At 57.8% G+C, this 55,311-nt stretch carries 56 protein-coding genes (2 of these 56 cut by a window edge); 26 read left to right on the top strand and 30 right to left on the bottom strand.

From position 1 onward, the window contains the following. From AKU79_RS05660 to AKU79_RS19470, 6 genes are all read right to left on the bottom strand, one after another. Positions 1-795 carry the 5' portion of a peptidoglycan DD-metalloendopeptidase family protein gene (locus AKU79_RS05660; protein ID WP_082223939.1) on the bottom strand. 408 nt of this gene lie to the left of the window's left edge, so the window shows 795 of its 1,203 coding nt (coding positions 1-795); the start codon lies at positions 793-795; its stop codon lies off the left edge, out of view. A gap of 57 nt (positions 796-852) precedes the next feature. Beyond that, entirely contained in the window at positions 853-1,530 is a 678-nt protein-coding gene (locus tag AKU79_RS05655; RefSeq protein WP_050522582.1) for a protein-L-isoaspartate(D-aspartate) O-methyltransferase, read from the bottom strand. Continuing rightward, complete coding sequence (gene surE, locus AKU79_RS05650) at positions 1,527-2,315, bottom strand: 5'/3'-nucleotidase SurE (RefSeq protein ID WP_050522581.1); 789 nt, start codon at positions 2,313-2,315, stop codon at positions 1,527-1,529. Before surE ends, AKU79_RS05655 begins: the two co-directional genes overlap by 4 nt. Positions 2,316-2,516: 201 nt before the next feature. Then, a complete protein-coding gene (parE, locus tag AKU79_RS05645; protein ID WP_050522580.1) occupies positions 2,517-4,472 on the bottom strand; it encodes a DNA topoisomerase IV subunit B in 1,956 nt (651 codons plus the stop codon). 181 nt (positions 4,473-4,653) lie between these two features. Further along, a complete protein-coding gene (locus tag AKU79_RS05640) occupies positions 4,654-5,313 on the bottom strand; it encodes a glutathione S-transferase family protein (RefSeq protein WP_050522579.1) in 660 nt (219 codons plus the stop codon). 14 nt (positions 5,314-5,327) lie between these two features. After that, entirely contained in the window at positions 5,328-5,522 is a 195-nt protein-coding gene (locus AKU79_RS19470; RefSeq protein ID WP_050522578.1) for a hypothetical protein, read from the bottom strand. On the opposite strand from AKU79_RS19470, the gene ppk2 reads away from it, so the two are divergent. The 4 genes from ppk2 to AKU79_RS05615 all read left to right on the top strand — a co-directional run bounded on the left by ppk2 (position 5,521) and on the right by AKU79_RS05615 (position 9,586). Next, complete coding sequence (ppk2, locus tag AKU79_RS05630) at positions 5,521-6,567, top strand: polyphosphate kinase 2 (RefSeq protein ID WP_050522577.1); 1,047 nt, start codon at positions 5,521-5,523, stop codon at positions 6,565-6,567. The two genes, AKU79_RS19470 and ppk2, sit on opposite strands and share 2 nt — an antisense overlap. Positions 6,568-6,630: 63 nt before the next feature. Further along, positions 6,631-7,287 (top strand): DUF1007 family protein, encoded by a 657-nt coding sequence (locus tag AKU79_RS05625; protein ID WP_050522576.1) that lies wholly within the window; start codon positions 6,631-6,633, stop codon positions 7,285-7,287. Beyond that, positions 7,272-8,180 (top strand): nickel/cobalt transporter, encoded by a 909-nt coding sequence (locus tag AKU79_RS05620; RefSeq protein WP_050522575.1) that lies wholly within the window; start codon positions 7,272-7,274, stop codon positions 8,178-8,180. Before AKU79_RS05625 ends, AKU79_RS05620 begins: the two co-directional genes overlap by 16 nt. A 47-nt stretch (positions 8,181-8,227) precedes the next feature. After that, positions 8,228-9,586: an MATE family efflux transporter gene (locus AKU79_RS05615; RefSeq protein WP_050522574.1), complete on the top strand. Its 1,359-nt coding sequence runs from the start codon at positions 8,228-8,230 to the stop codon at positions 9,584-9,586. Here the strand turns inward: AKU79_RS05615 and AKU79_RS05610 are convergent. Together AKU79_RS05610 and rlmJ are read right to left on the bottom strand one after the other, a co-directional pair. Then, entirely contained in the window at positions 9,583-9,876 is a 294-nt protein-coding gene (locus AKU79_RS05610) for a DUF1330 domain-containing protein (RefSeq protein WP_050522573.1), read from the bottom strand. The genes AKU79_RS05615 and AKU79_RS05610 overlap by 4 nt on opposite strands. A gap of 3 nt (positions 9,877-9,879) precedes the next feature. Next, the gene (gene rlmJ, locus AKU79_RS05605) at positions 9,880-10,659 is read right to left on the bottom strand and encodes a 23S rRNA (adenine(2030)-N(6))-methyltransferase RlmJ (RefSeq protein ID WP_050522572.1); all 780 of its coding nucleotides are present in this window, start codon (positions 10,657-10,659) and stop codon (positions 9,880-9,882) included. A gap of 236 nt (positions 10,660-10,895) precedes the next feature. On the opposite strand from rlmJ, the gene AKU79_RS05600 reads away from it, so the two are divergent. Next, the gene (locus AKU79_RS05600; protein ID WP_050522571.1) at positions 10,896-11,948 is read left to right on the top strand and encodes an acyltransferase family protein; all 1,053 of its coding nucleotides are present in this window, start codon (positions 10,896-10,898) and stop codon (positions 11,946-11,948) included. 95 nt (positions 11,949-12,043) lie between these two features. Here AKU79_RS05600 and AKU79_RS05595 read toward each other — a convergent pair whose 3' ends face one another. The 3 genes from AKU79_RS05595 to AKU79_RS05585 all read right to left on the bottom strand — a co-directional run bounded on the left by AKU79_RS05595 (position 12,044) and on the right by AKU79_RS05585 (position 14,824). Further along, positions 12,044-13,699, bottom strand: coding sequence for a CTP synthase (locus AKU79_RS05595; RefSeq protein ID WP_050522570.1), 1,656 nt, complete (start codon positions 13,697-13,699; stop codon positions 12,044-12,046). A gap of 164 nt (positions 13,700-13,863) precedes the next feature. After that, entirely contained in the window at positions 13,864-14,316 is a 453-nt protein-coding gene (secG, locus tag AKU79_RS05590) for a preprotein translocase subunit SecG (protein ID WP_050522569.1), read from the bottom strand. Between the two features lie 112 nt (positions 14,317-14,428). Beyond that, positions 14,429-14,824: a DUF6524 family protein gene (locus tag AKU79_RS05585; RefSeq protein ID WP_050522568.1), complete on the bottom strand. Its 396-nt coding sequence runs from the start codon at positions 14,822-14,824 to the stop codon at positions 14,429-14,431. 196 nt (positions 14,825-15,020) lie between these two features. Here AKU79_RS05585 and AKU79_RS05580 point away from each other — a divergent pair, with 196 nt between their 5' ends. Together AKU79_RS05580 and AKU79_RS05575 are read left to right on the top strand one after the other, a co-directional pair. Then, entirely contained in the window at positions 15,021-16,313 is a 1,293-nt protein-coding gene (locus AKU79_RS05580; RefSeq protein WP_050522567.1) for an adenylosuccinate synthase, read from the top strand. An 85-nt stretch (positions 16,314-16,398) separates the two neighbouring features. Beyond that, positions 16,399-16,662, top strand: coding sequence for a DUF2842 domain-containing protein (locus AKU79_RS05575; RefSeq protein ID WP_050522566.1), 264 nt, complete (start codon positions 16,399-16,401; stop codon positions 16,660-16,662). A 32-nt stretch (positions 16,663-16,694) separates the two neighbouring features. Here AKU79_RS05575 and AKU79_RS05570 read toward each other — a convergent pair whose 3' ends face one another. After that, complete coding sequence (locus AKU79_RS05570; RefSeq protein ID WP_156209492.1) at positions 16,695-18,857, bottom strand: hypothetical protein; 2,163 nt, start codon at positions 18,855-18,857, stop codon at positions 16,695-16,697. A 225-nt stretch (positions 18,858-19,082) separates the two neighbouring features. Between AKU79_RS05570 and AKU79_RS05565 the strand changes: the two genes are divergently transcribed. Continuing rightward, complete coding sequence (locus tag AKU79_RS05565; protein WP_050522564.1) at positions 19,083-19,739, top strand: thiamine diphosphokinase; 657 nt, start codon at positions 19,083-19,085, stop codon at positions 19,737-19,739. A 22-nt stretch (positions 19,740-19,761) separates the two neighbouring features. Here AKU79_RS05565 and AKU79_RS05560 read toward each other — a convergent pair whose 3' ends face one another. Beyond that, positions 19,762-20,706, bottom strand: a complete 945-nt coding sequence (locus AKU79_RS05560; RefSeq protein ID WP_050522563.1) for a DMT family transporter — start codon at positions 20,704-20,706, stop codon at positions 19,762-19,764. Between the two features lie 140 nt (positions 20,707-20,846). On the opposite strand from AKU79_RS05560, the gene AKU79_RS05555 reads away from it, so the two are divergent. After that, entirely contained in the window at positions 20,847-21,479 is a 633-nt protein-coding gene (locus AKU79_RS05555; RefSeq protein ID WP_050522562.1) for a hypothetical protein, read from the top strand. Between the two features lie 3 nt (positions 21,480-21,482). Here AKU79_RS05555 and AKU79_RS05550 read toward each other — a convergent pair whose 3' ends face one another. Beyond that, the gene (locus AKU79_RS05550; protein WP_050522561.1) at positions 21,483-22,862 is read right to left on the bottom strand and encodes an L-serine ammonia-lyase; all 1,380 of its coding nucleotides are present in this window, start codon (positions 22,860-22,862) and stop codon (positions 21,483-21,485) included. A gap of 10 nt (positions 22,863-22,872) precedes the next feature. After that, a complete protein-coding gene (locus AKU79_RS05545; RefSeq protein WP_050522560.1) occupies positions 22,873-23,562 on the bottom strand; it encodes a glutathione S-transferase family protein in 690 nt (229 codons plus the stop codon). Positions 23,563-23,889: 327 nt separating this feature from the next. Between AKU79_RS05545 and rpiA the strand changes: the two genes are divergently transcribed. From rpiA to AKU79_RS05520, 5 genes are all read left to right on the top strand, one after another. Next, on the top strand, positions 23,890-24,678 hold the full coding sequence (rpiA, locus tag AKU79_RS05540; RefSeq protein WP_050522559.1) for a ribose-5-phosphate isomerase RpiA: 789 nt from the start codon (positions 23,890-23,892) through the stop codon (positions 24,676-24,678). 161 nt (positions 24,679-24,839) lie between these two features. Beyond that, the gene (gene gor, locus AKU79_RS05535) at positions 24,840-26,198 is read left to right on the top strand and encodes a glutathione-disulfide reductase (RefSeq protein ID WP_050522558.1); all 1,359 of its coding nucleotides are present in this window, start codon (positions 24,840-24,842) and stop codon (positions 26,196-26,198) included. A gap of 61 nt (positions 26,199-26,259) precedes the next feature. Then, positions 26,260-27,429: an FtsH protease activity modulator HflK gene (hflK, locus tag AKU79_RS05530; protein WP_050522557.1), complete on the top strand. Its 1,170-nt coding sequence runs from the start codon at positions 26,260-26,262 to the stop codon at positions 27,427-27,429. Continuing rightward, complete coding sequence (hflC, locus tag AKU79_RS05525; RefSeq protein WP_050522556.1) at positions 27,429-28,310, top strand: protease modulator HflC; 882 nt, start codon at positions 27,429-27,431, stop codon at positions 28,308-28,310. The genes hflK and hflC overlap by 1 nt, the downstream gene beginning before the upstream one ends. 285 nt (positions 28,311-28,595) lie before the next feature. Beyond that, positions 28,596-30,020 (top strand): Do family serine endopeptidase, encoded by a 1,425-nt coding sequence (locus AKU79_RS05520; protein WP_050522555.1) that lies wholly within the window; start codon positions 28,596-28,598, stop codon positions 30,018-30,020. A 60-nt stretch (positions 30,021-30,080) separates the two neighbouring features. Here AKU79_RS05520 and AKU79_RS05515 read toward each other — a convergent pair whose 3' ends face one another. Both AKU79_RS05515 and AKU79_RS05510 read right to left on the bottom strand, forming a co-directional pair. After that, positions 30,081-30,713 (bottom strand): HD domain-containing protein, encoded by a 633-nt coding sequence (locus tag AKU79_RS05515; RefSeq protein ID WP_050522554.1) that lies wholly within the window; start codon positions 30,711-30,713, stop codon positions 30,081-30,083. After that, on the bottom strand, positions 30,710-31,240 hold the full coding sequence (locus AKU79_RS05510; protein WP_050522553.1) for a peptidoglycan-binding domain-containing protein: 531 nt from the start codon (positions 31,238-31,240) through the stop codon (positions 30,710-30,712). The genes AKU79_RS05515 and AKU79_RS05510 overlap by 4 nt, the downstream gene beginning before the upstream one ends. A 183-nt stretch (positions 31,241-31,423) precedes the next feature. Here AKU79_RS05510 and AKU79_RS05505 point away from each other — a divergent pair, with 183 nt between their 5' ends. Continuing rightward, positions 31,424-31,747, top strand: coding sequence for a 2Fe-2S iron-sulfur cluster-binding protein (locus AKU79_RS05505; protein ID WP_050522552.1), 324 nt, complete (start codon positions 31,424-31,426; stop codon positions 31,745-31,747). Then, a complete protein-coding gene (locus tag AKU79_RS05500; RefSeq protein WP_050522551.1) occupies positions 31,747-32,439 on the top strand; it encodes an FG-GAP repeat domain-containing protein in 693 nt (230 codons plus the stop codon). Before AKU79_RS05505 ends, AKU79_RS05500 begins: the two co-directional genes overlap by 1 nt. Here AKU79_RS05500 and AKU79_RS05495 read toward each other — a convergent pair. The 8 genes from AKU79_RS05495 to AKU79_RS05460 all read right to left on the bottom strand — a co-directional run bounded on the left by AKU79_RS05495 (position 32,436) and on the right by AKU79_RS05460 (position 41,491). Next, positions 32,436-33,842: an amidase gene (locus AKU79_RS05495; RefSeq protein ID WP_050522550.1), complete on the bottom strand. Its 1,407-nt coding sequence runs from the start codon at positions 33,840-33,842 to the stop codon at positions 32,436-32,438. The two genes, AKU79_RS05500 and AKU79_RS05495, sit on opposite strands and share 4 nt — an antisense overlap. 128 nt (positions 33,843-33,970) lie before the next feature. After that, the gene (locus tag AKU79_RS05490) at positions 33,971-34,996 is read right to left on the bottom strand and encodes an extracellular solute-binding protein (protein ID WP_050522549.1); all 1,026 of its coding nucleotides are present in this window, start codon (positions 34,994-34,996) and stop codon (positions 33,971-33,973) included. 22 nt (positions 34,997-35,018) lie between these two features. Then, on the bottom strand, positions 35,019-35,822 hold the full coding sequence (locus AKU79_RS05485; protein ID WP_050522548.1) for an ABC transporter permease: 804 nt from the start codon (positions 35,820-35,822) through the stop codon (positions 35,019-35,021). After that, complete coding sequence (locus tag AKU79_RS05480) at positions 35,815-36,729, bottom strand: ABC transporter permease (protein ID WP_050522547.1); 915 nt, start codon at positions 36,727-36,729, stop codon at positions 35,815-35,817. The genes AKU79_RS05485 and AKU79_RS05480 overlap by 8 nt, the downstream gene beginning before the upstream one ends. A 3-nt stretch (positions 36,730-36,732) precedes the next feature. Next, positions 36,733-37,797, bottom strand: coding sequence for an ABC transporter ATP-binding protein (locus AKU79_RS05475; RefSeq protein WP_050522546.1), 1,065 nt, complete (start codon positions 37,795-37,797; stop codon positions 36,733-36,735). Positions 37,798-37,872: 75 nt separating this feature from the next. Next, positions 37,873-39,324, bottom strand: a complete 1,452-nt coding sequence (locus tag AKU79_RS05470) for an amidase (protein WP_050522545.1) — start codon at positions 39,322-39,324, stop codon at positions 37,873-37,875. Positions 39,325-39,352: 28 nt separating this feature from the next. Beyond that, positions 39,353-41,101 (bottom strand): response regulator, encoded by a 1,749-nt coding sequence (locus AKU79_RS05465; RefSeq protein ID WP_050522544.1) that lies wholly within the window; start codon positions 41,099-41,101, stop codon positions 39,353-39,355. A gap of 72 nt (positions 41,102-41,173) precedes the next feature. Then, positions 41,174-41,491, bottom strand: a complete 318-nt coding sequence (locus tag AKU79_RS05460) for a DUF6476 family protein (protein WP_050522543.1) — start codon at positions 41,489-41,491, stop codon at positions 41,174-41,176. Between AKU79_RS05460 and AKU79_RS05455 the strand changes: the two genes are divergently transcribed. From AKU79_RS05455 to rpoH, 3 genes are all read left to right on the top strand, one after another. Next, positions 41,490-42,539: an RluA family pseudouridine synthase gene (locus AKU79_RS05455; protein ID WP_050522542.1), complete on the top strand. Its 1,050-nt coding sequence runs from the start codon at positions 41,490-41,492 to the stop codon at positions 42,537-42,539. The genes AKU79_RS05460 and AKU79_RS05455 overlap by 2 nt on opposite strands. Before the next feature lie 96 nt (positions 42,540-42,635). Beyond that, entirely contained in the window at positions 42,636-43,289 is a 654-nt protein-coding gene (locus AKU79_RS05450) for a DUF924 family protein (RefSeq protein ID WP_050522541.1), read from the top strand. 178 nt (positions 43,290-43,467) lie between these two features. Next, positions 43,468-44,364, top strand: a complete 897-nt coding sequence (gene rpoH / locus AKU79_RS05445) for an RNA polymerase sigma factor RpoH (RefSeq protein WP_050522540.1) — start codon at positions 43,468-43,470, stop codon at positions 44,362-44,364. Between the two features lie 50 nt (positions 44,365-44,414). Here the strand turns inward: rpoH and AKU79_RS05440 are convergent, their stop codons facing one another. Continuing rightward, positions 44,415-45,209 (bottom strand): DUF2145 domain-containing protein, encoded by a 795-nt coding sequence (locus AKU79_RS05440; protein ID WP_050522539.1) that lies wholly within the window; start codon positions 45,207-45,209, stop codon positions 44,415-44,417. Positions 45,210-45,229: 20 nt separating this feature from the next. Then, positions 45,230-45,583 (bottom strand): hypothetical protein, encoded by a 354-nt coding sequence (locus AKU79_RS05435; RefSeq protein ID WP_156209490.1) that lies wholly within the window; start codon positions 45,581-45,583, stop codon positions 45,230-45,232. Between the two features lie 135 nt (positions 45,584-45,718). Here AKU79_RS05435 and AKU79_RS05430 point away from each other — a divergent pair, with 135 nt between their 5' ends. Then, positions 45,719-46,711: a Gfo/Idh/MocA family protein gene (locus AKU79_RS05430; protein WP_050522537.1), complete on the top strand. Its 993-nt coding sequence runs from the start codon at positions 45,719-45,721 to the stop codon at positions 46,709-46,711. After that, complete coding sequence (locus tag AKU79_RS05425) at positions 46,708-47,649, top strand: capsular polysaccharide export protein, LipB/KpsS family (protein WP_050522536.1); 942 nt, start codon at positions 46,708-46,710, stop codon at positions 47,647-47,649. The genes AKU79_RS05430 and AKU79_RS05425 overlap by 4 nt, the downstream gene beginning before the upstream one ends. On the opposite strand, the gene AKU79_RS05420 is transcribed toward AKU79_RS05425, so the two are convergent. Both AKU79_RS05420 and AKU79_RS05415 read right to left on the bottom strand, forming a co-directional pair. Then, complete coding sequence (locus AKU79_RS05420) at positions 47,638-47,979, bottom strand: MmcQ/YjbR family DNA-binding protein (RefSeq protein WP_050522535.1); 342 nt, start codon at positions 47,977-47,979, stop codon at positions 47,638-47,640. The genes AKU79_RS05425 and AKU79_RS05420 overlap by 12 nt on opposite strands. 3 nt (positions 47,980-47,982) lie before the next feature. Continuing rightward, entirely contained in the window at positions 47,983-49,827 is a 1,845-nt protein-coding gene (locus AKU79_RS05415) for a M3 family oligoendopeptidase (protein ID WP_050522534.1), read from the bottom strand. Positions 49,828-50,052: 225 nt separating this feature from the next. Between AKU79_RS05415 and AKU79_RS05410 the strand changes: the two genes are divergently transcribed. The 5 genes from AKU79_RS05410 to AKU79_RS05390 are packed head-to-tail and all read left to right on the top strand — an operon-like array spanning position 50,053 to position 54,893. Continuing rightward, positions 50,053-51,465 (top strand): circularly permuted type 2 ATP-grasp protein, encoded by a 1,413-nt coding sequence (locus AKU79_RS05410; protein WP_050522533.1) that lies wholly within the window; start codon positions 50,053-50,055, stop codon positions 51,463-51,465. Positions 51,466-51,469: 4 nt separating this feature from the next. Then, positions 51,470-52,420, top strand: a complete 951-nt coding sequence (locus AKU79_RS05405; protein ID WP_050522532.1) for an alpha-E domain-containing protein — start codon at positions 51,470-51,472, stop codon at positions 52,418-52,420. After that, positions 52,420-53,229, top strand: a complete 810-nt coding sequence (locus tag AKU79_RS05400) for a transglutaminase family protein (RefSeq protein ID WP_050522531.1) — start codon at positions 52,420-52,422, stop codon at positions 53,227-53,229. Before AKU79_RS05405 ends, AKU79_RS05400 begins: the two co-directional genes overlap by 1 nt. A 33-nt stretch (positions 53,230-53,262) precedes the next feature. After that, entirely contained in the window at positions 53,263-53,985 is a 723-nt protein-coding gene (locus AKU79_RS05395; protein ID WP_050522530.1) for a peptidase, read from the top strand. Next, complete coding sequence (locus AKU79_RS05390; protein ID WP_050522529.1) at positions 53,985-54,893, top strand: NAD(P)-dependent oxidoreductase; 909 nt, start codon at positions 53,985-53,987, stop codon at positions 54,891-54,893. The genes AKU79_RS05395 and AKU79_RS05390 overlap by 1 nt, the downstream gene beginning before the upstream one ends. A 90-nt stretch (positions 54,894-54,983) precedes the next feature. Here the strand turns inward: AKU79_RS05390 and AKU79_RS05385 are convergent, their stop codons facing one another. Then, positions 54,984-55,311 carry the 3' end of an alpha/beta hydrolase gene (locus AKU79_RS05385; RefSeq protein ID WP_050522528.1) on the bottom strand. It continues 602 nt past the right edge of the window, so 328 of the gene's 930 nt are visible here — the last part of the coding sequence; its start codon lies beyond the right edge, outside the window — the gene reads right to left on this strand; it ends in the stop codon at positions 54,984-54,986.

The raw sequence follows: 55,311 nt of genomic DNA, 5'->3' as shown, positions 1-55,311 counted from the left end.
CGCTGCGGGTGTGGTTTTTTCCTCGGGCAAGGGTTTTGCGGCCGACGGCGGAACGGGCGTTGGCGAGCCATTCCCCGGGGCGGTTGTCGTATTCGCGTCGGCGGGGGCGGCATTGCCCTCAAGAACCGGGATCAGCAGGTACTGGCCTTCACGCAGGTCGAGGTCTGGCCCGAGCCCGTTCCAATCGGCCAGAGATTTTACGCTGACGCCATAGGTGCGGGCAATGGAATAGGCGGTTTCGCCGCGCTGCACACGGTGGCGGCCGGGTTGCTCGGCTGTTGGTTTTACGGCTGTGGGTGCTGTGTTAGCCGTACCGGAGTTGCCCACGCGGTCAAGCGCGTCCGAGGCGAGGGTTGTAACCTCTACCGGTGCTGGGGCAATGGTGCCGCCGACGATTTCGCCGCTTTGCGGGGATGTGCCGACTACGGACGCGGCCTCAACCCGGCGGGGCAGCGCGATTATTTCACCTTCGCGCAGCAGGTCGGATGGCATCAAGGCGTTGTAACGGCCCAATTCATCGGCGTTCATCCCTAGGCGGGCGGCAATGCTGCCAACGGTATCGCCGCGCCGTGCGACGGCGACCTGATAGCTGGGATAGGCGATAACGCCACGGCTATCGGCGCGGGGCCGCGCGACAGTTGCCTGCAGGGCCGCGTCGCTGGTATCCAACGGGCCGCCGGTCAGGCCGCGCATATCCCAATCCATTCCGCCGCCTTGCACACAGGCCGAAAGGGCCCCAAGTGCGACGCCAAGCATCAGATTTCGGGTGCTTACAAGCTGGGGTAAACGGTTCATATGGCTCGGCCTCATTTGGTTTGCCCGGGTTTGCCCCGGTGCTGTTTGGTTTTTGCCCTACTCGGCTGCTAGACCTTCGACCAATGGCACGAAACGTACCGGTCGCAGTTCTTCGTATTCATAGCCTGTCTCATGGCGGGTGACTTTTATCAAGCTTTGCACGGCATCTGACTGGCCCACTGGTACAACCATGATACCCCCGTTTTTCAATTGCGCCAAGAGGGGGCCGGGCGGGTCTTCGGCGGCGGCGGTGACCAGAATGCGATCAAACGGCCCTTGCTCGGGCAAGCCATAGCTGCCATCGGCGGCAAAAGAGGTGATATTGGTCAGGTTGAGCGTGCGGAATACGTCGCTTGCCTCGCGCACAAGGCGGCGATGGCGATCGACGGTATAGACCCGGCGGGCCAACTGGCTGAGGATCGCGGCCTGATAGCCTGAGCCGGTGCCGATTTCCAACACCGTATCGCGGGGCTGAACGTTCAGGGCCTGCGTCATCAGGCCCACAACCGACGGCTGGCTGATGGTCTGGCCACATGCAATCGGCAGGGGCATATCTTCGTAGGTTCGATCGGCAAACAGGCCTTTGATGAAATGGCCGCGGTCTATCCGTTCCATCGCCGTCAAAACGCGGGCATCGGTAACACCCTTGGACCGAAGCGCAAATAAGAACCGCATCTTGCGTTCGGCAAGATCGTCGTCGGTATTATCCCCGTGATCTTCGGCGTGATGGCTCATGTAAGCCGCGCCTTCAGGTCGGCAAGCCGGTCATGCGCGGTCAGATCGGCACGCATTGGCGTGACCGCGATATAGTCATTCATGTTGACATGAACATCGGTACCCGGCCCGCTATCGACCTGCTGCGCCCCGCCTTTTATCCACAAAAACCGGCGACCATTGGGCGCGTGGTGGGGCTCTACCCCGAAATAGGTGTTGGGCCGCCAACCTTGGGCAACGACCTGACTGCCCTTTACATCGGCAGCGGCGCAGGGTGGAAAATTGATGTTGTAAAACAGCTGGTAATCATCATCCGTGTCCCACAGCCCCTGGTCCAGCAGCTTGCGGATCAGGGCTGCGCCATGCGCGCGCGCGCCTTCAAAGGGATCGGTTAGTATTTGGGTGCGTTCGCCCATAAACTGTGACAAGGCAATCGCAGGGATGCCTTGCAAAGCGGCCTCCATCGCGCCGCCGATAGTGCCGGAATAAAGCACGTTTTGCCCCGCGTTATTGCCGCGGTTGACGCCCGACAACACAAGGTCGGGGCGGGCATCGGGCATCACGTCATAAAGGCCTGCAAGCACGCAATCGGCCGGGCTGCCTTCGGCAGCAAACCGGCGTGGACCAAGCTCGGCGATCATCGTGGGGTGGGTGTAACTGATGCAATGGCCAACGCCTGATTGCTCAAAGGCGGGCGCAACTGTCCAAACCTCGCCACCGGCGCCGGCAAGTTCGGTTGCAATTTCAATCAACACCTCAAGGCCCGGGGCGTTGATGCCATCATCATTGGTGATCAGAATGCGCACTGAGCTATTCAACCTTAAGTTTTCAGTATTAAACAGCAGGAATGCTGAGTTTATGAGTACTTTGATACCGACATAAAGTTTGGCTGCATAGTCAAGCTTGGCAAAATCTTAGGTCTGACCGAAGTTTTTTCGACGCGTGTTTGGGAAAACCGCGGCGAATGACGTTCGGGGGCAGGTGTTCGGGCAGGTGCCGTGCGCGGCTCAGACATCCAGCTCTTCGACAAATTGCGCGTTTTCCTGGATATACTGGAACCGCAGTTCCGGCTTTTTGCCCATCAGGCGTTCTACCAGATCCGAGGTTTCGCCCGGTTCATCCTCATCAATCGAGACGCGGATAAGCTTGCGGCTATCAGGGTTCATTGTGGTGTCTTTCAGGTCTTTGGCATCCATTTCGCCAAGGCCCTTGAACCGCTGCACATCGATCTTGCCTTTGCCGCCCAAGCCTTTGGCCAGCCAAAGCTCTTTTTCGGCATCATCGGCAACGTAAAGGCGTTTGGCGCCTTGGGTCAGGCGGTACAATGGCGGGCAAGCGAGGTAGAGGTGGCCTTTGTCGATCAAGGGCCGCATTTGGGTAAAGAAAAATGTCATCAGCAGACTGGCGATATGGGCGCCGTCAACATCCGCATCGGTCATGATGATGATCTTGTCATAGCGCAGGTCATCGACCTTGAACTTGGTGCCCATCTGCACACCCAAGGCCTCACATATATCGCGGATTTCCGAGTTGTCGTGCAGCTTGTTCGACGCCGCGCCAAGCACGTTCAGGATTTTACCCTTTAGCGGCAAAAGTGCCTGATTTTCGCGGTTGCGGGCACCTTTGGCCGACCCGCCTGCCGAGTCCCCCTCGACGATAAACAGTTCCGTGTTGTCGCGGTTTTTAGCGGTGCAATCTGTCAGCTTGCCGGGCAGGCGCAGGCGTTTGGTGGCCGATTTGCGCTGTGTTTCCTTTTCCTGACGGCGTTTCAGGCGCTCTTCGGCGCGCAAAACCAGAAAGTCCAAAATCGCGCCGGCAGATTTGGTATCAGAGGCAAGCCAGTTGTCAAAATGGTCTTTGACGGCAAGTTCAACCCATTTGCTGGCCTCATCGCTGGAAAGCCGGTCTTTGGTTTGGCCAACGAAAGACGGCTCGCGGATGAAAATAGAGATGAGGGCGCAGCCGCCGGTCAGCATATCTTCGCGGGTGATAAGGCCGGCTTTCTTGTTATTGGCGCGTTCGCCGTAGGCTTTGACGCCCTTTAGCATCGCGGCCCAAAAGCCTGCTTCATGTGTGCCGCCTTCGGCTGTGGGCACGGTATTGCAATAGGAATGAATGAAGCCGTCGCGCACCGGTGTCCAGTTGATCGCCCATTCGATGGAACCGGGAACGCCGAATTTTTCCTCAAACGACACTTTGCCGGCAAAAGGGCGGTCAGCATAGGTCATCGCGCCGGTGAGCGATTGATTTAGAAAGTCGGCAAGGCCGTTGGGAAAGTGGAAGGTGGCCTCGGTCGGGGTGGTGCCATCGTCGATTTCGGATTTCCAGCGGATTTCGACGCCCGAGAAAAGATAGGCCTTGGATTGCGTCAGCTTATAAAGCCGCGCGGGTTTGAATTTCAGTGTGCCAAAGATTTCGGCATCGGGATGAAAGGTGATCGTGGTGCCACGGCGATTTGGCGCGGCCCCCACTTTGGCCACAGAACCCAAAGGGACGCCGCGTGAAAAGCGTTGCTCGTACAGCTCTTTGTTGCGCGCGACTTGCACGATCATGCTGTCAGAGAGCGCGTTGACGACCGAAGAGCCAACGCCGTTCAGACCACCCGAGGTAGAATAGGACTTGTTGGAAAACTTGCCGCCGGCGTGGAGGGTGCACAAGATTACCTCAAGGGCGGATTTGCCGGGAAATTTGGGGTGCGGGTCAATCGGAATGCCACGGCCGTTATCGCGGATTGTGACCGAGCCATCTGCCAGAACCTCTACCTCGATGCGATTGGCGTGGCCTGCGACGGCCTCATCCATCGAGTTGTCGAGGATTTCGGCAACCATGTGATGCAGCGCACGCTCATCCGTGCCGCCGATATACATGCCGGGGCGTTTGCGCACTGGTTCCAGCCCTTCGAGAACCTCGATGGAAGATGCATCATAGGTTTCGGGGGCGGTGGAAAGAAGGTCGTTGGCCATGCGCTGCTCGATTCTTGTTTACGTCTTTGAGGCGGGATTAGACCATTTGGGGGCGCGCGGCGCAAGGGAGAGGGGGGCAAGTGGTGCGTAACCTGTTGCGCAGTGTGTGCGGCAACGGTGGATTTCAGGTATTTGGGCCAAGATGAAATGGGCAGGATTGGCAACCCCGCCCTTTGGGTGCTTAGGCAGGTTCGGCGTTACGGCGGGCCATCATGTCGATAAAGGCAGGGCGCGATTGGCAGCGGGCGAGCCATGCAAAGGTTTTGGGATAGGTTTGGTGCAGAGGTTTATGCGCTTGCGAATAGCGCAAGCATTCGGCCAGCATGATGTCGGCCACGGTAAAGCGGTTGCCGATCAGGTAGTCATGCTGGGCGAGATGGGCCTCGACCCGTGCAAGCGGGCGCGCGAGGCGTTCAACTGCAGCCGCGATTTTGGCGGCACCTTCGGGTGTATCTGACAGGCCGTCGGCATAGGTGTAAATGATATCAATGCCGGGTAGATCAATCGAGATGCCTGCAAACAGCGCCCATTGTTCGGCCTGCGCCAGTTCGGCCTTGGTTTGCGGGCCGAGGGTGCCACCGTATTCGCGGGCAAGGTAGAGCGTTATGGCGAGGGATTCCGTGAGCACCAGATCACCGTCTTGCATCACCGGAACAGCTGATTGCGGGCTGATCTTTAGGAAATCGGGTGACAGGGTGTTCAGGGGGGCATCTTGTGCCAGCGGATCGGTAAGGCGGTAGCTTTGAATCACGGGGACATGGGTGAAATCCTTGCCGGCCTCGGCCAGCAGCCACAGGGGGCGCGTGGCGCGCGAGCGCAGGACACCGTAGATCGTCAGCATAGGGGAAAACCTTTTCAAATATCGGGATTTTGGCTGAGTGTTGCGGATATTTGCAGGCCGCGCAAGGGCTGTGCCATAGGGGGCAGTTTGACAGGGATCAATGCGTCGCAGGTGCTGACGTTGTAGACTTGAACATGAGGTTCCGGTGACAGGTTCAGGTCATCTGACGGCAGGGTTTTGATGCAAGATTTGGCAAAAGGAGATGACATGGCTGAAGCGACAAACTCTGCCAAGATTGGACCGGATTCCGCCGACGGGGCAGATGCCGGCGCAAGTATCGGGGCAAACCCGGAGTTGGGTTTGGGGCAGTCTGATGCCGCTGCGGCCCTTAAGCCAGTGCGCCGCAAAGTTACCCAAAAACTTGCTGATCCAAACACCCTGCGCGAGACGTTTGAGCAGGGGAAATACCCCTATGCCCGCAAAATGGCGCGCAAGCTTTATGAGGTTGAAAAGGCCAAGTTGCAGGCCGAATTGTTGAAGGTCCAGATTTGGGCGCAAGAGACCGGGCAGAAGTTTGTGATCTTGATGGAAGGCCGCGACGCTGCGGGCAAGGGTGGTACGATCAAGCGCTTTATGGAGCATCTTAACCCGCGTTATGCCCGTGTGGTAGCCCTGAGCAAACCCGGCGAACGGGAGCAGGGCCAGTGGTTTTTCCAGCGCTATGTCGAGCATCTGCCAACCCGCGGGGAAATCGTGTTCTTTGACCGTTCGTGGTACAATCGCGCGGGCGTGGAAAGGGTGATGGGGTTTTGCTCGCCTACTGAGTATCTGGAATTTATGCGAGAGGCACCAGAGCTGGAGCGGATGTTAGTGCGTTCGGGCATTCAGCTTTATAAATATTGGTTTTCGGTCACGCAGGACGAGCAACGCGCGCGGTTTCAAAGCCGCGAGACCGACCCGCTGAAGCGGTGGAAGTTGTCGCCGATTGATAAGGCCTCGCTGGATAAATGGGGCGATTATACAGAGGCCAAAGAGGCGATGTTTTTCTATACCGATACGGCTGATGCGCCTTGGACAGTCGTGAAATCGAACGACAAGAAACGCGCGCGGCTGAATTGTATGAGGCATTTTCTGGCAAGTATCGATTACCCCGGCAAGGACGCGGCTGTGATCGGCGTGCCGGATCCGCTGATCATTGGTAAGGGACGACAAGTGATCCATGCTTCCGAAGGGTTGCTTGACGCTGCGGTCCCGCCAGAGCTGCGTAAGCCGAAAGCTGCCACCTTGGGGGCCCTGTCGCAACCAAAAGGCTAGGGGTTCTGGCATCCCACATGCCTCTGTGGCAAGTTGCGCGCAATGCGGGTTTGCGAGGGGTGTATGAGGTTTGGTTTGACATTTGCGTTGGCGGTGGGCTTGGGTGCCCAAGCCGCCAACGCGCATCCGCATATTTTTATCGACAGCGGTGTCGAGGTCATTTTTGATGGCCAAGGCCAAGTGACGGCGCTGCGGATCAGCTGGGCCTATGACGATTTCTATTCATTGCTGGCGATTGAAGATCGCGGGTTGGACCCGGATGGTGACGGCCGTTTGACGTCCGAGGCGCAGGCAAGCCTAAGCGGTTTTGATATGGGCTGGGATGCCGATTATGATGGTGACTTGCATGTGCAAAACCAAGGCGCAGCGGTGGCAATGGGCCGTCCCGAGGACGTGACCGCCCGTTATAAGGATGGGATTATCACCTCGACCCATTTGCGAAAACTGGCAACGCCTGTGCGGCCCGGGCCGGAAGGGTTGGCGGTTCAGATCTATGATCCCGGCTATTACACGGCCTATACCATCGCGTTTGACGCTGTGTTGACGAACGCGCCTGCGGGCTGTGAGGCCAAAGTTTATGCGCCTGATCTGTCGGAGGCAGATGAAAAGCTGCAGGCGGTTTTGCAAGAGTATCAAGCCAGTCAAAGCGTCGAGGCAGATTTTCCGGCTGTTGGTGCCAATTACGCCGACGAGGTGCGCATTACATGCCCCGCGCGCTGATTTTACTGGGGGCCTTGCTTGGGCTGGCCTTTGTCGTTTTTTGGGCAAGCGGGGGTCTTAATGCTTTTACCGTTTGGGCCGCTGCTGCCCAGCATGATGCGCAAAACGCGCTGGCCCGCGCGTTGCGGCAATTGCGGGCAGGTGCGCCGGGGGCGCTGATGGGCCTGCTGGGTGTTTGTTTCGCTTATGGGTTTTTTCATGCGGCGGGGCCGGGGCATGGCAAAGTGCTGATCGGTGGTTATGGCGTGGCGCAGCGGGTGCGGTTGTGGCCCTTGATGGGTGTTGCGCTGGCGTCGAGTCTTGCACAGGCGACGACAGCCGTGATGCTGGTTTATGCGGGTGTCTTTGTGCTGGGCCTGACGCGCAAGGCGATGGTAGGCTTGGCCGAGGATTTCTTTGCCCCTGTCAGCTATGGCGCGATTGGCATGATCGGGGTCTGGTTGGCATGGCGCGGCGGGGCCAAATTGCGGCAGGCCTTTGTGCATGTGCAGCCCGCGGCGCATGACTATCATGGGCATGACCACGCGGGCGATTGTGGTTGTGGCCATGCGCATGGGCCTGATGCGGCGCAAGTTGCAGCGTTGACCGGCTGGCGCGATACGGTGATGTTGATCGCGGGCATCGCCATTCGGCCCTGCACGGGGGCATTGTTCCTGCTGGTTTTATGCTGGCGCATGGGGATTGATGCGGCGGGCATTGCGGGGGCTTATGCAATGGGCCTTGGTACGGCGACGATTACGGTTGCGGTGGCTTTCGCATCGGTTTGGGCGCGTGAAGGCGCGCTGGCGGCATTGGCGGGCAGGCGCTTGGCACGTTTGGCCCCGTTGATCGAGCTGGGCGCGGGGCTGACGGTGGCGGTGTTATCTGCGGCGATGCTGCAGGCGACGCTTTAGCAGATCTGGCCCTTGCCGGAACCTTTGGCCAAGGGTAAGGCTGGTGGATGAACACATTTTCCCGCCTTTCAAAAACCGATCACGCCCGCGCATTGCTGGCTTTGGGGCTGCCGCTGATTGGCAGCCATCTTGCACAAATGGCGCTGCATGTGACCGATACGGTCATGCTGGGTTGGTACGGCGTGGTTGAACTGGCGTCTGTGGTGCTGGGCGCATCTGCATTTTTCATCGTGTTTATTCTTGGTTCCGGCTTTGGCCAGGCGGTGATGCCGATGGTGGCGCAAGCGCTGGGGCGCGGCGATGAGGTGCAGGTGCGGCGCGATACGCGTATGGGTCTGTGGTTGTCGATCGGGTTCGGCGCTGCCTGCTATCCGGTTTTCTGGAGGTCAGAATCGATCTTGCTGGCGCTGGGGCAGCAGCCGGATGTCTCGGCCCTAGCCCAAGACTATCTGCGTATTGCAGGCCTGGGCATGATGCCTGCGCTGTTGGTGATGGCGTTGAAAAGCTATCTGGCGGCATTGGAGCGCACGCAAGTGGTGCTGTGGATTACGATGACTGCCGTGGTGCTGAATGCGGGTATCAACTATGCGCTGATTTTCGGGAATTGGGGCGCGCCGGAAATGGGCGTGCGCGGGGCGGCGATTGCGTCTGTGCTGACGCAAGTGGTGACCTTTGTCGCACTGGGGTTCTATGCGCATTGGCAACCCGATTTGCGGCGGTTCAATCTGTTTCAGCGCTTTTGGCGGCCTGATTGGCAAGCCATGCATCAGGTCTATCGTGTGGGGTGGCCGATCGGGTTAACCGGGTTGGCAGAGGGCGGATTGTTCCAGGCCTCGGCTATCATGATGGGGTGGATCGGCACGGTTCAACTGGCGGCGCATGGCATTGCGCTTGAGGTAACGGCGCTGGCGTTTATGGTGCATTTGGGGCTGTCGAACGCGGCGACTGTGCGGGTGGGCCGCGCGATGGGGCAAGGCAATGCGCAAAGCCTGCGTGATGGGGCCAAAGTGGCGCTGGTGCTGTCTTTGGGGTTTGGTGTGGCAATGGTGGTGCTGTTTTTGGCGCTGCCCGGCCCGATTGTCGCGCTGTTTCTGGACCGCACAAACCCTTCGGCAGGGGCAATTATCGCCTTTGGCACAGTGCTTTTGGCGCTGTCGGCGCTGTTTCAGATGGTTGATGCGACCCAAGCGATGGCCCTTGGTTTTCTGCGCGGAATGCAAGACACGCGGGCACCAATGTGGATTGTCACGCTGAGCTATTGGGGGTTGGGCATTCCGTCCAGCTATGTGCTGGCATTTCCGTTGGGGTTTGGCGGGGCCGGGCTGTGGCTGGGCCTGACGGTGGGCCTAAGCGTTGCCGCCGGGCTGCTGATGTGGCGGTTCTGGAGCCGCGCACCAAAGGCCTAGGCGTCCCAGCCTTCGGCTATCACAAAATCAGCCTGCGCCGATTTCAGGCGAAGTGTCAGAACCGCTTGGTATTCGGGGCTGTCATAGCAATCTTGCGCGGCTTGATAGCTTGGAAATTCAACCAGAACAGGGCGGGACTTGGCTGCGCCTTCCTTGACGATTTGCGCACCAGCCCGCACCAGAAAGCGCCCGCCATATTGCGCCAGCGGGGCCGCCACGACAGCGCGGTAATCATCATACACCTTGGGGTCTGTAACCTCGACCTGAACCATCCAGTAACCTTTGGGCATGACCTATCCTTTCGGTGTAAAGAGCTTTGAGATCTGGTCGGCGTGGTCCGCCAGCCCGTAAGGCGGGTTCACGATGAACATGCCCGATCCGATCATCCGATGCTCTTCGCGCACCGGAGGAAAGCGGACTTCGTGGCGCAGCGCATCGGGGAAAGCCGCGGTCAATGCGGCCAGCATCGGCCCGTGGCTGCCCGAGGTCAGCAACGGATACCACAGTGCCAGAATGCCGACATTCCACTTGCGCGCGATTTTGACGAAGTCTTTGGGAATGCTGTCATATTCGGCCTTTACCTCATAGCTGGGGTCGACCAGCAGCATTCCGCGGCGGGGCGTGGGCGGGCATATGGCCTGCGCCATCTTAAAGCCGTCTTGTTTATAGATATGCGCATCCCATTGGGTCAGATGCTCGGCCAGAATGGCGTTTTCACCGGGGTGCAGCTCGGCCAGATGGATCGTATCAATCTCGCGCAGCGTCATAGCGGCGATCAGGGGCGAGCCGGGATAGGCCATCGGCCCATATTTGAACCGCACCTCATTCAGGCGCTGGCGGTAAGGGTGATCTGGCGCAAGCGATTGTTCAAGAAGGGAAATGCCTTTGGCGGCCTCACCCGTTTTCAGCGCTGCATCATCCCCCAGATCATAGAGGCCACGCCCCGAATGGGTTTCGATATAGGTCAGCGGCTTGTCCTTTTGGACAAGGTAATCGAGCATCCACGCCAGCAGCGCGTGCTTGTGGACATCTGCCGGATTTCCGGCGTGGTAGTGGTGTTGATAACTGAGCATGCTGCTTGGTAGCAGGCTGTGCCGCAGAGGGGAAGCGCAAGCTTTGGCAAGGCTGCAATCGGCACACGGGCGAGTTGTGAAACTGGCAGTCGGTAGCGTGGCAAGGCGACGAGGTGGGCGCAGCCCCGATGCGGCAGAGCAACAGGGATGGTAGGCGGCGCGTGGTGCGGCTTGATTTGCCACAGGTGTTGTGTTGTGGCTGTGCGATAGGCCCGAGTATTTAGGGAATTGGCGCAATGCGAGATACGTTCCCCCGAAACGGGCAGATTCCGTCACTTGATGGTTTGCGGGCGGTATCGATCTTGGTGGTGTTTGCCTCGCATGCGGGTGTGAGTGCGGCCATTCCCGGCGGCTTTGGCGTCACGGTGTTTTTCTTTTTGTCGGGTTATCTGATCACCACGCTTTTGCTGCGCGAACAGTCACGCACCGGTGGCATCGATCTGCGCGCGTTCTATATGCGACGGTTGCTGCGGCTTGGCCCGCCGATTCTGGTGACGTTGGCCTTGGGGTGTATCATGGTGTGGCTGGGGGTGTTTCGCGGCGAGGTCGAGGCGTGGACATTGGCCAGCCAGCTGTTTTTCTATTACAACTATTTCGTACAGTTTGGCGAACGGCATGAGATTTTTGGTTCCGAAGTTCTGTGGTCCTTGTCGATTGAAGAGCATTTCTACCTGCTGTGGCCTGCGCTGTTTCTGGCCATTCAACGGGGGCGCATCGGGTTGCGGTTTGTGCTGGTGTTGCTGGTCGCAAGCCTGCTGTGGCGTTGGGTTCGTTTTGTGCCAATGGGGCATGACGAGCTGCTGATATATATATCATCGGATACGCGGCTGGACGGGCTGCTGTATGGCTGCCTTTTGGCGTTGATGCAGGCGCGGGGGCTTGCCGAACGCTGGATGCCGCAAGGTGCCGCGCGGCATGGCGTGATTCTTGTGGCGCTGGGGGTGATCCTGGCAAGCTTTGTGCTGCGTGATCCGGTGTTTCGGTCAACGCTGCGGTATTCGGTTCAGGGTGCCGCGCTGATGCCGCTGTTCTACTATGCTGTCACACGGGCGCAGGATTGGTATTTCAGGCCGCTGAATTGGACATGGGTACGCCAGATTGGGGTGTGGTCGTTTACCGTGTACCTATGCCACTTCGCGATTATCCAAGCGTTCAATGCACATGGTCTGGCGCTTGGGTCATTGCAAATGGTTGCGTTGGCGGGTGCGGTTTCGCTGGGCTATGCCGCGCTGGTGGCGTGGCTGGTGGAACGGCCGGTGATGCGCTGGCGTAGGGTTTGGGCGCGGTGAGGGGGGGCGGTGCGCTGAAGCGCACCCTACGCTGGGTGGCGAATTTGGTGTGGGGACGCCGGGGTGATTTACCCCGGCCTTGGGTTTGGCGGTGCTTAGACCAACCTGCTTGCCTCTACTGCGGCGCGAATAAAATCGGCGAACAGCGGGTGTGGCGCGAAGGGTTTGGACTTTAGCTCGGGGTGGAATTGCACGCCGATAAACCACGGATGGTCCTTGACCTCGACGATTTCCGGCAGTTTGCCATCGGGTGAAACGCCCGAGAACATAAGGCCGCAGGTTTCAAGTTTGTCGCGGTAGGTCATATCTACCTCATAGCGGTGGCGGTGGCGTTCCTCGATCTCGGTGGTGCCGTAAACTTCGGCAACCTTGGAACCAGAGGTCAAATGGGCGGAATAGGCCCCTAAACGCATCGAGCCGCCTTTGTCATCATTGACCTTGCGGGCGACGACGTGGTTGCCTTGGACCCATTCTTTCAGGTGGTAGATCACAGGGGTAAAGCGCTTGGCGCCGCCTTTGCTGGTGGCCTCGTGGTCGAATTCCTCTGAGCCGGCGTCTTTCAGGCCGGCCAGATTGCGGGCAGTTTCAATGACTGCCATTTGCATGCCAAGACAGATGCCAAGGTAAGGCACGCCACGGGTGCGGGCAAATTCGACGGCTTTGATCTTGCCTTCGGTGCCGCGTTCGCCAAAGCCACCGGGCACGAGGATTGCATGGAAACGTTGCAAATGCGGGGCAGGGTCTTCGCGTTCAAACAGTTCGGCATCGACCCATTCAACCTTGACGCGGGTGCGGTTTGCCATGCCGCCATGGGTCAGTGCCTCGGCGATCGATTTATAGGCATCTTCAAGCTGGGTATATTTGCCGACGATGGCCACACGCACCTCGCCCTCGGCATGGGTCAGGCGGTCCATCACGTCTTCCCAGCGCGCAAGGTTGGGGCGCGGGGCGGGCGAGATGCCAAAGGCATCCAGCACAGCCTGATCAAGCCCTTCGCGGTGATAGGCGAGCGGGGCCTCGTAGATGGTTTTCAGGTCATAGGCGGCAATCACCGCTTCTTTGCGCACGTTACAGAACAGCGCGATTTTCTCGCGCTCTTTCTGCGGGATCGGATGTTCCGAGCGCAGCAGCAGCACGTCAGGCGCAAGGCCGATGCTCTGCAATTCCTTGACCGAGTGCTGGGTTGGTTTGGTTTTCAGCTCGCCGCTGGCGGCCAGATAGGGCAGCAGCGTCAGGTGCATCAGGATACATTCGCCGCGTGGACGCTCATGGATAAACTGGCGGATGGCTTCAAAGAACGGCAGGCCTTCGATATCGCCCACGGTGCCGCCAATTTCGCAGAGCATGAAATCAACCTCATCCTCGCCGATGCGCAGGTAGTCTTTGATCTCATTCGTTACATGCGGGACAACCTGAATGGTTTTGCCCAGATAGTCGCCGCGACGTTCCTTTTCCAAAACGGTCGAATAGATGCGGCCGGATGACACAGAATCGGTGTTGCGGGCGGGGACGCCGGTGAAACGTTCGTAATGCCCAAGGTCGAGATCGGTTTCCGCGCCATCATCGGTGACGAACACTTCGCCATGTTCGAAAGGCGACATCGTGCCGGGATCGACGTTCAGGTAGGGGTCAAGTTTGCGCAAGCGAACCGAATAGCCGCGCGCCTGCAGCAAAGCCCCCAAAGCCGCCGATGCAAGGCCCTTGCCAAGCGAGGAAACAACACCACCGGTGATGAAAATATAACGTGCCATGTGGTGAACCCCCGTGAAATTTTGCAATGCGATAAGGCGTCTCAGAATCGCACCATCACGGGAGACGAGACATAACCGAAAAGCAGGCGCCCTGCAACAGGACGCAAGATGATGAGTGTGAATTTAGGCAAGCCCCAAGGGATGGGGCCTGCCAAGCCGTTGGATTAGTTGCCAGAAGCAGGTGCTGTCGCCGGTGCAGCCGGTTCTGCGGCACGGGGGGGCGTTGCGGCCGAACCCGTAGTGGCAGGTGCAGGTGCTGCGTCATCGGCGCGGGGCGGTGTTGCCGGTGCGTTGGCCGGGGCCGGTGGCAGCAAGTCAGTGCCCAAAGGTGTTGCCGGTGCCGACTTTTCAGGCACAGAACCACCGAACTGATCGACGACAGAGCTGCCAGCAGCGTTTTGCGCGGCGATAAGGGTCAAGGTGATCGAGGTGATGATAAAGCCGATGGCAAAAATCCATGTCAGCTTGGTCAGCGCTGTTGCGGCAGCACGTCCCGACATGGCACCGCCACCGCCGCCGCCCATACCAAGACCGCCGCCTTCCGAGCGTTGCAGCAACACTACGCCGATAAGGCAGAGTGCAAGGATAAGGTGGATGGTAAGAACGACGTTTTCCATAGGGTATAATGCTTCCGTTTGGCTGACGCGCCTACTTAGGCCCAGTTTGGCGCGGGGGCAAGCCCTTGGTGACGTATCAATGGGCGGCTTTCCCGATTAGCGGGCGTCATGGTTATTCGTCCACCTCGTCTACCGTGGCCTGTCCCGACATCTTTTGCCAAAGGATGCTCCATGACAATCCGATGCCCAGCACCAGTGACAGCGCCAGAATTCCGAGCCAGATATTCAGCGAAGAGTTGGCCGTTGACAGGATGCCCCAATCTACCAACACCCAAATCAGCGCGGCAAATACCGCCGCAACCAGCAGCATCCCAAAGGCGCCAAGCGAGCGCAAAGTGGCAGCAATATAGATAATGAACGCCACAGCCAGCAACAGGCCCAGCAATACAGTCAGCGGCAATTGCGTGCTGTAATGTGCCTCGGCCCAGCGATAAAAGTTCCACTGGGTGGGGTTGAAAGTTGCCGATAACAGGCCAAATGCCCCGAACCATCGCAGTAACACACCCATATCGCACCCTGTTATTGTTACCCGTAAAGAGGTGCCACGCGAACCGGGAGGAGGCAAGAGCCGGAAATGCTGGGGGCAAAAAATGCGGGTTGGGGCATTTCTTTGTGCCGCCGGTGCGAAATAGTGGTTTCGCCCACGCGGCAAAGCGGCTATGCCCTAATCGGTTTCAATTGGACCAAGTGAAGGGATCATCAGCATGGCCAATGTCGTTGTCGTCGGCGCCCAGTGGGGCGATGAGGGAAAAGGCAAGATTGTAGACTGGCTTTCAGAGCGCGCAGACGTGATCGCGCGCTTTCAGGGCGGGCATAATGCGGGCCATACATTGGTCATTGATGGCAAGGTGTATAAGCTGTCCTTGTTGCCATCGGGCATCGTGCGCGGCGGGAAATTGTCGGTCATCGGCAATGGCGTTGTGCTGGACCCTTGGCACCTGATCATGGAAATTGAAAAACTGCGTGGGCAGGGTGTCGATATCAACACCGAAAACCTGATGATCGCCGAAAACGCGCCGCTGATTCTGCCGGTACATGGTGAGTTGGACCGCGCACGCGAAGGCCAGACCTCGGTTGCCAAAATCGGCACCACAGGCCGCGGCATTGGCCCTGCCTATGAAGATAAAGTCGGGCGCCGCGCCATTCGCGTGGCCGATCTGGCCGATGAGGCGACGCTGGAACTGCGGGTTGACCGTTTGCTGACCCACCATGACGCGCTGCGCCGTGGCCTTGGCCTTGACCCGATTGACCGTGATGCGCTGCTGGCGCAACTGCGTGAAATCGCGCCGCAAGTACTGCCCTATGCGCAGCCCGTTTGGAAAGTGTTGAATGAGGCCCGCCGCGCAGGCAAGCGGATTTTGTTCGAAGGCGCACAAGGCGCGCTGCTGGATATCGATTTCGGCACCTATCCCTTTGTGACCTCGTCGAACGTGATCGCGGGCCAAGCGGCCACTGGTACCGGCCTCGGGCCAAACGCGATTGATTTCGTTTTGGGCATCGTCAAAGCCTACACCACCCGTGTGGGCGAAGGACCGTTCCCGGCGGAATTGAAAGATGACGACGGCGAACGCCTTGGCCAGCGCGGGCATGAGTTTGGCACCGTCACTGGCCGCAAACGCCGTTGCGGCTGGTTCGATGCGGTTCTGGTGCGCCAAACTTGCGCCACCAGTGGGGTGACGGGTATTGCCCTGACCAAGTTGGATGTGATGGACGGCTTTCCGATCATCAAGATCTGTGTAGGCTATGACCTGGACGGCAAGCGGTTGGATTACTTGCCCACCGCCGCCGACCAGCAGGCGCGTTGCACGCCGATCTATGAAGACATGGAAGGCTGGACCGAAGACACCTCTGGCGCGCGCTCTTGGGCCGATTTGCCGGGTGCGGCGATCAAATATGTGCGCCGGATTGAAGAGCTGATTCAATGCCCGGTAGCCCTGCTTTCCACAAGTCCAGAGCGGGACGATACGATTCTGGTCACCGATCCCTTTGCGGATTGATGCATCCAGATGAACGGCCCGCATTGCTGGTTGACTGGCGATGCGGTGCGGTGAGGGGCCCAACGCGCGGCGTGAAGGAGCGGGAATGAAACTGTCTTACAAGGCGCGGCGGCGCTGGTCATTGGTGTTGCTGCTTGTCGGCTTGCCGCTTTACATTGCTGCGGCGCTTTTTGTGGTGTCGCTGTTTGACCGCCCGCCGTTCTGGCTGGAATTCGTGACCTATGTTTTCCTCGGGTTCCTATGGATGCTGCCGTTCAAATTTGTTTTTCTGGGGGTCGGCAAAGCCGATCCTGATGCGGCACAAGATGCCAAAACCCAAAAGGCACAAAACCAAAAGGCCGGGGAATAGCCCCGGCCTTTTGGTTTCTATGTGTTGCCGCTTTAGCCTTTGGAGATCCGCCGCGCCTCGGCTTGAATGGGCGAGGTTTCACCTAGCGCGAACTGGCCGGGCCGTACTTTTTCAATCCGGCCTTCGCGCAACAATGTGCCAAAACTGCGCAGCACGGTTTCGCGTTCGCTTTCCAACGCAGGCTGGACAGACAACACATGTTGCAGCAACTGGGGCCGCGACACGGCCGAACGGCCTTGGATGTGCTTTGAATAGGCGGCAGCTGTTTCGAGCAATTCGGCCAGAGACTCGGCGCCCAACAGCTCTGCATATTCGGCAAAGCTTGTGGTTTCATTGATCAGGCTTGGGTCTTCGATGTCGACTTCACCTGTTTCAAGGGCTTCGTCTTCATCGGTCGAAAACGCAAGGTTGTTGGCGGCCACACGGCGCGGGCGAACCGGGGTGACATGGGGCTGTGCTGTGCTGGGCTTGACGCGCGGACCGTCGATGCGCTGCTCTGACACCAGCATAAGGGGGGCAGGGCGTTCACCTGTCGAGGTGCCGGATGGCGCAGAATTCGGGCGCGGACGCACAACACGTTCCAGATCATCGCGATATGGGTTCATTCGCATTTCTTCGGTTGGCCCTTGGTCGACGCCTTCTTTGCGGTCGGCAACTGTGGCGGCAACGGCAGCTTTCAGATGGGCAATCGCAGACAGGCGGCGGCGGTTTTCAGTGCCTTCCAATTCGCTATTGGTTTGGTCTAGCAAGCGTTTGACCGAGGCATCATCCTCGCTGGACGACAGTTCGCTGGCCTTGCGGCGCGAAGACATGGGGCGTTGAGGACGTACCGGTGCCACGCTATCGGCGTTAGCTGCATCTTTTTGTGCATCTGTAGCGGTGCTTTTCGTGTTCTGGGCTGGCGGCAGCTCTTTTTCCAGCGCGGCCAGTTCACGCATAAGATCGGCTTCGTCTTCGGGCGACAAGGTTCCGGCATTCGTCGGTGTCTCTTCAGCACGCGGGCTAGGTGTTGGCTCGGTTGGGCCGGGGTTTGTTGGGGCGCGGCGAATTTTGATTACCCGAGCACGGGCGCGCAACAGCGTTGCTTTGCCATCTTCAGCTGCCGGGCGCGCATCCGGGGTGTTGGTGGTGGATTCGGTTTTTTCTGCAGACCCGTCAGTACGGTCGACGATGCTTTCATCCGACGTGTCCGTGCCAGCGTCGAGCGCGCTTTCCTTTAGATCAACCGCAAGATCATCGCTATCGTCGTCATTCGCGGCCTCGTCGTTGGCCGGCTTTTTCGCTGTGGTATTTGATGGTGCGTTTGCAGCGGTCGGCGACAAGTTGTCGTCAGCCATCACTGTTGCAAGAGATGCCATCAGGGTGCCATCGCCTTCGGCATCAAGCGGCTCTAGGCTGGTATCCAGCATGTCATCGTCAAAACCGCCGTCGAGTGCCTCGTCTTCATCATCAAAGGCACCAGCAAAGGATGCCAACTGCGCTTCATCAGCGGCAGTGTCGTTGTTCTTGTTCGCTTCGGCGTTCGTTTCGGTTTTTCGTGCGGCTTCGGCTTCGGCCTCGGATTTGGCACGGGCCTCTGCTTCGGCCATTTGTGCGGCTTCTGCCTCGGCTTTGGCGAGGGCTTCTGCTTCGGCCTTTTGGGCGGCTTCGGCCTCGGCTTTGGCACGGGCCTCTGCTTCGGCCTTTTGGGCGGTTTCAGCCTCGGCTTTGGCGCGGGCTTCTGCTTCGGCTTTTTGGGCAGCTTCGGCCTCGGCCAAGGCGCTGGCACCTGCAAGTTGGGCCGACGGGCGGGTGGTTTCGCCCGAGGCACGTGTTTCGGCCATCGCGTTACGGATGCGGGACAATTTGGCAGCAACGCTGTCCGAGATAGTGGAATCGGCTATCGGACGGACCGCAGAAGGAATTGGCGACGACTGTGCTGCGCGGGCGGAGGTGGCATCTTGTTCTTCGAACAAGGCATCAGCTTTGGGCGCGGATTTGGCTTTGGGCGCGTCGAGGCGTGAAAGGGTGTCCGACTCATCCGAATCGCTGGCACGCAACACAACGCCATTGTCCTGGATCTTGGCCTCGACACGGCGTTTCATTTCGCGTTCTGCGATCTGATGCAGCATCGCCGCGTCTGGCGTAGGGGGCTCGGCCCCGAAATAGCGGTCATCGGCGGCCAAATCGCGGAAATACTCGGCAATTGCCTTCATCGTGTTGAAAGGTTCGTCAAAGCCCTCCAGTGTGCAGGAGAAAGTTCCATATGAAACTGTAAGAATCTTGCTCGCCCCGACCATTGGATGCTCGCCCCTTGTTACCAAACTGTTGCCCTACATGACCGCTGAGGATGTTCAATACCGTGGACACTTAGGGGTAATTTGATGGATTGTTTGTGTCCGAACCATTCGATTGTGCCTTAATCTGGATACAGTATTACGATGAATTGCCCGATTGTCGAATCTCAAACAGGTGTAACGCTGATTGCGGGCGGCCCTGTGCTGTCGCGTGATCTAAAGGCGGCCATGGCGCGGGCGCCTTTGGTCGTGGCTGCGGATGGCGGGGCAGATCGGGCGCTGGCGCTGGGGGTGCGACCTGCAGCGGTGATTGGTGATATGGACAGTATTTCCGACAAGGCGCGCGGGCTGCTGGGCGATGTGGTGCATGAGGTGCCCGAGCAGGAAAGCACTGATTTTGACAAGGCGCTGCGCAATATTCACGCGCCGTTTGTGCTGGCGCTTGGTTGTCTTGGCGGGCGGGTTGATCATGAACTGGCCGTGTTGTCAGTGTTGATCCGGCGCCAAACTATGCCCTGTTTGCTGATCGGGCGCGAAGATGTGGTATTTGCAGCGCCGCCTCGTCTGAACATTGCGATGCAGGCAGGTGACCGGTTTTCGCTGTTTCCTATGGCACAGGTGACGGGGCGCAGCGACGGGTTGAAATGGCCAATCGCCGGGTTAACATTTGCGCCGGATGCCCGCGGCGGTACCTCTAACCAAGCGCTTGGCCCTGTGCGGTTGGAAATGGACCAACCGGGAATGCTGGTAATGGTGCCGCGCAACCGTTTTGCTGCGGCCCTTGCCGCGTTGACGGTTTAGCGCAACATAACACCGGCGGCGCCTAACGCTTTTGCTTGGGTGGGGTGACAGTTTGGCGCGCCGTCACATGCTCGCGGTAAATGATGTATAGGCCCGAGCCGGTGATGATGAAAATCCCTGCCCAAGTCATCAGGTTCGGAAAATCGTCAAATATCAGATAGCCTAGCGTTACGGCCGAAATCAGTTCGGCGTAATGCAAGGGGGCCAGCGTGGCCGAGGGCGCGAATTTCAGGGCATAAGTTATGCACATATGGCTGCATGCGGCCCAAAACCCGACACCGAACAGCCAGAGCCATTCGATACCCTGTGGCATGATTGCGTCAAGTTCAGCAATGTCGCTGCCATCAAACACCGCCATGAGCGGCAGGCAGATCGCTGATCCGGCAAGGGCGGTATGCAATTGCATGGTGACAGGGTGCATTGCCCGCGACATGGCGCGTGTGATCAGCATATAGGCGGCAAAGGTAAGTGCCGTGCCAAGCGGAAACAGGGCCACCCAGCCAAAAGCCGAGATAGAGGGCTGGATGACCAGAATTGCGCCCAGAAAGCCGATGGTTGACGCGATGATGCGGCGTGGCCCCACCTCATCGCCAAACAACATGCTGCCCAAAAGCAGCAGGATGAAGGGTTCGACAAACACAATCGCCAGAGCATCTGCGATTGGCATCACCGCGACGGCGGCAACAAAGCAATAGGTGGCAAGCATCAAGCAAACCGCGCGGGCAAAGACAAAGCCCAGCGTGCGGCGGCTCATCCGCCAATCGAGGCGCAGCACAGCCACAAAGGGCAGCATTAGCCCTGCCTGTACGATGAAACGGGCCAATACGATTTGACCGACCGGCAGGGTGGCTGTGGCCAGTTTTGCCGACACATCCAGAAGTGGCGCCAAGACGCAAAACGCCAGCATCAACGTCACGCCGGTTAAAACGCGATCTGCATTCAGAGAGGGGGCTGGTAATTCTGTCATAATGTCCCAGCCCTAGAGCAGGTATGCCGGGCCGTCCTGCCTGAAAAGACCGTTCGGGGGGCCAAAAACGTCAGGTTATAGGGGCTTGCGGAATTTGGTGTATTCGGTTTTGTACAGAGGGCGGGAAAAGGTGAGGTTGCGTGTTGATACTTGGATTGCAACGGCTGGTGGTGTTGGAAACGCCCAAAACCGGTTCATTGGCGCTGCGGGCGATGTTGGCGCCCTATACCTTGCCCATGTCGGACGATGCAGCCCGTCACACCGGTCACTACGGTTTTGTACAGCACCACGCCGCAGCGCTGACCGAGGCGTTCGGCGGCAGGTTGGAAACGGTGGCTGTGGTTCGGGGGCCATTGCAACGGATGCAAAGCTGGTATCGCTATCGTTTACGCCCCAAGATCAGAGGCTTGCCTGCCAGTACACGTGGCTACAGTTTCGAGGAATTCATGCTTGCCTATCTGGATGGCAGCAAGCCACAAATGGCGAATGTCGGTCGGCAAGACCGGTTTGTCGGCTGGACAGGCGAAAGCGCAGGTGTTGACCATGTGTTCGATTACAAACAGCTTGGCCTGCTTGAGGCGTTCTTTTCTGATCGCACGGGCGCAGCGCTTTCCCTACCGGTGCGCAATATGTCGCCCTTATCTGATGGGGTTGACTATACCCTGAGCGATGCGGTTTTGGCCCGCTATCACGCGCAAAACGCCGAGGAATTCGCGTTATACAGGGCTGTAGCTGCGCAGGGCCATTTGCAACGGCCGGGGCTGCGCAGCTAGGCCCTAGCAGTTCGGCACGTTTACCGCCAACCCGCCCAGCGATGTTTCCTTGTATTTTTCATGCATGTCATGGCCTGTTTGGCGCATGGTTTCAATGCAGGCGTCAAGGCTGACCAAGTGCACACCATCCCCGCGCAGGGCAAGGCTGGCCGCAGAAACGGCTTTGATCGCACCCAATCCGTTGCGTTCGATACATGGCACCTGCACCAGCCCTTTTACGGGGTCACATGTCATTCCAAGGTGATGTTCCAGCGCGATTTCGGCGGCGTTTTCGATCTGCTCGGCACTGCCACCCAAGACGGCGGCCAAACCTGCTGCGGCCATTGCGGCAGCGGAGCCGACCTCGGCCTGGCAGCCACATTCCGCGCCGGAAATGCTGGCGTTATGCTTGCACAGCCCGCCGATTGCGGCGGCAGTCAGCAAGAAATCCGGAACGCGCGAAACAGAGGCGCCCGGCACGTGATCAAGGTAATAGCGGATCACAGCCGGTACCACACCCGCCGCACCATTGGTCGGAGCGGTCACAACCTGTCCGCCGGCTGCGTTTTCCTCATTCACAGCCATGGCATAAAGCGACATCCAGTCATTGATCGTGTGCGGCGCCGTCATGTTCAGCCCGCGCTCGGCCATCAGCTGGTCATGGATGCCTTTGGCGCGCCTGCGCACACGAAGACCGCCGGGCAGAATACCGGTGCCTTCCATCCCGCGACTGATGCAATCATTCATCACCTCCCAAACGCGGTTGATGCCTGCATCCAGATCGTCAGCGCTGCGAAAGCGCAGCTCGTTGCGGCGTTTCATCTGGGCGATGGTCAGGTTCGAAGTCTTGGCCATTTCCAACATCTCGGCGCCATTCTGAAAAGGAAAAGGCACGTCGGAACGCGCATTGGCCTTGATCGCACCGGCCGCTGCATGCTCGGCCTCGGTCAACACAAACCCGCCGCCGATGGAATAATAGGTCTCTTGCAAGATCACATCGCCTTGCGCATCGGTCGCGCGGATGATCATGCCATTGGCATGGCCGGGCAGGTTGGGGCCATAGTCGAACGCCAGATCCGCGGCGGGGTCAAACTGCAGCGGGCCAAGGCCGGGGGCGTTGATGGTTTTGGTGGCCTTAATCTCGGCCAAAACGGTTTCGGCGCGGGCGGCATCGTAGGTTTGCGGTTCAAACCCGGCGAGACCCAGAATGGTGGCGCGGTCGGTCGCATGGCCTACACCGGTAAAGGCAAGGCTGCCGTGCAAGGTGGCCCGCAGGCCATGGGCATGAAACGGGCTGTCACGCAGCGTTTTCAAGAACTGCGCCGCCGCAACCATCGGCCCCATCGTGTGTGACGACGACGGGCCAATACCGACTTTGAACATATCAAGGACAGACAAAAACATGTGGGCGCTTTCAGGTGGCGCTGCCCTCGGGGGGACAGGCATATTGCGGATTGGTAAAGGGGGTAGGGCCAAGGCCTTCGGCTGCGGCAGCGCGATGCGTGGCGGGCAGGGTTTCCAACGCCAAGGCCATTTCATGAAGTGCCGGAAAATCGGCAATCTTGAACCATCGCTTGGCAGATTTGGGGTAAAGCATCGGCCAGCGCATCAGGGTCGCGGTATAGTAGCCAAGGATGGACGGCGCGGAAAACAGCGTGGGATACTGCGCCGCGGCTTTATCTAGCAGGTCGAAATGGCGGATCATGCGGGCGGCTAGCAAGCGTGCGTGTTCTGGAATGGCATTCGACGGAACATATTGATCAGGATAGAAAATCTGGCGCAGATCGGCATGCGCCGTGTTGGAAATAAAGAAGAGCTGTTTCAGAAACTCTGCCCGCAGCGGTTGGCCTACCTGCGGCGCAAGGCCAGCCTCGGGGTGGGTTTCAGACAGCCACAACAGGCAGGCGGCGGTTTCGGAAATCGGGCCTTGTGGGGTGATCAGTGTCGGGATCAGCCCTGTCGGGTTTAATGCGCGGTAGGCGGCACTATCTTGTTGGCGAATGCTGCGATCAACCAGAACCGTTTGATAGGGCAGGTTTGCCGCCTCCATCACCAAACGCAAAATCAACGAGGCATTGTCGGGCGCGTAGTGCAATTCGTACATCTTGGCCCTTTCCGGTTAGTCTTGCGCATGGCATAGCGTAGCTGTGCCCAATGCTATGGGCGAAAAGCGACTTTTCCAACAGCTTCGCGGCATTTAATGCCTGTTTGCCGCGCAACAAGAAAGCCCTCTCTGAAAAATGTGATTTGGGAGGTAGGGAAGCGGCACAGTTTCCGCGTTTGACCCGTTGAAAATAGGCACGCTAGGGCCGTCTAAAGGCGCGAAAATTTGAACGAATGGCGGAATTGTCCTGAAAATGGGCAAATTGCCCCCTCGCACCGCTGCGCTGCCTCGCCTATAAGCGGGTGGAAACAGCTAGCGGAGACAAAAATGGCGGCAGAGCTTTCCCCGATCGATAAGGCCAAGTTTGTGGCGGCGAAACGTGCGGTCCAATATGTTGAAAACGGCATGAATCTGGGGCTCGGCACGGGTTCTACTGCTGCATGGATGGTGCGCTGTCTGGCCGAACGTATCCGCGAAGAGGGGTTGCGCGTGACCGGAGTGCCGACATCCAGCCGCACCGCCGAACTGGCACGCAGCCTTGGCGTGCCGATCACCAGCCTTGATGAAGCACGCTGGCTTGACCTGACGATCGACGGCGCGGATGAGTTTGATCCGAACCTGAACCTTATCAAGGGCGGCGGCGCGGCGCTGTTGCAAGAGAAAATCGTGGCCACAGCCAGCGACCAGATGATTGTGATCACCGATGCGGCCAAAGAAGTGGCGCAGTTGGGCGCATTTCCACTACCGGTAGAGGTGATTCCCTTTGGTTGGCAAACCACCAAGGCGCTGATCGAGGAAACCTTGGTCAGTATGGATGTGATGAGCCAGGAATGCAGCCTGCGGATGAATGGCGAGGCGCCTTTGGTCACCGATGAGGCCAATTATATTATCGATCTGCATCTGAAACGTATCGGTAACCCGCGCCAGCTGGCGATGGTTTTGAACCAGATTCCGGGCGTTGTTGAAAACGGTTTGTTCATCGACATCTGTGACATCGTCATCATTGGCCACGGCGATGGCCGCGTAGTTGTGCGCAACATCAATTCGGGCGAGGTGGAAAACGGCCTCATTGAATTTGTGCCTTCGGACAATATCTTTTCTGATCTCAGGGACTGATTTTTGATGCACTTGACGCGCCGCCTTGCAGGTTTGGCCCTTGGAACGCGTCAAGTCTGGAACGGAATGCGCTTACGGGTGCTGCGCGCGAGGTTTTGAGCCGTTGGCCGAGGTATTTGACCGAACCCAATGCGACAAAGCGATTTGAGGAGAAACAGGATATGACGTTCGACTATGATCTTTTTGTCATCGGTGGTGGCTCGGGCGGGGTGCGGGCGGCGCGGATTGCGGCAGGAACACATGGTGCCAAAGTGGCATTGGCCGAGGAATACCGTATGGGTGGCACCTGCGTTATCCGTGGTTGCGTGCCCAAAAAGCTGATGGTTTTTGCCAGCGAATACCGGGGGTTGGTCGAGGATGCGAACGCCTATGGCTGGGATGCACAGATCGGCGCGTTTGATTGGACAGCGTTTCGCACCAAGCTGGATGCCGAGTTGAACCGGTTGGAAAAGGCCTATCGCGGCGGGTTAAGCGGCGCTGGCGTGACGGTGTTTGACGCCCGCGCGGTCGTGACCGATGCCCATACCGTGACCTTGGCCGATGGAAAAAAAGTGACGGCCAAGCATATTTTGGTGGCCACCGGCGGCAAGCCTTTTGTGCCAGAAATTGAGGGCCGCGAATTGGCCATCACCTCGAATGAGGTGTTCCAGCTGGAGGCCCTGCCAAAGCGGGTGCTGGTGGTGGGCGGCGGCTATATTGCGTCAGAATTTGCGTGTATTCTGAACGGCTTGGGCTGCAAGGTTACGCAGTACTACCGGGGTGCGCAAATCCTGCGCGGCTTTGATGACGAGGCGCGCGGCCATGTTGCCGAGGCGATGCGCGAAAACGGTGTGGCCATTCATTGCGGCACGGATGTGATGCGGCTGGAAAAAGTTGATGGTGGGGTCAAAGCCGTAGCGACCGACGGGTCCGAGCGGGTGTTTGATGCCGCGCTTTATGCCACGGGCCGCACGCCCAACAGCCACGGTTTGGGGCTTGAGTCTTTGGGCGTGGAATTTGGTCGCGGGGGCCAGATTGTCGTTGATGATTTCAGCCAGACCGCTGTGCCCTCGATCTTTGCTGTAGGCGATGTGACTGACCGCATCAATCTGACGCCGGTGGCCATTCGTGAAGGCCATGCCTTTGCCGATACCATCTTTGGTGGCCAGCGCCGCAAGGTTGATCACAGCCTGTTCGCCAGCGCGGTTTTCACGCAGCCTGAAATGGGCACGATTGGCCTATCCGAAGAGGCGGCGCGCGACCAGGAACCGATCGAAGTTTACGCGACAGCCTTTCGCCCCATGCAATCGGCTTTTGCCGGGCGGGCAGATCGGGTAATGATGAAATTGATCGTGTCGCAAGCCAGCCGCAAGATTTTGGGCTGTCATATCGTCGCGCCAGGCGCGGGTGAGATGATCCAGCTTGTGGGCATTGCGGTCACGATGGGGGCCACAAAAGAGCAATTTGATGCAACAATCGCAGTGCATCCGACGATGGCCGAAGAATTGGTAACGATGCGCAGCCCAATTCGTGTGGGCTAAACTTGAATTTCTGGTGTAAAACACCAGTTAAAACAGAACTGAAGTAGATAGGGTAAAGTACATGGCAGGTAGCGGAGGCCCATGGGGCGGCGGCGGCGGAAATCGGGGCGACGATGGCAACGATGATAACGGTCGCCCGGGTGGCGGGCGTAGGCCAGGCAATGACGGCCCGCAGATCCCTGAAATCGAAGAGATCATGAAAAAGGGCCAAGAGCAGCTGCGCGTCCTGATGGGCGGTCGTGGTGGCAACAATCGTCGCACCGGCGGCGGTGCGGGCGGGGGCGATACTGGCCCGGCCTTTACCAAGCAGGGTTTGGCCTTGGGCGGCGTTGTGGCGCTTGGCCTTTGGGCATTTGCGTCATTCTACACGGTGAAACCCGAAGAACGCTCGGTCGAGCTGTTTCTTGGCAGCTTTTCATCTGTCGGCAATCCCGGTCTGAACTTTGCGCCTTGGCCGTTTGTAACGGCTGAAATCGTGCAGGTGACGGGCGAACGCCAGACCGACATTGGTACTGGCAAAGGCGGCGTGATGGACAGCGGTTTGATGCTGACGCGCGACCAAAACATCGTCGACATCGAGTTCCAGATCGTTTGGAATGTGTCTGATCCAGCACAATACCTGTTTAACCTTGCCGACCCAGCCGACACGCTGCGGGCTGTTTCGGAATCGGCGATGCGCGATATTATTGCGCGGTCCGAGCTTTCGCCTGTGCTGAACCGTGACCGTGGTGTGATTGCATCCGATCTGAAAGCTGCGGTGCAAAGCACGCTGGACGAATACAAAGCCGGCATCAACGTGGTGCGCGTCAACTTTGACAAGGCCGACCCGCCGCGCGAAGTTATTGACAGCTTCCGCGAAGTGCAGGCCGCGCAGCAGGAACGCGACCGTCTGGAAAAAGAAGCAGATGCCTATGCCAACCGCGTAACTGCGGCGGCGCGTGGTCAATCGGCCCAGTTGACCGAAGAGGCCGAAGGTTATCGTGCCCGTGTGGTCAATGACGCCGAAGGTGAGGCGAGCCGCTTCCTGTCGGTTTATGCTGAATATATCAAAGCGCCCGAAGTGACCCGGCGCCGGATGTATCTGGAAACTATGGAAGGTGTGCTTGGCGGGATGAATAAGGTTATCCTCGATGGTGTTTCGGGCGAAGGCGCAGGGCAGGGTGTTGTGCCATACCTGCCGCTGAACAACCTGACGCCCGCACCTAAAGCCACCACCGGAGGGAGCAACTGATGAATAAGACAGCTTTTATCCTACCCGCTATCGCGCTTGCTGTCGCAGGTATCCTGTCGTCGGTCTATATTGTGGATGAGCGTGAAAAAGCGCTGGTCCTGCAGTTTGGTGAAGTGAAGAAAGTGCGCGAAGAGCCCGGTTTGGGGTTCAAGGTGCCATTGCTGCAAAACGTGGTCAAATATGACGACCGTATTTTGGGCTTGTTCACCCAGCCATCCGAAGTAACCCCCGCCGATGACCGCCGTTTGGTGGTAGATGCCTTTGCACGCTGGCGTATCACCGATCTGGTCAAGTTTCGCCAAGCCACGGGTACGGGCGGTGTTCGCACAGCCCAAGCGCGGATCGAGCCGATCTTGAACGCCGCAATCAAAGAGGTTTTGGGTGCGGTGCCTTCGCAGCGCGTTCTGTCCGAGGACCGGACCAGTCTGATGAACCTGATCCGTGATCAGGCCCGCCGTCAGGCCGCCTCTTTGGGTGTTGACGTTGTTGACGTGCGCTTGACGCGGACCGATTTGCCCGAGCAAAACCTTGCATCCACCTATTCGCGGATGCGGGCCGAGCGGGAACGCGAAGCGGCTGACGAGATTGCGCGCGGGAACGAGGCCGCACAGCGGGTTCGCGCCAGCGCCGATCGTACGGTGGTTGAATTGACCTCACAGGCGCGCAAGGAATCGGAAGTGATCCGTGGTGAGGCCGACGGCCAGCGTAACGCGATTTATGCCGAGGCTTTTGGCCGTGACCCCGAGTTTTTCGCCTTTACCCGTTCGCTGACCAGCTATGAACGGGCGTTGAAAGGCGAGAATTCTTCGATCGTGATGCAGCCGGACAGCCAGTTCTTTGACTATCTGAACAGCGACTTGCCGCCGAAACCGGCGAACTAAGCCAAGATACATCTTTGTGAACGCGCGGCCCTAACTTGTGGTCGCGCGTTTTCATATCTGCGCCCGAACGTTGCATGACAAAGCTGTTCACATCCTGTTGAGAATACGCGAGAGGGTTTGCATTGCGCCCAATCATGCCTAGGTTCACATTCGAGTCGTGTCAGGTCAGCTGCATGCAAACCTGACGGAACGCGGTGTCGCAACCCGCATCAGGAGGATGTTCGAGTGATTTCTAAAACTGTCGCAACCGCAAAACGCGTAGAAAGCCTGCCGACCACGGGCTTTATGCGCGGATTGACCGCATTGGTCCTTGGCGCGTCCCTTGTTCTGGCGCAAGCTATGACTGTTGAAGCACGAGGCGCGCCGGAAAGTTTTGCCGATTTGGCTGAGTCGATCAGCCCGTCGGTTGTCAATATCACAACCTCGACCACTGTCGCCGCAAGCACCGAGGCTGTGCCACAAGTGCCGCCGGGTTCACCGTTCGAGGATTTCTTCAAGGATTTCATGGATCGCAATGGCAACGGAGAGAGCAGGCCGCGCCGGTCCGAAGCCTTGGGGTCGGGCTTTGTGATTTCCGAGGATGGTTACATTGTAACCAACAACCACGTGATCGACAAAGCCGATGAAATTGAGATCGAGTTCTTTTCGGGTAAGAAATTGCCTGCAAAACTGATAGGCACCGATCCAAAAACCGACATCGCTTTGCTGAAGGTCGAAAGCGATACGCCGCTGCCGTTTGTGCCTTTTGGCAACTCGGATCTGATGCGCGTTGGCGATTGGGTTATCGCGATGGGCAACCCGCTGGGTCAGGGGTTCTCGGTTTCGTCCGGTATCATCTCGGCACGCGGTCGCGCCCTGTCGGGCACTTATGATGATTATCTGCAAACCGATGCTGCGATCAACCGTGGCAACTCGGGCGGGCCGTTGTTCAATATGGATGGTCAGGTTATCGGTGTGAACACCGCTATTCTGTCGCCAACCGGTGGGTCAATCGGGATCGGCTTTTCGATGGCGTCGAATGTGGTCAACAAAGTTGTAGACCAGCTGAAGCAATTTGGCGAAACGCGTCGCGGCTGGTTGGGTGTGCGCATTCAGGATGTAACAGCCGATGTTGCCGAAGCGATGGGTTTGGTTGATGCCAAAGGTGCATTGATTACCGATGTGCCAGACGGGCCAGCCAAAGACGCCGGTTTGAAATCGGGCGATGTGATTACGTCGTTTGATGGTGCGTCGGTTGCCGACACCCGCGAATTGGTGCGCCGTGTGGCCGATGCACCAGTGGGCGAGGCTGTGCGCGTTGTCGTGATGCGTGACGGAAAATCGGAAACTTTGTCGGTTACCTTGGGCCGCCGCGAAACCGCCGAGGGGGAACCTGTGCCCGCCGCTGCGAATAACGAGGCTGCGCCGGCCGCTGTTGAGGTTTTGGGAATGACGCTCAAAACCCTGACAGCCGAAGATGCAACCGCGTTGGGTATGCCTGCGGACTCTGCGGGGCTTGCTGTGGTTGAAATTGATGAGATGTCCGAGGCCTTTACCAAAGGCTTGCGCGTTGGCGACGTTATCACCGAGGCAGGTCAGCAAAAGGTAATGACAGTCAAGGACTTGCAAGACCGCGAAGACGAGGCCCGCAGCGCCGGCCGCAAATCTTTGCTGTTGTTAATCCGCCGAGGTGGCGACCCGCGCTTTGTTGCGATCGCTATCGACAAGTAAGCTTTTGATCTTCAGGAAAAGGGGCGGCGGGGAAACCTGCCGCCCTTTCTTATTTGTGCCTTAACCCAGCTCTTGCAGCAGGCAAGACCGGAAAGTGCGCATCCATTCCACGCGGGCCAGCGCCATATCGCGCCCCGGTGCGGTGCGCATGGTCTGCGCGATGGGGAACAGCTTTACCTCTAGGTGATCCAAAGAAAAACGCTTGTCATCCAGCGGCCGGTTCAGGGCCATCGGGTCATCCGCGTCAAACAGCAGCCCGCCCATAGCACCGCCGACATGAAACATTCGCGCAATGCCAATCGCGCCCAAGGCCTCTAGCCGGTCGGCATCTTGCAAGATTTCGGCCTCGAGTGTTTTGGGCGTAATATTGGCAGAAAAGCTGTGTGCTGCAATCGCATGGGCCACAGCCGGAATTTTAGCGGTGGGAAAGGTGGTGCCTGCCAAATATTCTGCGGCCCAATTGGCCGAGGCCAATGACGCCTGTGCCCGATCGGGGTGATTTTTCGGCAGGTTTACCGCGTCATGGAAATAGGCCGCAGGTAACAGGATTTCCAGATCTGCGCCGCCCAGTGCCAAGGCTATACCCTGCGCGTTGGCCCAAACGCGATCCAGATGCCCCAGATCATGCGCGCCATCGGTTTCATCGGCCCAATGCGCGGCAATTTTGGCCCTGAAGTCTGCTTGTGTCATCATTTGAACTCGGTCGCTGAAATCCCCAGTCGCTGGGCCGCCGCCAAAGACAGTCGCTCACTATCCAACCCCAATGGCTCTTGGAACTGGCGCAAGGCACGGCGCGTGGGGGCATCCAACTGCCCTGTCACACCATCGCGGTAATATCCCCGCGCCTTTAGCGCACGTTGCAAACTTGCAATGAAATCAACGGTAACCACTTCGGGGCAGGGCGTGCGGAACCAAACCTCACGGCGGTCTTGGACGATGCGCTGCGATGCTGCTGTTTGGAATACGGCTGTGGAAATCAGTGCACCGTCAGGCCCCCGTACCTCGGGGCGCACCAGAACCTGCTCGGTCACTGTTTCAATCACTGCAGGCGTAACATCGTCGGCCCAGCAAATCCCTTTGCCTTCGCTCGGTGGTTTTGAGCCCTTTTTCGTCACCAGTTCCTTTTGCAGGCTGTTGTTCAAAACCGGCGCGTTGGGAAGGTTGGGTTGGCACCCCGTCACGGCAATCGCCAGTAAGAATAAAAGGGCAGGGCGATGCATCGGCGTTACTCGTTCAAGGTTTCAGTGCCGCACCATAGCGCCATTGGCCCCAAAGGAAAGCGGCCAAGCAAATGCTTTTCAGAACGGCGTTGCGCTTTGGTCGCGGCTTGGACTGGCAAATGCCTCTGAACTACCTTAAATCAAAGGCGAACCAATTGGGTTAGTGAAGGATAAGGGACGACCATGGCCAAGATCACCTATGTAGAATTCAGTGGCAAAGAACATGTGGTTGACGTGAAGAACGGGCTGACCGTAATGGAAGGCGCACGCGACAACGGCATTCCGGGGATAGAGGCCGATTGCGGCGGTGCCTGCGCCTGTTCCACTTGCCATGTCTATGTAGACGCCGCGTGGGTTGATAAGTTGCCCGCCAAGGATGGCATGGAAGAAGACATGCTCGATTTCGCTTATCAGCCTGATCCCGTGCGCTCGCGGCTGACTTGCCAGATCAAAGTGACTGATGCGGTTGACGGCCTGCGCGTGCAGATGCCCGAAAAACAAATCTGATGGCGCGCGCGCTTACCACCGCCTGTGCCCTGCTGTGCAGTTGTGCCGCGCAGGCCGAGGTGACAAGCGCGCAGCTAATCCAAGCCACCACGCGCTATGACCACGCCATTCTAGGCGATGCTTTGGAATGGGGCGGGTTGCGCCTGACGGGCCCCAGCGGCACGGTTGAGGTAACCTTGCCACAAAGCCGCGTGTTCGAGGATGTGACAGCCCGCGTGGCCGACCTTGACGGCGACGGTACGACCGAGGTGCTGGTTGTTGAAACCGACATTGCGCGAGGTGCCTCATTGGCGGTGTACGACATCGCGGGCAGGGTGACGGCTACACCATTCATCGGCCGCACCCATCGCTGGCTTGCACCTTTGGGCGTGGGCGATCTTGATGGCGATGGTCTGCCTGAAATTGCCTATGTCGACCGCCCGCATCTGGCCCGTGAGCTGGTGATCGTGCAATTTCGCGGCGACAGGCTGACCGAAATCGCCCGTATCAACGGGCTGACCAATCACCGGATTGGTGACAAAACCATCACCGGCGGCATCCGCAATTGCGGGCAGGGCAATGAGGCGATACTGGCCAGTGCCGACTGGTCCAAAGTTATGGCCGTGCGGCTAGAGGGGCGCAATTTGCATGCCCGCCCGCTTGGCAAGTATTCACCTGGCGCGATCAATCAAGCCTTGGCCTGCAAACTCTAAAGCTTGGGCGCGTGCTTTTCCGGCCAATCGGTCGCCATGTGATAGGCCTGCCCCATCGCCAAAACCGCAGCATCTGCACCAGCGCGCCCGATCAACTGGACCCCCATCGGCAGGCCATTCGCGCCAAACCCCGCAGGCAGCGCCAAGGCTGGCAAGCCAATCAGGCTGGCGGGTACTACCACTTCCATCCACCGGTGATAGGTGTCCATTGCCACGCCGTTAATCTCTTGCGGCCATCGCCACTCAACCGGAAATGGCCAGACCTGCGCGGCAGGCAGCACAAGCGCATCAAATTGCTCAAACAATCCCGCCGCCCGCGCATACCAACGTGACCGGATGACCGAGGCGTCATACACAGCCGCCGCCGTCAGGGTTAAGCCCTGTTCAATTTCCCAAAGCGTCTCAGGCTTGGTTTGCGCTCGATGCGCAGCGTTTTCATAAAGCCCGCGTTTGGCCCCCGCATTCAGCATTGCCCGCAGCGTCACCCATGACTGCCACAGCTTTTCTGCGGGAAAGGGCGGCGCAAGCGGTACCACCTCGGCCCCCAATTCCTCAAACACCCGCAGCGCCGTTTCTGCTTGCGCCAAGATGCCGGGCTCCATCGCATATGCCCCACCCCAATCGCCCAACCAAGCAATCTTTTTGCCGCGCATATCGGCAGGTACAGGCGCTGCAAAATGCGCCGAGCGCCCGAACGGCGCCGACGGGTTTTCGCCCGCCAACACATCCAACAACAACGCCAAATCGACTATGTTGCGCGCCATAGGTCCATCAGTCGCCAATGTCGCCATGAAAGTGTCGCCAACCGCATCACCGGGCACCAGCCCCCATGTTGGCCGAAACCCGTAGACATTGCAAAACGCTGCCGGATTGCGCAGCGATCCCATCATGTCCGAGCCATCCGCAACCGCCAACATCCGCGCGGCCAAGCCAGCAGCGGCACCGCCTGATGACCCCCCGGCGGTGCGCGAAAGGTCATACGGGTTGCGCGTCACCCCATGCACAGGGTTAAAGCTGTGCGAGCCATGGCCCCATTCCGGTGTGTTCGTCTTGCCAATGAAAATCGCCCCTGCCGCCCGCATGCGTGCGGCCAAAAGATCGTCGTTAACCGGGACATAATCGGAAAACACTGGCGACCCATAGGTCGTTCGCAAGCCCTTGGTTGCCACCAAATCCTTTACCGCCATGGGCAGGCCATGCAACGGCCCACGCTGTTGTGCCTTATCCGCTGCCTTCGCTTCAGCGATCAACGCATCGGCATCACGGAGGCTAACAATGGCATTTACGGCAGGGTTCGCCGCGTTGATCTTCGCCGAATAGGCTTCCATGACCTCAGCACAGCCCACCTCGCGCCGCGCAATCATTGCAGCCAAAGTTTCGGCAGAAATCCTAGTCAAATCCACCGGAAGACCCTTTCATCTATCCAAAAATATCCTGGGGGTAACAGTTTTGTCCCTGACAAAACTGTGCAGGGGGGCAACGCCCCCTGCGGCCCGGCGGTGGCTCGATGCCGCCGCCGGGCTGGGCTTTGTTACTTTTGCAACTCGGTCCAAATTGCGGTCAGATACTCTTGCGATTTCTGGCCACAGGTCGGCAAGAAACGCCCCGCCTTTGCCAACTCTGCAGGCGTGACAACCTCGGGCGCAGTTTTCATTTCCTCTGGCATAAACTCGCCCGAGCCAGCAATCCCGTTGGCGTATCGCGCATAGGCCGAGATCATCGCTGCGTTTTCGGGCAGCATGATGAAATCAATGAACTTATAGGCGTTGTCCACATTCTTGGCATCTGACAGCAAAGCGACCGAGTCCATGAACAACGGGTAACCTTCTTTCGGGTAGCCAAATGCCACATCCGGGTTCGCCAAGCGTGCTCGCATGCTCGACCCGTTCCAGTTCACGCTGGCTGCCCAGTCATTGTTTGTCATCTTTTCAGTCGCGCCATAGTCCATCGACAGCCAGTCTTTCTTGGCCTCGACCACCAGATCACGTACTTTTTTCAACACTTCGGTGTCTTCTGTACAAGGTTCGCCGCCGACATTGAAAATGGCCATGTTCAAAACATCGGTCATTTCGGGCACAACGTTGATTTTGCCTTTCAATTCGTCCGGCACACGCAAGAAGAGATCTGACGTGTTGATGTCACCTTTGTAAACTGACGTGTTTACAGAAATCCCGACCGAACCCCACTGCCACGGCACCGAATATTTGCGCCCCATATCCCAAGGCACATCAACCCATTCGGGTGCGATGTTGCCTTTGTTTGCCAGCTTGCTTTCGTCAAGCTCAACAATCAGACCTTTTTCAACCCAGATCGGGATATAGTTCGCCGAAGGCACTACAAGGTCAAATCCTGCCCCGCCGGCCTCTACCTTTGCCAAGGCGGCTGTGTTGCTGTCATAATCGGTGACCGTCACTTTGATGCCGGTTTCATCTTCAAACTTTTTCAACAACTCGGGCGACGTATAATTGCCCCAGTTGTACAGTTGCAATTCGCCCTCGGCCGCCGCCAGTGAGGTGCTGGCCAAAAGCAAAGCAGTAGCAGTCAAGATCTTTTTCATAGGTCGTCTCCCAGTTGGTTTTTTAGTCTTTCTTGCGCGTCAAAACAAAAAACGCGGTTAACATCACCACTGTCAGCGCCAGCAACACTGTTGAAATGGCGTTAACTTCGGGTGTCACAGCCCGGCGCATCTGGCCCAGCATGTACGTCGGCAGGGTATCTTGCCCGCCGGATTTCACAAATTCGGTGATAACGACGTCATCCAAACTTATCACAAATGCCAGCATTGCGCCTGCGATAATTCCTGGCAGCATCAGCGGCAAAGTGACATATCGAAACGCTTGCCAATGGCTTGCGTAAAGATCGGCCGCAGCGGTTTCCAGTGTCAAATCCATACCTTCCAACCGCGCCCGAATGGGCAAATAAGCAAAGGGAATGCAAAAGGCTGCGTGCGCAATAACCAGATAGATCAAACCGTTATAGCCCGTTGCAACTTTGATCGAGGCAAAGAAGATCAACAGTGCCACGGCTGTTACAATTTCGGGCACCATCAGCGGCTGGTTAATCATCACATAGATAAAGGTCTGCCCCTTAAACGCCTTTCTGCGCGTTGTACCCAATGCCGCCATTGTCGCCACCGTTGTCGCAATGGCCGAGGCCGAGGCTGCAATGATCAGGGACCGGATGGTCGCGCCCTTGACTGCCTCATTAGCCCAGGCCTTGCCGTACCAGTCGAAAGAAAATCCTTCCCACAGCGCCACCGATTGCCCGCTGTTAAAGCTGAAAACCACGAGCGTAATGATTGGTAAATACAACAGCACAAAGGCCGAGATGGCGATAAATTTGAACCCTGGAAGGCGGGCCACTTCAAAGCTGCGGTCAGCCATGTGGGTTGCCCTCCTTATTGGCTGCACGCACGTAAACCAGCAGCGCCACCATCACGACAACCAGCAAGGTCATCGATAATGCCGCCCCTAGCGGCCAGTTGCGGCCTTGCCCAAATTGTAGCTCGATAAAGTTACCGATCATCATGTTCTTGCCACCGCCCAGCACGCGGGGTGTCACATAGGCACCTAGCGAGGGCACAAAGACCAAAATCGATCCGGCCACGATTCCCGGTTTTACAATCGGCAAAATCACGCGGCGCAGTACCCGAATACGGCTGGCATAAAGGTCATAGCCCGCCTCTAGCAGCCGCATATCAAACCGGTCAATCGCGGCATACAGCGGCAGTACCATCAGCGGCAGATAGACATAGGCCATACCGATCAGCACTGCCGTATCGGTATAGATAATCCGGATCGGTTCGGAAATAACACCCAGCCAGATCAACGAGGTGTTCAACAGCCCTTCGTTGCGGATCACCTCATTGATCGCCACGGTTCGGATCAGCAGGTTGGTCCAAAAGGGAATAGTGATCAAAAACAGCCAGAATGCGCGCTGTGCAGGGGGCCGTGTGGCGATGAACCAAGCCGTTGGAAAACCAACCAGAAAGGTAATTGCTGTGGTCATCAGCGATAGTTTTACCGACCGCCAAAAGATGGTCATATGCGCATCGGCCAGCCCCCAAGTGCCATCAAAGATGTCCTTGGTGAACAAAATCCCGATCCAGCCGTTCAGATCCCATTCCCAGATCACATTACCATATTGGCCGGGCGTCAAAAACGAATAGGCCAATACAATCAGCAACGGCCCCGAGGCCGCAAAAAGTAGCACCACCAGTGCGGGTGCCGACAGCAGCCATGCAGAACGGGTGCGCGCTGCCTCGGCTTTGGTTTCTGCCTCAGAAGTCAATGCCTAATCCCCCATCACTTGCAGGGCGTCTTGCGCCAGAACCACACCTACAGCGGCGCCTTTTTGCATTTCGACCCCACCTGTGGCGGGGCTTTGCTGACGCGCGACGATCTCGGTGCCATCGGAAAGGGTTACATGCACATGTGTATCGGTGCCAAAATAAACAGTTGATGCAACCGTGGCCAGTATCGCCCCCGCCGTATCGACTGCCACCACCCGCACCTGTTCGGGCCGAATGGCAAGGCCAACCGGGCCGCGCGGGGCCACGACATCCAGCATAGCGCCATTGCCCAATTTCACGCGCGCACCATCGCTTATGCCAGCCAGAAAATTCGTCTCGCCGATAAAGCTGGCGACAAAGCGGTTGGCGGGGCGGGTGTAAATATCGCGCGGCGGGCCGACCTGTTGGATTAGTCCCGCGCTCATCACCGCAATTCGGTCGCTCATGGTCAGGGCTTCCTCTTGGTCGTGGGTCACGAATACAAAGGTGATGCCGGTCTCTTGTTGCAAGCGTTTCAGTTCAATCTGCATTTCCTTGCGCAGTTTCAGGTCCAGCGCCGAAAGCGGCTCATCCAGCAAAAGAACCTTGGGCGTGGGGGCCAAGGCGCGGGCCAAAGCCACGCGTTGTTGCTGCCCGCCCGAAAGTTGGCTGGTCTTGCGATCGGCCATTGGTTCCAGCTGCACAAGGGCCAGCATGCGTGCCACGGTGTCTTTGATCTCGGCGCGCGGGCGGTCCTGCATTTCCAATCCGAAACCGATGTTCTGCGCCACGGTCAGGTGTGGAAACAGAGCATAGCTTTGAAACACTGTATTCACCGCGCGCTTGTTCGGCGGCAAATTGGTGATGTCGTCGCCATCCAGCAAAATCTGGCCCGAGGTAGGCGTTTCAAAACCTGCAATCAGTCGCAAAAGCGTGGTTTTCCCGCAGCCCGAGGGGCCTAGCAGGGTAAAAAACTCGCCCTGTTTGATTTTGACCGAGACGTTGTCCAGCGCTGTCACCGCAACCGCACCTTGCCCAAATGTCTTGACTGCATTTCGGGCTTCGACGGCGATCGTGGTTTCAGGCATAATAGGCTCCTTGATGGGATTCCCTTTATCCTAGGCGCGTATTTTCCCACAAATCAAGGGCTTTTGCCAAATGGTTCAGAAAGCGCCGGCCCAGATTGGTGGGCGCTTGTGGCCCCAAGGGGCGGCGCGTTCCAGTTCGGCGCACAGCGCGATCAGCGTCTCATCCGCGCCGAAACGTGCGGCCAGATGAATGCCGATTGGCAGGCCAGCCGCCGATTGCCCCAGCGGTACCGATGCGGCCGGTTGCCCCGATGCATTGAACACCGCGCAGAAAGGCGAATAGTCAAATACGCGACCCGGCCCGATGCGGTAATCGACGTAATCCTCTGGTGCGTGGTTAAAGCGGCCGATCCGGGCGGGCGGCTCGGCCAAGGTGGCGCTAAGGATCACATCAGGGGCGCCTGTACCGTCAAACACTGCGGCCATTTCCCGGCCAAGGGCGTGGATTTCATTCACCGCCTCAAGGTAGCGGGTAGGGGGCAAGGTTTGGGCATGGGCCAATGCCCCGCGCCCGATGCCTTCGACGTAGTCCAGAGAAAGCTGGCGTGATTTCAGTGACTTGGCTATCGAAAGCGCGGTGCCAACGGCGACAATATCGGTCCAGGCCCGCATCATTCCTGTTATGTTTGCACGGGGCAGGCCAGGGGTGACCTCATGCCCAAGGCTTTCCAGCAGCCGCCCTGTTTGATGCACGGCGGCGGCGCAGTCAGGGTCAATCGCCGCGCCGGTAAAGCTGGTATCACACAGCATCACGCGCATTCGCTTTGGCGGGCGGCTGATCGCATCGGCATGGCTGCGCAAAAGCGGCGGCGCGACATAAGGCGCACCAAGGTCCGGCCCTTCGCAGGCATCCAGCATTACCGCCGTATCGCGGACCGAGCGTGTCAGAAACCCGTCAATCGCCATGCCGGCCCAGCCTTCACCGACATAGGGACCATCGGGCAGGCGTGCGCGGGTCGGTTTGAAGCCGAATAACCCGCAAGAAGACGCCGGTATCCGCACTGATCCGCCGCCATCCGACCCATGCGCAAAGGGCACAATACCTGCCGCCACAGCCGCCCCCGCACCACCCGAAGACCCGCCGGGTGTGTGGCCCAGCGCCCAAGGGTTGCGCGTCGGGCCACCATAAACCGCGCTTTCTGTGGCAGGCCCTATTCCGCCTTCGGGCGCAGTTGTGCGGCCAAAAGTCACGACGCCGGTTGCTTGAATACGGGCAAAGATGCTGGAATTTTGGGCATATTGCGTGTTGGCGAGCAGTCGCGAACCATTGTGCCCGGGAAAATCCACCGCCTCGCAGCCCAGATCTTTTAGCAAGAACGGCACGCCCTGAAACGGCCCATGCAGCAGGCCTGCCGCGATATGCGCACGCGCGACCGCTTCTTGTACCAAAACCACGGCGTTCAACTCGGGGTTCAGCCGTTCCACCGCCGACAAGGCGCTGTTCAACAGCTCTTCTGGGCTGACACGGCGGGCGGCAACAGCTGCGGCGAGGTCGGTCGCATCAGGGATAGGCGGATAAGAGGTCATGCAAAGGCCTTTCGTACTCTGACTTGGGCTAATCTGACCTTGCTCTACCCTTTTTGTCCAGCACAGCCTTGATTTCGGCTTCTATGCGCGCGGGGGTGATCGGCTTGGCCAAATAACCGTCAACCCCGCTGGCCATGTATTCGGCGCGGTGTTCGGCCATTGCATTGGCCGTCATCGCGATCACTGGAATTTTGGCAAGAGGGCCGGGCAAGCTGCGAATGCGCGCAAGCGTCTGTAAACCGTTCATTTCTGGCATGTTCATATCAAGCAATATCAGATCGGGGCAGGATGTGGTTATGATTTCCAAAGCTTTTGCGCCACTTTCGGCCTCAATCATCGCTGCCCCGAGCATGCGCAAATAGGTCGAGGCGACGAGCCGGTTGGTCGCGATATCATCAACCACCAAAACCCGCAGGCCAGTGGTGGCAGCAGCAGGGTAGGGAATTTGGGTCGCCTGCGCCACCGATGCAGGACTGTCGGTTACATCGGGAAGACCCAGTTTCAATGTCAATATAAAACGCGCGCCGCTTTGGCCTTCGGTATTCCCGGCCAAGGTAAGATCACCGCCCATCTGTCGTGCCATCGTACGGCATATCGACAGCCCGAGCCCGTTGCTTTCCGTCCCTCCTAGCGGCCTGTAGGCCTGCGAGAATGGCGCAAACAAGCTGCGGTGCAAATGGCTTGGAACGCCTGGTCCGGTATCGGAAATCTCTATCCGCATTTGCGGGGCGCCTGATGCATCCGAGGCAAGATCTGCCAAGACATGAATGCCGCCATCCTGGGTATTTTTCAGCGCGTTTGACAGCAGGTTCGACATGCATTGCCGCAAACGTTTCGGGTCCAACAGCCATTCTTTGCCAAGCTGTGGATCAATTTTATGGGTCAAGGCTAGGCCTGCCTCTGTGATTGCAGGCTGAAACAGATTTGCCACGGCCAGGACTTCTGTGCTTGGCACAACACGTTCTGTCCGGATGGGCAGGCGCCCTGCCTCAATCGCCGACATATCCAGAATATCGTCGAGAATGGTTGAAAGTCCCTCGGCGGCAGAAATCAGAACCGCCAGTCGGTTTTGGCTAAGAGCATCCTTTGCGCGGCGTTGTTCAGCATGGCCCATGCCAAGAATGGCGTTCATCGGCGTGCGCAGTTCATGGCTCATCTGCGCTAGAAACCGGCTTTTGGCGTTATTACTGGCCAAAGCTGCCTTACGGTCCAATGCGGCTGTGCGGTGCAAAGTGTTGTTTGAATGCATTGCGATCAAAGTATAGATCAAGACCGCGTTGGCAGCGAGGGTTGACACGCCCAAACCCAAGTAGTCGTCAAAGCCAAGCCAATAAACCGCGTTGCCAACAAGGGTCACCAATGCAACAGCAGTGAACCCCACATACCCAAAGGCCATATGGATGGTGCGTGCCGAGATGATCTGCATCAGCGTCACCATGATTATGCCGACAGCAAATGGCTTGGCATAGTCATCGTCGACTTGCCAGATCAACGCGGCCGAAAGCGAAAAGAACAATTCCATCACAAATGTACAAAATATAACAAAAAGATAGCGGGCAGGGTGCCGCCTTGGGTCTAACGCACGCATATATCGCATGCTGGCAATTTCTGCGCCAAGAACCATGATTCCGATAACAAGCGCTATCCAAAGCGGAAGATAGATCGTTGTTAAGGCTATGCCCAACATTGTCAGCGGTAGGCGGCCCCACCGCTCGCGCCACAACAGGTCATGTTGGCGCTTGATCTCCTCTTTGGCGTTAGGGTCTTGAAACAGCACGGTATTTCCTTTGAAATCGTGGCAGCCTGGTCAGATGGGGGGCGGGCAATCTGTTGTGCCGCAGGCCGCAGTCTATTTTACAGTGATCTGCATTTCTTGTTGCAACGCCCCGTCAGCACCAAAGATCATGATGCGATCATCTTTGGTCACAACGGCCACCCAGCCCGCGCCAAAGGTCACGGCCTGCGGCTCTGCGCCGGATGGCAAAGAAATGCTTGCTGGCAGAGAGGGCGCAGCGCTTTGTGCGTCAAATCCTTGCTGCATACGGGTGACAAGCACTGCAACCACCGTTATGACGCCGATAATCATGGTGAGTGTAAGCACAATCACCAACCCTTTTAGTAACCTGAGGCTGGGCGGAAGCCCTTCCGGTGCCGGAGCCTGATCCATGGCCAATTCTTCCTTGTCGCTGTTGCACGTCACCATTGGCGACTTCCCGCCTGACCGCCTTGATAAGGCGCTTGCTCGTGATGTGCCAGAAGAAGCGTCACTTTCGCGCTCGCGCTTGATGAAGATGATAGCCGAGGGGCTGGTTTGCCTTGATGGCGTTGCGGTGACCGATCCCAAGGCCAAGGTGGAAGAGGGCCAAACCTATTCCCTGACGCTGGAACCGGCTGCCGATGTTGATACTGTGGCCGAGGATATCCCGCTGGAAGTGATGTGGGAGGATGACGATCTGATCGTGGTCAACAAACCTGCAGGCATGGTTGTGCATCCGGCCCCGGGGTCTTGGAGCGGAACGTTGGTCAATGCGCTGCTACATCATTTCGGTGGCAATCTGTCGGGTGTTGGCGGCGAAAAGCGGCCCGGCATCGTGCACCGGATCGACAAGGAAACCTCGGGACTTTTGGTCGTGGCGAAATCTGACCGCGCGCATCACGGGCTTGCCGCGCAGTTTGAGGCACATTCCGTGCATCGCCGCTATCTTGCTGTTGTCAATGGTGCCCCTGACGCCGCTGACCCGCGTCTGCGCGGTATCAAAGGTGCCAGTTTTGAGGCCAGCAATATTTTGCGCATTGCCACCAACCTTGCCCGTCACAAAACCGACCGCCAGCGCCAAGCCGTGTTCTTTGAAGGCGTCGGTCGGCATGCCGTGACCCGTGCCCGCACGTTGGAAACCTTTGGCACGCCGCCTGTTGCCGCGCTCGTGGAATGTTGGCTGGAAACTGGCCGCACCCACCAGATCCGCGTTCATATGGCCCATGCAGGCCACGGGTTGATCGGTGATCCCACATATGGCGGAAAGCGAAAAGTCAGTGAAAAAGCCGTCGGGCAGGCTGCGGTCGCTGCCGTTGCGGATTTTCCGCGCCAGGCCCTGCATGCCGCCACCTTGGGTTTTGAGCACCCTGTCACCGGGCAGATGCTAGAGTTTTCATCGCCTTTGCCCGATGACATGGCGGACTTGTTGGTCGTCCTGCGCGGAGAGGTGCAGGCCTAAGCGTAAGTGCCCAAGGCTTGCCCGATTGCATAAACCTGTTATCCTTGTCGTATAGGGCAACCGCATTTGGGTACCTGAGGATGACAACGTAAAGTGATGGCAGAAAATCCGGCTGACTTGATAGAATTTGATCCGCAAACCGTCCTTGACCTTTGGTTTCCAGATAATGGCCATTGGACATCAGCTGAAACGCATCGTGCGTTTTGGGATGAGCGGATGCATGGCGGGATGGATGCCGCGATCATTGATCGCTTTGCCGCGCTGACCTATGCCGCTGCTACCGGGCAACTTGACCATTGGGCCAAGACCGCGCGCGGACGGCTGGCATTGTTGATAGCGCTGGACCAGTTTCCGCGCTCGCTCTGGCGCGATACGCCGGCAGCCTTTGCGCAAGATATCAAAGCTGCCCGATTGGCCGAAGAGGGCATTGCCAACGGTGATTTTGATGGCCTTGAAGCTTGGGAGCAGACGTTTTTTGTCATTGCAATAAGCCATTGCGAAGGCCCCGAACATGTGGAACGGATGTATCGCCACCGCGCGACCGTAGAAAAAATCGCGGCCAATCTGCCTGCCATTCTTGCCCCAATGGCCGACCGGCTGCGCGGCCAGCATGAAATTGTGACCAGTGTATTGGAGCGTTTTGCCCGCCACCCGCACCGCAACGCCATTTTGGGGCGCCCCTCAACAGCGGAAGAAGCCGCATATATCGCCACCGGAGAATTTCCGCATCTGCGTAAAGTTGCCGAATAGGCGATGCGTGCCAAGCTAACAAGTTTGTGATCTGGCCGACATATATCTGGAACTTCGACAGAATAGGTAACAATTTACGTTCAACATACGAAATCGGGCGAAACCTTAGCCCGGACATATGTCGGATAGTGCCAATCCGCGGCACGGCAAATGACCGAATGCGGAACGGAGGACGATGATGAGTACTTATGCAAATCTGCCAGCACCAAGCCCGGAACAAGGGCTGAACCGCTATATGCAGGAAATCCGCAAGTTCCCGCTGCTGGAACCCGAAGAAGAATACATGTTGGCCAAGCGCTGGGTAGATCACCAGGACAGCACGGCCGCGCATAAAATGGTCACATCTCACCTGCGACTGGCAGCCAAAATTGCCATGGGCTATCGCGGCTATGGCTTGCCCCAGGCCGAGGTGATTTCCGAGGCGAACGTGGGCCTGATGCAAGCTGTCAAACGCTTTGACCCCGAAAAAGGCTTTCGCCTTGCCACCTATGCGATGTGGTGGATCCGTGCCAGCATTCAGGAATATATCTTGCGTTCGTGGTCATTGGTCAAACTCGGCACCACTGCCGCGCAGAAAAAGCTGTTTTTCAACCTGCGAAAAGCCAAGGCAAAACTTGGCGCGTTGGAAGAGGGCGATCTGCGCCCTGAAAACGTCGCCCAAATCGCGCGTGATCTGAATGTGACCGAGGATGAGGTCATTTCAATGAATCGCCGTTTGTCCGGCGGAGATGCATCCTTGAACGTGACCGTTGGGGCCGAGGGCGAAGGTACGGCCCAGTGGCAAGATTGGCTGGAAGACGAAGACAGCGACCAAGCCGGCGACTATGCCGAAAAGGACGAATTGGACATTCGCCGCGATATGATGGTGCAGGCGATGGCTGTCTTGAACGATCGTGAAAAAGACATCCTGGTGCAGCGCCGTCTGAATGATGTGCCAGCCACGCTGGAAGAGTTGTCCGAAACCTATAGTGTCAGCCGTGAACGCATCCGCCAAATCGAGGTGCGGGCCTTTGAAAAGTTGCAAGATAAAATGCGCGAGCTGGCCCGCGAAAAAGGCATGGCCATTCCTGCATAAGACAAAATGGCCCCAAAGCGGGGCCATTTTTTTTGCACAGATACAGACGCTTAATATCGGTAGGCCGCTTCGGGCGTTAAACGGTACACTTGGCTTGCCAGACCATTTGCCTTCATGAAACGGGCGATAGAGCCAAAGGTTGCCGTTGCCACCACCGGGCCGTGATCGGATGTGGTTAGTGCTTGGCTTGCTACAGGGGCCAGTGCCCGCTTTACCCCGCCAATCGCGATGACCTGCGGTTTGAAATAGGCGGCTTCATTCGCTTTGATCTGTGCAATGTCGCGGGTGCCGTAGATAGTGGACATTATGACATCCAGCGTATGCTCGGTGCAGTTCTGAAACTCGGATGTGAAAGGATTGGCCAGCACCGAATAGCGCGGGTTATGCAGTTTCGCGTAGGTCGGGCTGTTGATCACCGCGAGCAGTTTTTTCTGCAACCGGATGTCTGGAATAATAATCCCCGCGTCAAATCGATAGGCGCCAGCAAAGAAATCGGCAGGGCTGTCCTGTACCAACTTGCTGCGCGTGCCGTTTTGCCCCTGTTGATAAAGGTTGTAGGCGCGGTATCCGGTGCCGGTTTTGCCATCTGCGGTTTTTATCTGCGACAGTACCCAAAAGCTGACATGCGTGTAGTGCACGCCCGCAGGCAAGTGGTCGGGGTTGCGGCCCATCCGTGCCACTATCGCCACATGTGCGCCACGCGCAGCCAGATCCTGCTGAACCCGGTTTGAAAACGCGGCCACTTCATTTGCCGGCAACTGGGGCCTACCGGCCTCGGAACTGCCCGCATGAACGGGCAGGGCCAAACACAGTGCAAGAAACGCAAGGATAATCCAACGATACATGATGCTCTCCTGTTGCAAGGTTAATCGAGACGCGGTGCGCCGTCGGGTTTGACGTGGCGCGTGGGTTTATCGTCACCCGTCGTGGCAAATGCGCTGCCTGCGGCCATCGAGCCGGTGCCAACCTCGGCCAGCGCGGCGCCGGAAATCGTGATGCCTGCGCCAAAGACGACCAGTGGCACAGCCACTACGGCGGCTGCCCCCGATGCAATTGCTTGCGACGATTGGCTTGACGCCTGACCCGAGAGATAGCCGGCCTGCGCCGAGTGTTCCGAGCTGCCGCCTGCAAGGGCAGGGGCCACTGTCAGGCCAAGGGCTGGGAGTAGGGCTGTAAGCTGCTTCAACATGACATCCTCCATTGGTTGAACGTTGTTCATTGAACATTGTTCATATTTCTGGAGTCGTCAATGGAAAGCGTGAACGAGGTTCACTTACGTGGCGTCACGTGTGGGCGAACTATATCTTTCCCAATCACGCGGGGCGGGTTAGGCTGCCGCAAAAAGGGGAATAACATGACAAAACCGATCCGTTGGGGAATCCTTGGTGCTGCAAAGTTCGCACGCGAGCATATGGCACCTGCCATTCACGCGGCCAAAGGTGCCGAGCTGGCTGCCATCGCCACCTCTTCGCCCGAAAAGGCTGCGCCGTTCAGGGCCTTTGCACCGGGCCTGAAAACCCATGCCAGTTATGACGCGCTATTGGCTGACGCCACAATCGACGCGGTTTACATCCCGCTACCAAACCATCTGCATGTGGAATGGACGCTAAAGGCGCTGGCGGCAGGCAAACATGTGCTGACCGAAAAGCCGATTTGCCTGCGCGCGGATGAAATTGCAAAGATCATCGCCGCCCGTGACGCGTCTGGCCTGCTCGCGGCCGAGGCTTATATGATTGTTCACCACCCGCAATGGCACCGAGCCCGCGAACTGGTACAATCCGGTGCCATTGGCAGCTTGACCCATGTGGATGGCGTGTTTTCCTATGATAACCGCAGCGACCCCGGCAATATCCGCAACAAAGCCGATACCGGTGGCGGCGGCATTTATGATATTGGCGTCTATACTTACGGCTCGGCCCGCTTTGTGACAGGGGCCGAACCCGAAAGCCTGAGCTGCGTGATGCGGCAGGAAAATGGCGTTGACGTTTGGGCGCAGGTAACGGGGCTGATGGCCGGCCCGCTGGGGCGCTACACCTATTCCGCCATTACCTCGATGCGGTTGCACAACCGGCAGGAAATGACCTTTCACGGCGACAAAGGCGTGATCCGCCTAACCGCGCCATTCAACCCCAATGTCTTTGCCGAGGCCCAGTTGGAGCTGCGCCAAGGTATGTCCGTCACCACTGAGCGTTGGCCCGGCGTTAACCATTACGTGCTGCAAGTAGAGAACTTTGGTGACAGCATCAGAGGCGGCACGCCCTATGCCTGCCCGCTGGAGTTTACATACGGTACTGCCGCTATGATCGATATGGCCTTTGCCAACGCCTCGGTGATCTCGCTAGCGTGAGTGGTTTTACCTTTCACCTTCCCGGCACGGTTCTGCGTGACCGGGCCGAGATGAAACCTTATTACGCCAAGCTGACCCAAGGCTTGGCGGCACGGGGGCACCGTGTCACGCTTGCGCTGCATGACCGATTGACGCTGTTGCCCGAGGTGGCGACAAGCGATGATTTTCATATCGTGGACCATGGCACCCAGCGCCACGCGCGGGTTTTGAACACCGGCATCGCCTATGTTTACCCGTTTTGGAACCTCGACCCTTGGGGCATTCGAGCGCTGTCATCAATTTCCGAAAAATCATTTTATCCCAATGTGATAGATAGCGAACTTGCCACGGATTTTGCCAATCGGTTGCGTAAGCGTTGGGTCAAGCAGCGCAAATCGCGCTATGAGCAACCTATGCAAACCGCGCAGATTCCATCGGGGTGTATTGCCGTCTTTCTGCAATCTGAAGGCCACCGCGATGCAATGGAAACCTGCCATCTTGATTTGCGCCAGATGGTTAAGGCGCTGATGGCGCGCGATGATCCGCGTGCCATTGTCATCAAGCCGCATCCGCGCGACCACGACCCTACCACCCGCCGGTTTTTAAACCGCATCGCAGGCCGTGACCCGCGTATTCAGATTGCCGACGCCAATATCCACGATATTCTGGCGCAGGCTGCCGTTTGCGTTACGATCAATTCGGCGGTCGGGATCGAGGCGATGATGCAGGGCGTGCCGGTTGTGCTGTGCGGCCAAACCGATTTTCACCATTGCGCCGTGACGGTAAAGACTGCCGCCGAAATGGAGGCCGCTATTGCGCAGGCGACACAAACCACTTGGCCACATGACGCGTTTTTGTACTGGTATTTCGACCTGAACTGTATTAATGCGGGCAAAGAAACGCTGGTCGATGATTTTCTGGCGCGGGTCGCTGCTGCAGGTTATCCACTAGCCCAATAGCTCGACTTGTTTTTTCTTGGTCAGCCCTGCGAACACCATGTCATAAGACGCAACCAAATGGTCACGTAGCGCCGCATCCGAAAGCCCCTCGGTCCCGTAATTCTTTAGCCATTTCAGGCCCCGTGACGCCATGTACGGGGCAGGGCCAATGCCTGGCCCGCCCTGTAGCACCTCAAACGCCATGTCGCTCGCCTTGAATGTCACCCCATCGTCCCAGTTGATGGCAAAGACCTTGCCGCCCACTTTCCAGACATCGGCGCCACCCCATTGCACGACATGGGTCACCGCGCGAAGCGATCGACAAATCGCGTTGATCTCTTCGCGCGTCATCAGTCAGTCTTCCATTGCTTCCAGCTCGTCAATAAAGCCGGAAATCATATCAAGACCCTTATCCCAGAACGCGGGGTCGCTGGCATCCAACCCGAATGGCGCGAGCAATTCCTTGTGATGCTTGGACCCACCGGCTTTCAGCATCTCAAAGTACTTTTCCTCAAACCCCGGAAGGCCATCGGCATAGGCGGCATAAAGCGCGTTAACAAGGCCATCACCAAAGGCATAGGCGTAGACGTAGAACGGCGAATGCACGAAATGCGGGATATAGGCCCAAAAGGTTTCATACCCGTCCATAAAGTCGAAGACCGGCCCAAGGCTTTGTGCCTGCACCGACATCCACAGCGCGTTGATATCGTCCGGCGTCAGTTCACCATCGCGGCGCGCCTCATGCAGTTTGCACTCAAAGTCGTAAAACGCGATCTGGCGGACGACCGTGTTGATCATATCCTCAACTTTGCCCGCCAGCAGGGTCTTGCGCTCGGCCTTGGTCTTGGCGCCGTCCAAAAGCTTGCGGAAGGTCAGCATTTCGCCAAACACGCTGGCTGTTTCGGCCAAGGTCAGAGGGGTGGATGACAATAGCTCGCCTTGGCCTGCTGCCAGAACCTGATGCACACCATGACCAAGTTCATGCGCCAAGGTCATGACATCACGGGGTTTTCCCAGATAGTTCAGCATCACATAGGGGTGTACTGTGGTGACAGTAGGGTGCGCAAATGCGCCCGGTGCTTTGCCCGGTTTCACGCCGGCATCAATCCAGCCCTTAGTGAAGAACGGCTCGGCCAGCTCGGCCATTTTGGGCGAGAACGCGGCATAGGCCTCGGTCACGGTTTTGCGGGCTTGGTCCCAATTTACCAGCTTGGGCGCTTCTTGCGGCAGGGGTGCGTTGCGGTCCCAGACCTGCAAGGTGTCCAGCCCCATCCACTTGGCTTTCAGCGCGTAATAGCGGTGCGACAGTTTCGGATACGCGGCGACAACGGCATTGCGCAGCGCCTCGACCACCTCAGGTTCCACATGGTTTGCCAAATGCCGACCAGCTTGTGGGTTGGGCATCTTGCGCCAGCGGTCTTCGACCTCTTTCTCTTTACACAACGTATTATGAACGCGCGCGAACAGTTTGATATTCTTATCAAAAACCGCAGCAAGTGCACGCGCAGCCGCCTCGCGTTTCGCGCGGTCCGTGTCGGTCAGAAGGTTCAGCGTGGCCTCAAGGTTTAGTGGCTCTTCCTCGCCAGCCACCTCAAACATTAGGCCCGCCATGGTTTCATCAAACAAGCGGTTCCACGCGGCGGCCCCGACAGTGGATTGGTCGTGCAGGAACTTTTCCATCTCATCCGACAATTGGTGCGGGCGCATGGCGCGCATGCGGTCAAACACCGGCTTATACCGTGCCAGATCGGCATTGGCGGCAAGCAATCCCGCCAGATGCGCTTCGTCCAAGCGGTTGAATTCAAGGCTGTAAAATACCAAAGGCGTGGTAAACGTCGTGATCTCATCCTGCGCATCGGCCATAAACTTGGCGCGCTCGGAATCCATCGTGTTTTGGTAATAGCGCAAGCCGGCATAGGACATCACGCGCCCTGCCGTTACATCGATCGCCTCATAGGCCTGTACGCAGGCCAACATTGCGGCGGCATCCAAGGTGGCAAGCTTGCCTTCGTATGTGGCGGCGAAATCTGCACAGGCCTTTTCCAGCCAGTCCATATCGCGGTCAAACTCGGGCGCATCGGGCGAAGGGTAGAGGTCGGTCAGGTCCCAATCGGGCAGCTTGCCCAAACCGCCTGCACCTGTGGCATTGGCGTCAAACACAGGGCGGCGGTCAAACAGCATCTTGGTAAACAGCGTCATGGGCAAACCTCTTTTTCATTTGTACCTATCTAGGGGTGCTGCCCCAACTTGCGCAACCCCGCCCGCCAAAAACTGCTTTGAGGGCTGGCGCCTAAATTTTGGGCGCACCCTTGGATGCCGCGCCAAAAAACAGCGCGTCACTCTTTCCTTTCTGTTAAACCCCTGTCTTACTATCCCTAACGCAAGGCCCCAAATTGCCTGGCCTGACAGGGGGACATCACCTACATGACCAACTATTTCAATGAGATGTATGACGGTGGACAGGTTCGCGCGCCTTATGCCCAGCTTGATGAGTGGATGCGCAACATGCCCGCCGAATTGCAGCAGATGAAACAGGCCGAGGCCGAGGCGCTGTTTCGCCGCATCGGCATAACCTTTGCCGTCTATGGCGAGGGCGGCGACCCTGACCGGCTTATCCCTTTTGATATGTTTCCCCGCGTGTTTTCGGCTTTTGAATGGGCAAAGCTGGAACGCGGCGTCAAGCAACGGGCCCGCGCGTTGAACGCCTTTCTGGCCGATGTGTATGGGCGGGGCGAGATTGTGCGTGCAGGCCGCATTCCGGCCAATCTGGTTTATCAAAATGCAGCCTATGAAAAATCGGTCGTAGGCTTTTTGCCACCCAAAGGCGTTTATTCGCATATCGTTGGTGTTGATCTGGTTCGCACCGGGCCTGAGGATTTTTTTGTTCTTGAAGACAATTGCCGCACGCCTTCGGGCGTGTCCTACATGCTGGAAAACCGCGAGATCATGATGCGGATGTTCCCCGCCCTGTTCCGCGAAAACCGGATTGAGCCGGTAGATGTTTACCCCGACCTGCTGCGCCGTACATTGGCCTCGGTTGCGCCCAGCAAATGCAAGGGCGAGCCGGTGATTGTTATCTTGACGCCGGGTCACTTCAACTCGGCCTATTATGAACACAGCTTTTTGGCCGATCTGATGGGGGTCGAACTGGTCGAGGGGCAGGATTTGTTTGTCGAAGGCGAGTTTGTCTATATGCGCACCACCGAAGGCCCGCGCCGCGTGGATGTGATTTACCGCCGGATTGATGATGATTTCATCGATCCTTTGTGCTTCCGCCCCGATTCCATGCTGGGCGTGCCGGGTTTAATGGATGTGTACCGTTCGGGCGGCGTGTCGATTTGTTCTGCACCGGGCGCAGGGGTGGCCGACGACAAGGCTGTTTATACATTCGTGCCGGAGATGATCCGCTTTTATCTGGGCGAGGAGCCTATTTTGAACAACGTCCCGACGTGGCAATGTGCCAAGGCGGATGATTGCAAATATGTGCTGGATAATCTGAAAGAACTTGTCGTCAAAGAGGTTCATGGCTCGGGCGGTTACGGTATGCTTGTTGGCCCCAAATCGACCAAGGCCGAAATTGAGGATTTTGCCAAGCGCATCAAGGCCAAGCCGCATAATTACATCGCGCAACCCACGTTGGCGCTGTCAACCACGCCGACCTTTGTGGACCAAGGCATCGCCCCGCGCCACGTTGATCTGCGGCCATACTGCCTTGTGGGTGAGCGTGCCGAACTGGTGCCGGGTGGCCTGACGCGCGTGGCACTGACCGAGGGGTCACTGGTTGTGAACTCGTCACAAGGTGGCGGGGTAAAAGACACTTGGGTATTGGCGGGGTAATGATATGCTAAGTAGAACCGCCGACAATCTGTTCTGGATCGCGCGCTATATGGAACGCGCGGAAACCGCCGCCCGTTTGATGGAGGTGGGGGCGCGCAACTCGCTGATCCCTTCGGCGCATGGTCACCGCAGCGAATGGGACAGCCTGCTGCACGCCATTGGCACGGCCGCCGCGTTCAAGGAGAAATACGGCGATCCGGTGCAGCGCAACATTGAAAGCCACTTGTTCTTTGACCGCGACAACCCTTCGTCGGTGGTTTCTTGCATCACGGCAGCGCGTGAAAATGCCCGCATCGTGCGCACAGCGCTGACCAGCCAGGTGTGGGATGCCATAAATGCCGCGTTTCAAGATCTGCGGCAGATGGAACGACAGCCACGATCCGAGCTGGATCTGAGCCGCCTGACCGAGTGGACCATGCGCCAAACCGCGATGATGCGCGGCGCCATCGAGGCGACACAACTGCGCGGCGATGGGTATGATTTCATGAACCTCGGCTATTATCTGGAGCGTGCAGACAGTACGGCCCGCCTGTTGGATGTGAAGTATTACGTCTTGCTGCCGCGTGTCGATTTTGTTGGTTCGGGTTTGGATAACTATCAATGGACCACGCTTTTGCGCGCCATGTCGTCTCACCGCGCCTTTCATTGGGCCTATGGTGGCGATGTAACGGCGCGTAAGATCGGGCATTTTCTGATCCTCAATCCGCAATGCCCGCGCTCTTTGCTGACCTGTGTTGATGGCATGGTCACGCATCTGGAACGGCTTGATCGTGGGTATCGGCGCAAAAGCACGGCCCGCTCGCAAGCGCGGTCATTGCTGGCCGAATTGGCCGAGGCTGAGGTTGGTGACATTTTTGACGAGGGCCTGCACGAGTTTCTCTCGCGGTTTATCCAGCAAACCGGCAAACTGGCGTTTGAAATTCATGAAAGCTATCTGAACGGGGATATTCGGTAATGCTGCTGACTGTCGATCATGTAACGCTGTACCGCTATAGCCAGCCCGTGCGGGGCGTGGTACAAAGCCACCGTTTGACGCCTTCAAAATTCGATGGCCAACGAGTCCTGAATTGGGAGGTTATCGTCAGTGACGGCATCCGCGGTGGCAGCTTTGTCGATGGCGCAGGCGATCATATTCAGGCGTGGACTGTTCAAGGCCCCGTGTCTGAGATCACTGTAACCGTGCGCGGCAAAGTTGAAACCACAGATTTGGTCGGTGTGCTGCGCGGTCATAAGGAAAAAGTGCCGCCGCAATGTTATCTGGGCGCTACCGCAGCCACTACGGCCGACATGGCCTTGGCAGAACTGGCCGATTCCGTTGACGCCGATGACAATGGATTGGCGTTGGCCCATGGCCTTTCAGCGCTGGTTTCAGATACTATTACCTATCGCACAGGCACTACCCACGCTATGACAACGGCGGCTGAGGCTTTGGCACAAGGCAAAGGCGTTTGCCAAGACCAGACACACGCGCTTTTGGTTCTTGCGCGGCGCAATAACATTCCTGCGCGTTATGTCTCGGGCTATTTGCATTCGACCCAAGACGGAGCAGCACATGAAGCGGCGCATGCCTGGGCCGAGCTGTGGCTGGAAGGGTTGGGCTGGGTCGGGTTTGACCCTGCGAATCGTTGCTCGCCGGATGAACGCTATATCCGGCTCGGATCGGGCCTTGATGCGATGGACGCGGCCCCGATAAAAGGCACCGCGCGCGGCCAAGGCGCCGAGTCGCTTGACGTAAAGCTTGAAGTTCAGCAAAGCGAGCAGTAGCAGTTACGTTTAGCGTCTTTGGGTGGAGCATCTATGACATATTGTGTTGGCCTTTTGCTGGATGCAGGTATCGTGCTGCTGTCAGATACGCGCACCAATGCGGGGCTGGATAACATTGCCACCTATCGCAAGATGTTCGTGTTCGAGGAACCGGGCGACCGTGTGATTACCATCCTGACCGCGGGCAGCCTGTCGGTCACGCAAACCACGATGGCCCGCCTGCGTGAAATTGCAGATGATCCGGATTCAACACCGGAAACGTCGATCATGAAGGCCGAAACCATGCTAAAGGTGGTCGATATCGTTGGCGCCAAGCTGGCCGAAGTGCGCGTGGATATCGGACAAAAGCTGTCGATGCTGCAGGCGGCCTCGGCGTCGATGATCGTGGCCGGGCAGCGAAGGGGGGGGGCGATGCGCATGTTTCTGGTCTATCCTGAAGGCAATTATATCGAAGCAACCGAAGACACCCCGTTCCTGCAGATTGGTGAGCATAAATACGGTAAGCCGATTCTCGACCGTGTGGTTACAACCCATACCAGCCTGAAAGACGCGCAAAAGGCTGTGTTGCTGTCGATGGATTCGACCCTGCGTTCGAACCTGTCTGTGGGCATGCCGCTGGATTTGGCAATTATTGAACGGGATGACTGCCGCGTAAGCCAACGCCGTCGGATTGAAGCCGGCGACGAATCGTTTCGTGCAATGTCTGAAGCATGGTCAGGCGCTTTGCGCGACGGCTTTTCGCAGATTGAACTCTGATGGAGCGAACCGTTTTTGTCACCGAACCTGTCCATCCTGATGCGCTGGCATTGTTGCGTGACGAAGGCTTTACGGTCATCGGCCCCGATATGCCCATGCAACCAGCCGATGCACTGCTGGTTCGGACCTGTGGAGTTTCGGCACAAGACGTTGCGCAATACCAGATGATTTCCAAACACGGGGTTGGTGTCGACAACATCGCCATGTCTGCTGCGGCGTTGGCAGGTGTGACGGTGATGAACACCCCGGGTGCGAATGCAGCTGCGGTAGCAGAGCAGACAATTCTGCTGATGTTGGCCCTGGCGCGCAATCTTGATGGCCAACGATCTGTTGCGCCAGGCCAAGCTGCATCGCAAGTGTTGGGCTTAGAGGGGCGTCGGCTGTTGATTGTCGGCTTTGGTGCGACAGGCAAGCGTGTCGCGGCACTGGCCAAGGCATTGGGGATGAATGTGACAATCCATTCGCGCGATTTAAAGGAAGCGCGGCATTTGGGCTATCCGGTTGCGCCTGATTTAGGCAAGGCGCTGCCCTTTGCCGACGTGGTCAGCCTGCATTGCCCGTTGACAGCACAAACCCAAAACTTGTTTGCAGCCGAGGCTTTTGCGCAGATGCCTGTGGGGGCTTTGTTGGTCAATTGCGCCCGCGGCGGGCTGGTGGATGAGGCTGCGTTGATCGACGCGCTGAACGCTGGCCATTTGGGCGGGGCGGGTCTGGATGTCACAGTGACCGAGCCGTTGCCAATGGATGACCCTTTGCGACGCACGCCGAATGTGATCTTGACGCCGCATGCGGCCACGTTGTCGGCAGGGGCGTTTCGGCGCATGGGAATGATGGCAGCCCAGAACATTCTGGACTATTTTGCGGGGCGCGCCAAAGCGGAATATGTGCTTTTGCCCAAGGAACTATAGCGTTTACAGGCCAATCGCGGGGGCGCTCGCGCCCCCCTTCGCCTTGCGGCGAATTCCCCCCTGAGGATATTTGGGCCGAACAGAAAGCAATTAGGTGTTTTTCTGGAAGAGTTCCGTCGTCATTTCAAAGAACTGTTGTCGGGTTGAGGGTATTTCCATCATGATTTCATGCTCGGCGTTTGGAACAAGGACCAGATTTCCTTTGGGCCAGCGCGCCATTCGGTCATGAATGGGCAAGGGATCGACGACTTTTTCCTCGGCCCCCAAAAAACACAGGCAAGCAAGATCGGGTGAGGGCAGGTTTGCCAGATTGCGGCATTCGTGCATCGCCTCATCCAGCCAATGAAGGCCGGGGCCGCCCAAGGCCAGTGAGGGTTGTTGTTTCAGTTGGTTTTGCATCCAGGCATAGGTTTCGGCG

This window comes from Pseudorhodobacter wandonensis (assembly GCF_001202035.1).
Classification (GTDB): domain Bacteria; phylum Pseudomonadota; class Alphaproteobacteria; order Rhodobacterales; family Rhodobacteraceae; genus Pseudorhodobacter; species Pseudorhodobacter wandonensis.
The sequence above is the reverse complement of the archived record's forward strand: the minus strand, read 5'-3'. Positions and strand labels throughout refer to the sequence as shown.

Bases quoted from the DNA above. Each gene is read 5' to 3' on its own strand.
- AKU79_RS05460 (WP_050522543.1), bottom strand. From the start codon at position 41,491: ATGGATCAGGCTCCGGCACCGGAAGGGCTTCCGCCCAGCCTCAGGTTA.
- AKU79_RS05470 (WP_050522545.1), bottom strand. From the start codon at position 39,324: ATGACCTCTTATCCGCCTATCCCTGATGCGACCGACCTCGCCGCAGCT.
- AKU79_RS05550 (WP_050522561.1), bottom strand. From the start codon at position 22,862: ATGTTTTTGTCTGTCCTTGATATGTTCAAAGTCGGTATTGGCCCGTCG.
- AKU79_RS05490 (WP_050522549.1), bottom strand. From the start codon at position 34,996: ATGAAAAAGATCTTGACTGCTACTGCTTTGCTTTTGGCCAGCACCTCA.
- AKU79_RS05500 (WP_050522551.1), top strand. From the start codon at position 31,747: ATGGCGCGCGCGCTTACCACCGCCTGTGCCCTGCTGTGCAGTTGTGCC.
- AKU79_RS05565 (WP_050522564.1), top strand. From the start codon at position 19,083: ATGAATTGCCCGATTGTCGAATCTCAAACAGGTGTAACGCTGATTGCG.
- AKU79_RS05405 (WP_050522532.1), top strand. From the start codon at position 51,470: ATGCTAAGTAGAACCGCCGACAATCTGTTCTGGATCGCGCGCTATATG.
- AKU79_RS05440 (WP_050522539.1), bottom strand. From the start codon at position 45,209: ATGTATCGTTGGATTATCCTTGCGTTTCTTGCACTGTGTTTGGCCCTG.
- AKU79_RS05600 (WP_050522571.1), top strand. From the start codon at position 10,896: ATGCGAGATACGTTCCCCCGAAACGGGCAGATTCCGTCACTTGATGGT.
- AKU79_RS05450 (WP_050522541.1), top strand. From the start codon at position 42,636: ATGGCAGAAAATCCGGCTGACTTGATAGAATTTGATCCGCAAACCGTC.
- AKU79_RS05595 (WP_050522570.1), bottom strand. From the start codon at position 13,699: ATGGCACGTTATATTTTCATCACCGGTGGTGTTGTTTCCTCGCTTGGC.
- AKU79_RS05580 (WP_050522567.1), top strand. From the start codon at position 15,021: ATGGCCAATGTCGTTGTCGTCGGCGCCCAGTGGGGCGATGAGGGAAAA.
- ppk2 (WP_050522577.1), top strand. From the start codon at position 5,521: ATGGCTGAAGCGACAAACTCTGCCAAGATTGGACCGGATTCCGCCGAC.
- AKU79_RS05570 (WP_156209492.1), bottom strand. From the start codon at position 18,857: ATGAAGGCAATTGCCGAGTATTTCCGCGATTTGGCCGCCGATGACCGC.
- AKU79_RS05505 (WP_050522552.1), top strand. From the start codon at position 31,424: ATGGCCAAGATCACCTATGTAGAATTCAGTGGCAAAGAACATGTGGTT.
- AKU79_RS19470 (WP_050522578.1), bottom strand. From the start codon at position 5,522: ATGTCATCTCCTTTTGCCAAATCTTGCATCAAAACCCTGCCGTCAGAT.
- AKU79_RS05545 (WP_050522560.1), bottom strand. From the start codon at position 23,562: ATGTACGAATTGCACTACGCGCCCGACAATGCCTCGTTGATTTTGCGT.
- AKU79_RS05420 (WP_050522535.1), bottom strand. From the start codon at position 47,979: ATGACGCGCGAAGAGATCAACGCGATTTGTCGATCGCTTCGCGCGGTG.
- rlmJ (WP_050522572.1), bottom strand. From the start codon at position 10,659: ATGCTCAGTTATCAACACCACTACCACGCCGGAAATCCGGCAGATGTC.
- AKU79_RS05520 (WP_050522555.1), top strand. From the start codon at position 28,596: ATGCGCGGATTGACCGCATTGGTCCTTGGCGCGTCCCTTGTTCTGGCG.
- AKU79_RS05485 (WP_050522548.1), bottom strand. From the start codon at position 35,822: ATGGCTGACCGCAGCTTTGAAGTGGCCCGCCTTCCAGGGTTCAAATTT.
- AKU79_RS05455 (WP_050522542.1), top strand. From the start codon at position 41,490: ATGGCCAATTCTTCCTTGTCGCTGTTGCACGTCACCATTGGCGACTTC.
- AKU79_RS05515 (WP_050522554.1), bottom strand. From the start codon at position 30,713: ATGATGACACAAGCAGACTTCAGGGCCAAAATTGCCGCGCATTGGGCC.
- AKU79_RS05390 (WP_050522529.1), top strand. From the start codon at position 53,985: ATGGAGCGAACCGTTTTTGTCACCGAACCTGTCCATCCTGATGCGCTG.
- AKU79_RS05395 (WP_050522530.1), top strand. From the start codon at position 53,263: ATGACATATTGTGTTGGCCTTTTGCTGGATGCAGGTATCGTGCTGCTG.
- AKU79_RS05625 (WP_050522576.1), top strand. From the start codon at position 6,631: ATGAGGTTTGGTTTGACATTTGCGTTGGCGGTGGGCTTGGGTGCCCAA.
- AKU79_RS05510 (WP_050522553.1), bottom strand. From the start codon at position 31,240: ATGCATCGCCCTGCCCTTTTATTCTTACTGGCGATTGCCGTGACGGGG.
- AKU79_RS05655 (WP_050522582.1), bottom strand. From the start codon at position 1,530: ATGAGCCATCACGCCGAAGATCACGGGGATAATACCGACGACGATCTT.
- AKU79_RS05410 (WP_050522533.1), top strand. From the start codon at position 50,053: ATGACCAACTATTTCAATGAGATGTATGACGGTGGACAGGTTCGCGCG.
- rpiA (WP_050522559.1), top strand. From the start codon at position 23,890: ATGGCGGCAGAGCTTTCCCCGATCGATAAGGCCAAGTTTGTGGCGGCG.
- AKU79_RS05610 (WP_050522573.1), bottom strand. From the start codon at position 9,876: ATGCCCAAAGGTTACTGGATGGTTCAGGTCGAGGTTACAGACCCCAAG.
- hflK (WP_050522557.1), top strand. From the start codon at position 26,260: ATGGCAGGTAGCGGAGGCCCATGGGGCGGCGGCGGCGGAAATCGGGGC.
- AKU79_RS05585 (WP_050522568.1), bottom strand. From the start codon at position 14,824: ATGGGTGTGTTACTGCGATGGTTCGGGGCATTTGGCCTGTTATCGGCA.
- AKU79_RS05400 (WP_050522531.1), top strand. From the start codon at position 52,420: ATGCTGCTGACTGTCGATCATGTAACGCTGTACCGCTATAGCCAGCCC.
- AKU79_RS05430 (WP_050522537.1), top strand. From the start codon at position 45,719: ATGACAAAACCGATCCGTTGGGGAATCCTTGGTGCTGCAAAGTTCGCA.
- AKU79_RS05615 (WP_050522574.1), top strand. From the start codon at position 8,228: ATGAACACATTTTCCCGCCTTTCAAAAACCGATCACGCCCGCGCATTG.
- AKU79_RS05575 (WP_050522566.1), top strand. From the start codon at position 16,399: ATGAAACTGTCTTACAAGGCGCGGCGGCGCTGGTCATTGGTGTTGCTG.
- AKU79_RS05475 (WP_050522546.1), bottom strand. From the start codon at position 37,797: ATGCCTGAAACCACGATCGCCGTCGAAGCCCGAAATGCAGTCAAGACA.
- AKU79_RS05435 (WP_156209490.1), bottom strand. From the start codon at position 45,583: ATGAACAACGTTCAACCAATGGAGGATGTCATGTTGAAGCAGCTTACA.
- gor (WP_050522558.1), top strand. From the start codon at position 24,840: ATGACGTTCGACTATGATCTTTTTGTCATCGGTGGTGGCTCGGGCGGG.
- parE (WP_050522580.1), bottom strand. From the start codon at position 4,472: ATGGCCAACGACCTTCTTTCCACCGCCCCCGAAACCTATGATGCATCT.
- AKU79_RS05415 (WP_050522534.1), bottom strand. From the start codon at position 49,827: ATGACGCTGTTTACCAAGATGCTGTTTGACCGCCGCCCTGTGTTTGAC.
- rpoH (WP_050522540.1), top strand. From the start codon at position 43,468: ATGAGTACTTATGCAAATCTGCCAGCACCAAGCCCGGAACAAGGGCTG.
- AKU79_RS05620 (WP_050522575.1), top strand. From the start codon at position 7,272: ATGCCCCGCGCGCTGATTTTACTGGGGGCCTTGCTTGGGCTGGCCTTT.
- AKU79_RS05560 (WP_050522563.1), bottom strand. From the start codon at position 20,706: ATGACAGAATTACCAGCCCCCTCTCTGAATGCAGATCGCGTTTTAACC.
- secG (WP_050522569.1), bottom strand. From the start codon at position 14,316: ATGGAAAACGTCGTTCTTACCATCCACCTTATCCTTGCACTCTGCCTT.
- AKU79_RS05640 (WP_050522579.1), bottom strand. From the start codon at position 5,313: ATGCTGACGATCTACGGTGTCCTGCGCTCGCGCGCCACGCGCCCCCTG.
- hflC (WP_050522556.1), top strand. From the start codon at position 27,429: ATGAATAAGACAGCTTTTATCCTACCCGCTATCGCGCTTGCTGTCGCA.